Source organism: Nonomuraea sp. NPDC001684 (assembly GCF_053596515.1).
In genome coordinates, this window is sequence record NZ_JBSFGJ010000017.1 from 1 (window position 1) to 54,525 (window position 54,525).

Here is a 54,525-nt window from a genome sequence, read left to right on the forward strand (position 1 = left end):
TCGTGGGGTCGTCGGGGCAGGTCGCCACGAAGGCCAGCTCGCCCGGCTGGCGCCGCAGCACGTGCCGCCAGAGCGAGCCGGGGTCGCCGTGGAAGGTGTCGCCGTCCTCGGAGTCGACGACGTACCAGGCGCCTTCGGCGATCTCGCTCTCCAGCTGGCCGGAGGTCCAGCCGGCGTACCCGGCGAAGATCCGCATCTGCGCGATCTCGCCCTGGAGGATCTCGGGGGGCGCGTCGAGGTCGACCGTGCCCAGGCGGGAGACGGCCGGGGTGCCGGCGTGGAGCCTGCGCCAGCCGAGCGGCTCCTCCCCGCTCGGGACCGCCGCGAGGGCGAGGGCGCTGTCGGTCTGCACGGGACCGCCCTCGAACAGCACCGGCGGCCCGGTCACCAGCGGGTCCCAGACCGGCAGCACCTGCGTGACCGAGATGTCGCTGGGCCGGTTGAGCACCACGCCGAGCGTGCCGCCGTCGTGGTCGTGTTCCAGGATCAGCACGACGCTACGCCGGAAGTTGGGGTCGTCAAGAAGCGGCGTCGCCACCAACAAACCGCCGACGTAGATCGCTTCCGCCATACCTCCATCATGAGGGCTGTGACGGGCTTCCGCTCCCCCGGCTCGGTCATGTTACTTTCTGTGCGCTTATGGGCACGATCTGTGGCAAAGATCACGCTTGCGGGGCTCGGGAGGAGCACATGCGCATCGGTACACGCCTCGTCCTGGCCGCCCTTCCCGTGGGCGCGGCCGTGCTGCTCCCGTCGTCCGCGCAGGCGTGGCCGCTGCCCGACCGGGGTGATCCGTTCACGATGACGACCGACCGGATCGCGTGCGGCTCGGGGTCCGTACGGGTCACGCTGCGCAACCAGACCCCCCAGCTCGCCCGGTTCGACCTGCGGGTGGACGCGCGGAGCGTGGCGACCGGCTCGATCCCGGCCCGCAAGCAGGTGGTCAGGACGGTCCGGATCGACCGGGGCACCACCCGCGAGATCGAGGCGTTCTCGGTCACCGACACCCATCCCGACACGCTGCTCGACTCCACCCGGGTGCGCAACGACTGCGCCTGGGGGCGGGAGCGCAGGCACGGCCGCCTGCCGTACACCGGACCGCCGTCCGACCTGTGGGGCAAGCTGGCGACGGCGGCCGGGCTCGTGGTGATGGGCGGGATCATGTGGTGGTACGGCTCCGTCTGGCCCCGTTCGGTCCCCGACGGCCCCCTGCAACCCCGCCCGCGACCCCGCCCGTGACCCCGCCCGCGTGAGAGGCGCCGTCGTGCCGCGTCAGGCGTCCCGCGGGACGAACGCGCCCGCCCGCGCCGCGGCCAGCGTGCGCAGCGCCGCGTCCCGGGCGACCTCCAGGTCCACCGGCTCCTTGGTGACCAGCAGGCGGTAGTAGAGCGGCGCGGAGATCGCCCGGATCACCTCCATGCCGTCGGTGCCCTCGGGCAATTCACCCCGTTTCACCGCGAGGTCGACGACCTTCGCCCACTCCTCGATGCGCCGCAGATAGAACGCGCGCAACGCCTGGACGGCCTGCGCGTCGGAGGTGCCCGCCGCGATCACCGCCTGGAACGTGGCCCCGAGCCGGTGGTCGGTGACCGCGCCCACGACGGCCCCGGCGTTGGCCAGCAGGTCGCCCTCGATGGATCCCGTGTCGGCGTGCGGTGACGACTGCTCGGCCAGCTCGGTCATCAGGTCCGTCACCAGCCCGGCCCTGCTGCCCCAGCGCCGGTAGACCGTGGTCTTGCCCACGCCGGCCCTGGCCGCCACCTGGTCCATGGTCAGCCCATGGAAACCGTGCTCGACCAGCTCGTCCTGAGTGGCCTCCAGCACGGCCGCGCGCACGCGCGCGGTGCGGCCCCCTGGCCGCACAGTCCCCGCCAAACGGGACTCTTGTTCCATTAATGCCCCTTTCGTGCTATCGTCGTGCCGCATCTTAACGGAACTCGTTTCCCATTAGGGGGATGGCATGATCGTGCTCGCCGATCGGCCCCGATCCGATCGCATGACGTCCGCGCAGCGGCTGGTTCTGGTGCTCCTGCTGGGGTCCCAGTTCATGCTCGCCGTGGACTTCTCCATTCTGAACGTGGCGCTGCCGGTGATCGGTTCAGGTCTCGGCTTCGCGCTGTCCGACCTCCAGTGGGTGGCCACGGCGTTCGCGTTGGCCGCCGCCGGGTTCACGTTGCTCTTCGGCAGGATCGCCGACCTGTTCGGGCGGCGCCGGCTGTTCCTGGCGGGCATGGTGCTGCTGGGGGTCTCCTCGCTGGCCGGCGGCCTGGCCGTCTCACCCGGCATGCTGCTGGTCGCCCGGGTCGCCCAGGGCCTGGCCACGGCCGTCGTCACGCCCGCCGGGCTCGCGCTGCTGACCACGTCGTTCCCCGAGGGGCCGCTGCGGGCCAGGGCGCTCGGCCTGAACGGCGCGCTGATGTCGGCCGGGTTCACCTCGGGCGCGATCCTGGGCGGGCTGCTGACCGAGTTGCTGAGCTGGCGGTGGGCGTTCTTCGTCAACGTGCCCGTCGCGCTGGCCGTGGTCGTCGCCGCGCCCGTGGTGCTGAAGGAGAGCCGTCCCGCCGAGCGGCCCGGGATGGACCTGCCCGGCGCGGTGAGGGTGACCGCCGGCCTGCTCGCGCTGGTCTTCGGCCTGACCAGGGTCGGCGAGCACGGCTTCGCCGACCCCCTCGGCCTCGGCGCGCTCGCCGCCGGCGCCGCCCTGCTCGTCGCCTTCTGGTACGTCGAGCGCCGGGCCGCCGCACCCCTGGTGCCCGTCCCGATCCTGGCCCGGCCCAACGTCACCTGGGGCAACCTGGCCGGGCTGATCGCCTTCGCCACGGAGACGTCCCTCGTCTTCCTGATGACCCTCTACCTGCAGAAGGTGCTCGGCTACTCGGCACTGGCGACCGGGCTGGCGTTCGGGGTGCTGGGGCTCGGCACCGTGCTCGGCGGCGTGCTCGCGCCCCGGGTCCTCGGCCGGCTCGGCAGGGGCCGGGCGCTGGCGGCCGGGTTCGGGCTCCAGGCCGTCGCGACGGCGTCGCTGGCGCTGCTGGGCACCGGTCCCGGATGGATCTGGCTGCTGCTGGCGGCCACCTTCGCGGGCGGGATCGGGAACATGGTGGCGATCGTCGGGTTCATGGTGACGGCCACGTCCGGTCTGCCGGACTCCGAGCAGGGCCTGGCCACCGGCCTGGCGACGATGACGCAGCAGGTCGGCATCACCATGGGCATCCCGGTCATGAGCGCCGTGGCCACGGCCGCGATGGGTACCGTGCTCCAGGGGGTGATCGTGGCGGTGCTCGTCAACGCCGCCCTCACGGTCGGCGGAGCACTGATTTCCCGCAAGCGTTCGGCACTGTCGAACTGATCTGCGCTAGGGTGGCCGCCGTGGGAGAGACGATTCAATCGGTGGAACGGGCGGCCGCGATCCTGCGGCTGCTCGCATCCGGCCCCCGCCAGCTCGGCGTGGCGGAGCTGGCCAGGGCGCTGGGCCTGCCCAAGGGCACACTCCACGGCATCCTGCGCACGCTGGTCCGCGTCGGCTTCGTCGAGCAGGACGCCGCGACCGGCAAGTACCGGCTCGGGGCCACCCTGCTCCACCTGGGCAGCAGCTACCTCGACGTCAACGAGCTGCGCACCCGCTCGATCAACTGGGCCGACGCCCTGGCCGGGCGGAGCAGGGAGAGCGCCTGGATCGGCACCCTGCACGAGGGGCACGTGCTGGTGATCCACCACGTGTTCCGCCCGGACGACAGCATGCAGACCCTCCAGGTCGGCACCTACCTGCCGACGCACGCCAGCGCGCTCGGCAAGGTGCTGCTCGCCTACGACCCGTACGGGGAGTCGCTCGCGGCCCCGCCGCTGCCGGCGTACACCGACCGGACGCTGGTCGACGCCGCCAAGCTGGAGGAGGACCTGGAGCAGGTCCGGGCCAGGGGGTGGGCGGCCGAGATGGAGGAGCTCACCGAGGGCGAGGTCGCCATCGCCGCCCCGATCAAGGACCCGCGCGGCCTCGTGGTGGGCGCCATCGGCATCCGCGGCGCGGTCGAACGGCTGACCTCCGACGGCGCCCTGACCATGGAGTACGTCTCCTACGTCCGCGACGCCGCCCGCGCGATCACCCGCGATCTGGCCAGATGACCGGTTGAACAACACCGGGGCAAACACGTAACATCGCTCACATCGTTCGACAATGTCGAACCCCGACTCCCAAGCGAGGAACCTCGTGCCTCGACCGCACTACATCGCAGCCATCGACCAGGGCACCACGTCCAGCCGGTGCATCGTCTTCGACCAGGCCGGCAACATCGTCACCGTCGCCCAGCGCGAGCACCGCCAGATCTTCCCCAAGCCGGGCTGGGTCGAGCACGACGCCGAGGAGATCTGGCAGTCGGTCCAGAGCGTCATGGCCGAGGCCACCGAGGGGCTCGACATCGCCGCGCTGGGCATCACCAACCAGCGCGAGACCACCGTCCTGTGGGACCGGGAGACCGGGCGTCCCGTCTGCCCCGCGATCGTGTGGCAGGACACCAGGACCGACGCGCTCACCCGCGCGCTCGCCGAGCACGAGGGGCTGTTCAAGGAGAAGGCCGGCCTGCCGCTGACCACGTACTTCTCCGGGCCGAAGATCCGCTGGCTGCTCGACGCGTACGACCTGCGCGAGCGGGCCGAGCGCGGCGAGGTGCTGTTCGGCACGATGGACAGCTGGCTGCTGTGGAACCTGACCGGCCGCCACCTGACCGACGTGACCAACGCCAGCCGCACGATGCTGATGAACATCCACACGCTGAGCTGGGACGACGACCTGCTCGCCGCCCTCGGCGTGCCGCGCGCGATGCTGCCGGAGATCCGCCCGTCCGCCGAGGTCTACGGCCACACCGCGGCCGGCGTGCCGGTGGCCTCCGCGCTCGGCGACCAGCAGGCGGCGCTGTTCGGCCAGACCTGCTTCGAGCCCGGCGAGACCAAGAGCACCTACGGCTCGGGCAGTTTCCTGCTGATGAACACCGGCCAGGAGCCCGTCGTCTCCCGGCACGGCCTGCTGACCACCGTCGGCTACCAGATCGGCGACGGACCGGCCACGTACGCGCTGGAGGGCGCGATCGCCGTCACCGGCTCGCTCGTGCAGTGGCTGCGCGACAACCTGGGCCTGATCTCCAGCGCCGCCGAGATCGAGACGCTGGCCAAGACCGTCGACGACAACGGCGGCTGCTACTTCGTCCCGGCCTTCTCGGGGCTGTTCGCGCCCCACTGGCGCTCCGACGCGCGCGGCGTGATCGCCGGGCTGACCGGGTTCGTCACCAAGGGGCACATCGCGCGGGCCGTCCTGGAGGCCACCGCCTGGCAGACCCGCGAGGTCGTCGACGCGATGAACGCCGACTCCGGCCTCGACCTGACCACGCTGCGCGCCGACGGCGGCATGACGGCCGACAACCTGCTCATGCAGACGCTGGCCGACGTGCTGGCCGTCCCCGTGATCAGGCCGATGGTCGCCGAGACCACCGCGCTCGGCGCCGCGTACGCCGCCGGCCTGGCCACCGGCTACTGGCCCGACCTCGACAGCCTGCGCGCCAACTGGCACAAGGCGTCGGAGTGGCAGCCGGAGATCGACGAACAGGTCCGCGCGCGGGAGTACCGCAATTGGAAGAAGGCCGTGGCCCGCACCCTCGACTGGGTCGAACAGTAGGACTGGAGCACGTCATGAACATCGCCATCGGCGCCGACCGGGCCGAGATCCGGCACGAGCTCTCCCGCGCCACGTACGACCTGCTGGTGATCGGCGGCGGCATCCTCGGCACCTCCGTCACCTGGATGGCCGCGCAGGCCGGGCTGCGGGTGGCGATGGTCGAGGCGGGCGACTTCGCCGGGGCCACCTCCAGCGCGTCGTCCAAGCTGGTCCACGGCGGCCTGCGCTACCTGCAGACCGGCAACGTCAAGCTGGTCGCCGAGAACCACCGCGAACGCCGTGCCCTGGCCGCCGACATCGCGCCCCACCTGGTCAAACCGCTCAGCTTCCTGGTGCCGATCTACAAGGGCGGCCCGCACGGCGCGGCCAAGCTCGGCGCCGGCGTCTTCCTGTACTCCGCGCTGTCGGTGTTCGGCGACGGCATGGGCAAGGTCATCACGCCGCACCAGGCCATGACCCGCGTCCCCGCGCTGCGCAGCGAAGGTCTGCGCGCCGCCGCCGTCTACGGCGACCACCAGATGAACGACAGCCGCGTCGCCGTCATGACCGTGCGCGCGGCCGTCGACGCGGGGGCGGTCGTGCTCAACCACGCCGAGGTCGTCGGACTGCGCAAATCGGGCGCCAACGTGACCGGGGCCGAGCTGCGCGACCGTCTCGACGGCACCGAGTTCGGGGTGGACGCCCGGCTCGTCCTCAACGCCACCGGCCCGTGGGTGGACCACCTGCGCCGGATGGAGGACCCGCACGCAGCGCCGAGCATCAGGCTCTCCAAGGGCGCCCACCTGGTCATGCGCCGCCACGACCCGTGGAAGGCCGCGCTCACCACGCCGATCGACAAGTACCGGGTCTCCTTCGCCATCCCGTGGGAGGACCACCTGCTGCTCGGCACCACCGACGAGGCCTACGAGGGCGACCCTGCCGACGTGCGCGCCACCGACGCCGACATCGCCCAGATCCTCGACGAGGCCGGTCACGCCGTACGCGACTGCCAGCTCCGCCGTGAGGACATCACCTACGCCTTCGCCGGGCTGCGCGTGCTGCCCGGCGGCCCCGGGCAGGTGTCGGCCGCCAAGCGGGAGACCGTGGTGACCAGGGGCGCGGGCGGCATGTTGTCGGTCGCGGGCGGCAAGTGGACCACCTACCGGCACATCGGCAGGCACGTCCTGGAGACCCTCTCCCGTCTGCCGGGCCGGCCGCTCGGCGACGACCTGGCCGACATCCTGCCCGCCGTGCCGCTGCCGGGCCTGGCCAGCCCGGACGCCGTCGCCATGCGCCTGTGGACCGAACGCGAGCCGGGCGCCCGCATGGACCCGCTGGTCGCCCGCAACCTGGCCACCCACTACGGCACGATCGCCTTCGACGTGGCCCGGCTCATCCGCGACGACCCCTCGCTCGGCGAGCGCATCCACCCCGACGGGCCCGACATCTGGGCCCAGGCCGTCTACGCCCGCGACCACGAGTGGGCGGCCACCGTCGACGACGTCGTGCGCCGCCGTACCACGCTCACCGTGCGCGGCCTCGACACGCCCGACGTCCGCACCCGCATCGAGCAGCTCCTCGCCTGACCGTCACCCGGGCCGCGGCGGCGCCCCGCCGCCGCGGCTGCGACGAACGTCACCGCAGTTCACAGGTTCGAAGCGGCCCGTAGGGGGAATCCGAGATGGCGCATCCGCCGCCTCCCACCGAGGCGGCGGGCCGCCTACCGGCCGAACCCTCTTCTGCCGCCCCTACGGAGGTGACGTCATGTCCGCCAAGTCCCGGCTGCACATCGCGATGGTGGCTCCCCCGAGGTTCGAGAACCCGCCCCGCTCGTACGGCGGTGTCAAGGTCATGATGGACGACCTCGCGCGGTCCCTGCTCAGACTGGGCCACCAGGTCACCCTGATCGGCGCGGGCCGGTCGGGCACGTCCCCGCACGTCCTGGCCGCCTACACCGAGCCGCCTTCCCACCCGCTCGACGAACCCGCCCCTAGGGCGGCGGTCCCCGACGTCCGGCCGGAGGACCTGGACGTGGACGTCGTCCACGACCACTCCCCGGCCGGCTCGGTGACCGCCCTGAACCTCCGGATCCCGACGGTGACGACCGTGCACGGCCCGGCCTCGGGCGAGCAGGCCGAGCGCTACCGCCGGCTCGGCGACTCCGTCGGCCTGGTGTCCACCTCGACGTTCCAGCGCATGCAGGCCCCCGACCTCAACTGGCTGGGCACCGTGCACAACGGCGTGGACCTGAAGAGCTTCCCCTTCCGCGAGCGCAAGGAGGACTACGCGCTCTTCCTCGGCCGGTTCAGCCCCGGCAAGGGCGCCCACCTGGCCATCGACGCCGCCCGGCGGGCCGGCCGGCGCATCGTGCTCGCCGGCCGGTTGAACGAGCCGTCCGAGCACGAGTACTTCGACCGCCACATCCGCCCCCGGCTCGGCGACGACGCCGTCTACGTCGGCGAGGCCGACGGAGCGCGCAAGCGCGAGCTGCTGGCCGACGCCCACTGCCTGCTCTTCCCCAGCCGCCGGGAGGAGGCGTTCGGCATGGTCATGATCGAGGCCATGGCGAGCGGCACCCCGGTGGTCGCGCTGCGCGGCGGCGCCGTGGGCGAGGTCCTCGTCGACGGCATCACCGGCTACGTCTGCGACGACCCCGCCGACCTGGCCGAGGCGGTCGAGGCTGCGGGCGGCCTGAACCCGGCCGACTGCCGCATGCACGTCAAGCGCAACTTCGACGCGCTCGGCATGGCCATGGGCTACGAGAAGATCTACGAGCTGAGCATCCGCGACCGGCGTCCGGCGCCGTTCGCCGCCTGACCCGCGCGTCCCCGTGCGGCGGATCGCCGCCGCACGGGGTGTCGCGCCCGTCCCGGGGGAAGGGGGTAGGCATGCGCACTGCCATGAACGAGGCTCTGATCAGGCATTTCACCGACCTGCGCGACGGCGTCCACGGCGGCGTCACCGCGCGGGAGGACAAGGAACGCCTGTTCGCCACGGCGGTCGAGCTGCTCGACCCGGTGGCGCGGGCGACGCTGGACGAGTTCAACGCCGACCTGCTCCTCGGCACGGGGCAGGTGGTGGCCAGCGGGCTCACCAGGTCTCAGGAGGGCGGGCTCAACGCCATGTGGTCGCTCACGTGGCCGGAGCAGCGCGACAAGGACATCCTGCCGATCGCGATCGTGGCCCACTACGGCGCCGACTTCCACCACCCGCACCTGCGCGGCAACACGGTCGGCGACTGGCCGCTGAACGTCTTCGACCACTCGGACGCGGCGGGCCAGCTCACCACCCTGCGCGCCATCGCCGCCGCCGACGCCCACAACCTGGTCTTCCAGGAAAGCTACCGCCTCATCCCCGCCGTCACCCGGTAGGCGAGAGATTTCCCGTCTTCACGGCCCTTGCATGCTTCCGTCTTCACGGCCCTTGCGCGCTTTTCCGTCTTCACGGCCCTTGCGCGCTTTTCCGTCTTCACGGCCCTTGCACGCTTTTCCGTCTTCACGGCTTCGCGTGGTCGAGCCACCCGCCGTACTCCGGCTGGCGGCCCTCCATGTCACGCCCGCTGACCCTTCACCGGCGCGCCGCCGTGACGGTGCGCTCTGTGGGCCGCCTGGGTGCGGGGGCCGAGCCTGTCTGGACCGGCCCCCGTGGGATCACGCCTCGGTGAAGCCTCTTGCCCGGCCGCCGGCGCTCTCGCGGACCGCGGCGGCCACCGCCGTCGCCACGTCGGGGTGGAAGACGCTCGGCACGATGTAGTTGGGGCCCAGCTCCTCCGGGGTCACCACGGCCGCCAGCGCGCCCGCCGCGGCCAGCAGCATCTCCTGGGTCACCCCGCCGGCCTGCGCGTCGAGCAGGCCGCGGAACACGCCCGGGAAGGCCAGCACGTTGTTGATCTGGTTGGGGTAGTCGGAGCGGCCGGTCGCCACCACGGCGGCGTGCTCGCGCGCGTCGTCGGGCGAGACCTCGGGCTCGGGGTTGGCCAGCGCGAACACCACGGAGTCCTTGGCCATCGTCGCGATGTCGTCGCCGGTCAGGATGCCGGGCGCGGACACGCCCACGAACACGTCGGCGTCCTTGACCGCGCCGCGCAGGTCGCCCGCGTAGCCGTCGGCGTTGGTGTGCTCGGCGATCCAGCGCAGCGAGTCGTCGAGGTCGTCGCGGCCCTTGTGCACGGCGCCCAGGTAGTCGCAGACCACCACGTTGCGGGCGCCGGCGGCCAGCAGCAGCCGCAGCACCGCGTTCCCGGCCGCGCCGGCGCCGGCCATCGTGATCCTGACGTTCTCGATGGACTTGTTCACCACGCGCAGCGCGTTGGTCAGCGCCGCCAGCACGCAGATCGCCGTGCCGTGCTGGTCGTCGTGGAAGACCGGGATGTCCAGCAGCTCGCGCAGCCGGCGCTCGACCTCGAAGCAGCGCGGCGCGCCGATGTCCTCCAGGTTGATGCCGCCGAACCCGGGCGCGATCAGCTGCACCGTGCGGACGATCTCGTCGACGTCCTGGGTGTCGAGGCAGATCGGCCAGGCGTCGATGCCCGCGAACCGCTTGAACAGGGCCGCCTTGCCCTCCATGACCGGCAGCGCGGCCTCCGGCCCGATGTTGCCCAGGCCCAGCACCGCCGACCCGTCGGTGACCACGGCCACCGAGTTGCGCTTGATCGTCAGGCGCCGCGCGTCCTCCTTGTTCCTGGCGATGGCCATCGACACGCGCGCCACGCCCGGGGTGTAGGCCATGGACAGCTCGTCGCGGTTGCGCAGCGGCACCTTCGACTTCATCTCGATCTTGCCGCCGAGGTGCATGAGGAACGTGCGGTCGGAGACCTTGTGGATGACGACGCCCTCGACCGCCTCCAGCTGGTCGACGATGGCCTGCGCGTGGTCGGTGTCACGCGCGGCGCAGGTGACGTCGATGCGGAGCTTCTCGTGGCCCGCGTTGGTGACGTCGAGGGCGGTCACCACGCCTCCGGCCGACTCTACGGCGTGGGTGAGCTGGCTCACGGCCTTGCCGCCTGCGGGCACCTCGAGACGCACGGTTATGGAGTACGACACACTCGGGACGGTCGCCACGTCAATCGCTCCTTCGGGACTGACCAAGAAGTCATCCAAGGATAGGGGGCATCAGGTCAACCCAGTGCCGTCGCTGCGGTGACGATGAGATCGACACACGCGGGGACGGGAATCGTCGTGCTGTCGAGCACAAGGTGATAGTGGCACGGATCACCCGGATCCGCCCGGTAGAAGTGGCGTACGTAGGCCGTCCTGGCCCGGTCGTTGTCCTCGACGACGGCCCGCGCCTCCCGCTCGCTCGTGCCGCTCAGCGTGGCCGTCTGGCGGACCCGGCGCTTCAGCGGCGCGTCGAGCCTGACGTGGAGGGCGCCGGGATGGTCGGCCAGCACCAGGGCGCCGGCGCGGCCCAGGAAGACGCCTCCCTGGGCCAGGGCCATCTCCTTCATCATGCGCTCGGTGCGCCGGACGAACTCCTCGGGCGGCAGCGGCATCGCGCCGGGCACGTACATGTCCACGCCGCCGAAGGTGACCGTGGGCAGCCGGATGGCGCCCGACAGCAGCCTGCCCAGGCCGTGCTCGGCGCGGTCGTCGTGGGCCAGCGCCTCCTCCAGCGTGCAGCCGAGCTCCTTGGCCACGGCGCTGGGGATGGCACGGTCGACGAAGGGCACGCCGAGCCGTTCGGCGACGGCCGGGCCGATGTGGCTGCCGGCCGTGCCGTAGGCCGCGGAGATCGTGACGACCCGCATACCCCCAGGTTAGAACAGGGCGCTCGCCAATGCTCTACGCGCTTTCGCCAAAGATGGGTCGTCTGACGGCAACGCGTCGAAAAGTCCGAGCAAGTGCTTTCTGGCCCGGTCGCGGTCGTCGCCCGACGTGCGCTTGACCACGGCCACGACACGCTCGAACGCCTCGTCGACCGCGCCGGAGAGCATCTCCAGGTCGGCGGCCAGCAGCTGCGCGTCGATGTCGGACGGGTCCTGGAGTCGCCGCTGCACGTCGGCCGGGTCGGCCGCGGAGGTGCGCTTGATCAGGCCGACGCCCGCCAGGCCCATCTTGGCGTCCTCGTCACCGGGGACGCGGGCCAGCAGGCGCTGGTAGGCCGCCTCGGCCGCGTCGAGGTCGCCCGCGTCGATGGCCTGCTCGGCCGCCACCAGGTCGGGGTCGGCGGGCGGCCCGGCGGGCTCCTGCGGCCCCTCCTCGGCCGCCGGCGGCCGGGCGTCGGGGTTGGCCTGGTAGAACTGCTCGACCGCGCCCATCAGCTCGTCGAGCCAGCGGCGCACCTCCTGCTCGGGCAGCACCTGCTGGAAGCCGGTGACGGCCTGCCCCTGGAAGATGGCCAGCACGGTCGGCACGGCCTGCACCCGCAGCGCCTGCGCGATCTGGGGGCTGGCGTCGACGTTGACCTTGGCCAGCACGGCCCGGCCGCCCAGGTCGCCGATCACCTTCTCCAGCACCGGGCTGAGCTGGGCGCTGCCGGGCGCCCTCGGCGACCACAGGTCGAGCACCACCGGCACGGTCATCGACCGGTCGATGACGTCCGTGGTGAACGTCTCCTCGGTCACGTCGACGACCGAGGCCGAGGTGGCCCCCTGGGGACCGGCGGCCTCCCGCCGGGCCTGGGCCTCCAGTGCCTGTTTGCGCGCGCCCAGGTCCACAGCTCCGTAGAGCGACCCGGGCCTAGAGAAGTCCGCCATGCTCCTCATCTTGCCGCATGGACGGGCCCGCGAAGTCACCCGCCGCCACCCTCAGCGTGCGGAGCTGGTCGAAGATCTGGCGGAGTTCGTCCTCGGCGTACATCGTGAGGCCGAACTCGGCGGCCATCAGGTCGTCGGTGGCCCGGCGCACGACCTCCCTGCCCTTGCCGGTGATCTCGGCCAGCACGCCGCGGCCGTCGCGGGGGTTGGGCAGGCGGCAGACGAACCCGGACTTCTCCAGCCTGTCCACCGTGTTCGTGACGCTGGTGGGGTGGACCATGAGCCGTTCGCCGATCTTCCACAGCGGCAGCGAGCCGGTGTGGCTGAAGGTCAGCAGGACCAGGGCCTCGTAGCGGGCGAAGGTGAGGTCGTGGGGTTTCAGCAGCGAGTCGAGCTGTGACAGCAGGATCTGCTGCGCTCTCATGATCGAGGTGACCGCGGCCATCGCGGAGGAAGGCCCGAAGCGGGCACGCCAGCTCTCCGCGGCGCGGTCGATGGGATCGAACGGCAGATTGAGCGGCTTCGGCTGGGACACAGCGCTACGGTAGCGTGCCTCTCGTCCCGGTTTCGTCGGGCTACCTGGAGCGACAGGCTTCACCGCTTGACCAAGAATCCGACCGTCAATCATCACGCTCCGTTATGGTTCTCTCACGTAAGGTGACGCGGAAGCCAAGTCCATCTGCCGTGGGGACGGGTCTGGGCTGGCATTCTTCCGCTTTGCCGAGGGCACGGGGGGTGCTTGGTGAACATCAACGGGATACAGGGTGCGTGAGCACTCGGGCGTTACACGCGAGGAGCTGAAGCACAGCGCGGCCGTGACAGTGGCGGTGCTGCTCGCTCTCGGCCTGGTCGCGGCGTGGAACGTCCTGATACCCGGCGTCGACGCGTGGGAGAACATCCTGGCCGCGGTCATCGGCTCGCTGCGGATGACCGGGCCGGTGGCGGCCGCGTTCGCCGCGTGGGTGGCGTTGCGCAAGCGGCGCGCCCTGCGCGGGCGGTCGCTCACGACGTGGCGGGCGCTCAAGGCGCCGCTGGCGATCGTGGTGGTGGTGCTGGGCTCGTTCGGCGCGACGGTGCTGGTGCTGGCGGTCAAGACCGTGCTCACCGACCAGGCGGGGCGGCTCAGCCTGTCCGGCCTGGGCATGGGCATGGCGGGCCTGGCGCTCTACGCGGTGATCGGGTGGGTGGCCGGCTGGGTCGTGCCCAAGGCGCTCACGCCGCCGATCACGGGGCTGGCCTGCTACGTCGCCTTCTCCTGGCTGGCCGACGACCGGGGGCTGGCCGACCGGCTGGTGCCGGGCACGGGCGAGCCGTACGACCTGTTCCAGGGGCTGGGCGGGGCGCCGTTCTTCGACCAGACGATCTGGCTGCTCGGCATCACCTGCGCGCTGCTGCTCGGCTGGGCGGCGCTGGTGACCAGGCAGGCCCTGGTGCTGGCGTGCGCGCTGCTGGCCGTCCTGGCGGCGGGCATGGGCGTGTCGCGGATGCTGGCCCACCCCAAGCCGGCCGCGGCCGAGGACATCGCCTACGCCTGCCAGGAGTGGCCGATCACGGTCTGCCTGCACCCCGGGATGCGGGCCGGGCAGACCGAGCTGGGCGCGGTGTTCACGCAGATCGCCTCACGCCTGGCCGGCACGCCGGCCGCGTTCACGCGGGTGGAGCAGCGGCCGCTGGACGAGCCGCTGAAGCCCTCCAACGGCCTGGCGCCGATCCACGTGCCCGACCTGTCGGCGGGGTTCGCCGAGGAGGCGGCCTACGAGTACATCGACGCGCTGGCCGCCCGCTGCCCCGGCACGCCGGCCGACGGCTACCGGGAGATCGTGATGGCCTGGCTGCGCGGCGAGCCGCTGCCCGGCGGCCCGCTGCCCGAGCACCAGTACGCCGCGTCCTGGTTCTCCGGTCTCGACGAGCACCAGCGCAGGGAGTGGCTGCGCATGTTCTACAGCGACTTCCAGGCGTGCCGCCTGTCCAGCACGCACTTCGGCGGCGGTCCGGCCCCCACCGCCGTCATCACGCCCCCCACCGGCGCCACGCCCGAGAGCAGCCACGTCTACCCGGTCTATCCCGACCCCGGCACCCCGAGCACCTCCGGCTGAGGACGAAGATGTCACCCTGCGGGTGGCACTGATGATCGCCGAGCGGGTAGTCATGCCCCATGACGACTTCCCAGACGACGCCGCCGGACCTGGCTCCCCGGCGGCGGCGCAGGTGGCGATACGCGGCCGGGTTCCTCGTCCTGGCGGTCCTGCTCGTGGTGGGCGGCCGGCTGGCCTGGACCTGGCTCAACCCGTTCGGAGAGCAGACCGTCGACCGCAGCCAGCCGGTGCTGCTGCAGTCCATCAAGGACCTCAGCCGGTTCGAGGCGGCCACGGGCACCTTCCAGGTCGTCGTCGACCTGGAGAAGGACGCCAACTTCCTGCCCGACGCGGTCAAGGGCACCCGCACGCTGTTCGTGGGCGCGGGCGGCGTCGACGCCTACGTCGACTTCTCGGCCATGGGGGCGGGCGCGGTGACCGTGAACAAGGAGCGCACCGAGGCCACCGTCCGCCTCCCGCGCGCCCAGCTGGAGAAGCCCAACCTGGACAACAGCCGCTCGTACGTGTTCGCCCAGCAGCGCGGCCTGCTCGACCGCGTCCAGGACTTCCTGTCGGGCTCCCCGGGCGACCAGCGCGAGCTCTACCTGCTGGCGGAGAAGAAGATCACCGAGGCGGCCGTGGCCAGCGACCTGCGGGCGCGGGCCGACGCCAACACCAGATCGATGCTCACCGGCATGCTCAAGTCGCTCGGGTTCGCCAAGGTGACCGTGAAGTTCACCGACGAGCCCTGACGCGCCTCCTTACCCTGCCTGCGGGCCGCTCCACCTCGGGTGGGGCGGCCCGTCCGCGTTCCCGCCTAGGTATGCCGAGGCGTCCTTAGTCCATGGGCGTGTCTGCCTAAGTACCTCCCTACCTGCCCGAACCCCGGCAGATAGGACATCCGCCCGATGTGGCGGGAGGGGCCTTAGGAGGAGTCTTAAGAGTGCAGGGAACAAGGAAACACGAACAGCAGGAGCATCGGATGAACGCCGAACTCGAGTACTCCGTCATGCAGCACCACGCCGCCGAACTCCGTCGGGCCGCCGCCGAGCAGCGGCGCGTACGGGAAGCGCTGAAGGGACAGCGTTCCGAGCGTCGCCACCGCTCGGTCTTCGCCAAGTTCCTGGCTTCATGACCGTCCACAAGCAGCCCGGCCGCAACCTCCCTCGCGGCCGGGCTGAGATGCCCCCTTAGGGGGGCGCGTCCGGCGTCGGATTCCTGGCCGGCCCGAGCGCAGCGTCACCGACACCCCGGTCCCGTTCCTGGTCGGACCGGGGTTTCGCGCGTCCACGCCGTACGTCGCGGGGGCTCGTACGGCGTGGGCGGGACACTGACGGAAGATGTCAGGGATCGGCGCATACCGTCCGGGCATGGACAACAACTTCGACTTCTTCGTCGGCACCTGGACCTCACGGCAGCGACGGCTGCGCAAGGCGCTGGCCGGCAGCGACGAATGGTACGAGTTCACCGGGCGCACCAGGTGCTGGAGCGTCCTGGACGGCGCGGGCAACATCGACGAGGTCACCTTCCCCAGCGAGGGCTCGGCCGGGGTGACCCTGCGCCTGTACGACAAGGCGGCCGGCACCTGGTCGCTCTACTGGGCCGGCAGCGCCACCGGCATGTCCCTGCCGCCCGTCGTGGGCCGCTTCGACGACACCGGAGTCGGCCTGTTCACCTGCGACGACGTGTACGACGGCAGGCCGATCAAGGTCGCCTACGTCTGGTCGGACATCACCGCCGAATCGTGCCGATGGGAGCAGCGCTTCTCCCCCGACGGCGGGACGACCTGGGAGACCAACTGGATAGCCGACTTCACCCGCGCCTCCTGAATCCTTTTCGGGGGTCGGCGCCTCTCATGTCCGTACAACGGAACGAGACAATGGGAGACCATCATGGTGATCGCCATCGCGGCCGGCGCTGCGGCCGTACTGATCTGCACGTGCGTCGTCGTACTGCGGCGAAGGAGCAAGGAACGTGGCTGACCCGCAGCGCCTCGGCACGGCCGCCGCGCCCGGCGCCCCGGCGCCGGCCGGCGGCGGGCGCGCCTGGTCGGACGAGCAGCTGATCAACGCGGCCCGGGCCGGCGACGCCGACTCGATCGCCGCGCTGGTGTCGGGCGCCCACCCGCACGTGCGGCGCTTCGCCCACACGCTGTGCGCCACGCCGGAGGACGCCGAGGACGCCGCCCAGGAGGCGCTGATCGTCCTGTACCGCAAGATCGGCACCCTGCGCGCGTCCGGAGCGCTGGCCTCGTGGATGTTCCGGATCATCCGCAACGAGTGCATCAGGCGGGCCCGCCTGATGCTGCGTCCTGAACCGCCCGCGCCCTCCTCGGCCGCCGCGCAGTCGGCCGAGGAGGAGATGTTCGAACGGCTGGAGGCCGCGCGGGTGGCCGAGGCCATCGCGGCACTCCCCGCCGACCAGCGGCGGGTGCTCATCATGCGGGACGTCCAGGGGCTCAGCGGCCGCATGGTCGCCGACGCCCTCGGGCTGAGCGTCCCGGCGATGAAGTCCCGCCTGCACCGCGCCCGTGCGACCGTGCACGGCCTGCTGTCCCAAGGAGCCCTCCATGACTGAGCCCACCGCGGGGACGTCACTGCCCCGTCACCTGGCCCGCGGCGCGCTGGGCTTCGGCGCGTTGATCGCCGCGATCGCGCTGATCCCGTGGACCGGGCCGGTCAGCCTGGTGCTCGCCGTCCCCGGCGCGATCGCCCTGCGCGGGTGCCCGGCGTGCTGGGTGATGGCGCTGGTGCAGCTCGTCTCGATGGGACGCATGCAGCGCCAGTGCACCGACGGCGTGTGCGAGCTGGTCCCGGCGGGCGGGCGGCACGCGGGCAAGGGCGCGGCTCATTGACCGCGCCCTGACCGGCGACCGCGCACAGGGGGCAGGAGACAGGCCCACCCGACGACAGCGACCGGGTGGGCCTGGACGGGTCAGGGCACGCGGATGATCAGCGCGTCGCCCTGCCCGCCGCCGCCGCACAGGCCGGCCGCCCCGAGGCCGCCGCCTCGCCGCTTCAGCTCGTACGCCAGCGTCAGCACGATCCGCGCCCCCGAGGCCCCGATCGGGTGCCCGAGCGCGATGCCGCCGCCGTTGACGTTCACCTTGTCCAGCGGCACGCCGAGCTCCTTGGCCGACTGCAGGACCACGCTGGCGAACGCCTCGTTGATCTCGATCAGGTCGAGGTCGTCGGCGGTCAGCCCCTGCTTGGACAGCGCGTGCTTGATGGCGTTGGCCGGCTGCGACTGCAGGGACGCGTCGGGCCCGGCCACGTTGCCGTGCCGGCCGATCTCCGCCAGCCACGGCAGCCCGAGCTCCTCGGCCTTGGCCTTCGACATGACCACCACGGCGCACGCGCCGTCGGAGATCTGCGAGGCCGACCCGGCGGTGATGGTGCCGTCGGCGGCGAAGGCCGGGCGCAGCTTGGCCAGCGTCTCGGCGGTGGTGTCGCCGCGGATGCCCTCGTCCTCGCGGACGATCACCGGCTCGCCGCGGCGCTGCGGGATCTCGACCGGGACGATCTCCTCCTCGAAGACGCCGTTCTTGGTGGCGGCGGCGGCGAGCTGGTGGGAGCGGGCCGACAGGGCGTCCTGCTCGTCGCGGGCGATGCCGAGCCGGGCGTTGTGCCGCTCGGTCGACTCGCCCATCGCGCACTGGTCGAAGGCGCAGAACAGGCCGTCGTGGGCCATGGAGTCGACCACCTCGGAGCCGCCGTACTTGACGCCCTTGCGCAGCCCCGGCAGCAGGTGGGGGGCGTTGGTCATGGACTCCATGCCGCCCGCGACCACGATGTCGAACTCGCCGGCGCGGATGAGCTGGTCGGCCAGGGCGATGGCGTCGAGGCCCGACAGGCAGACCTTGTTGACGGTCAGCGACGGCACGGTCATCGGGATGCCGGCCTTGACGGCGGCCTGGCGGGAGGGGATCTGGCCCGCGCCCGCCTGGAGCACCTGGCCCATGATCACGTACTCGACGGCCTCCGGGGCCACTCCGGCACGTTCCAGGGCGGCCTTGATGGCGATGCCACCCAGCTCCACGCCGGACAGCCCGGACAGGGCGCCGAGCAACTTGCCGATGGGGGTACGAGCTCCGGCGACGATGACGGAACTGGACATTGGCGGCGGCCTCCTGTGCTCACGAGGGGTTCTTTGACACCATACCCACGAGTAGGAGCTCGCCCGCTATGGAGGTAGGCCACACAATGTTCATGCGCATCGACCACATCGGGATCGCCTGCCACGACCTGGAGGAGAAGATCGCGTTCTTCTCGGAGACGTTCGAGCTGACCGTCGTGGCCCGCGAGGTCAACGAGGCGCAGGGCGTCAAGGAGGCGATGCTGCACATCGCCGACGGCGAGGGCGGGGGCTCCTACATCCAGCTGCTGGAACCGCTTTCCGACGACTCGCCGGTGGGGAAATTCCTCGCCAAACGGGGCGAAGGTGTCCACCATGTGGCATTTGGGGTTTCCGACGTCGCCGAGGCCATGACTAAGATCAACGAGAAGGGCGTGAGGGTGCTGGACGAACGTCCGCGGCACGGTTCGATGGGGTCGCAGATCGCGTTCCTGCACCCCAAAGATGTGGGAGGAATGCTCACCGAGTTGGTCCAAGCGGCCTCGCGCTAGCAAACGGAAATTTCGTACATAAGTAACTAGTCACGCAGAAAGCTGGACGGGGCCCGAAGGTGGCACCAGCGGAGTACGCTGGCTTCCCACCGGACAGGGAGCCTGCCGCGAGGCACAGGCTCCTGGCTCGGCTGCCCCGAACCCCCCGTCCGGCCCGTGTAGCCGTCTCGACAACCCAGGATCGAGCCTCCATGCAGTCCGACATCGACGCCCAGCTCAACAACTTCTTCGAGGACGCCCCGGCACGCGAGTTCGACGTCGTGCTCAGGGGCTACGACCGGCACCAGGTGCACGACCACCTCAAGCAGCTCGACCTGGAGCTACGCCAGTCCAGGGAGCAGGTCACCAACCTGCAGCGCGATCTGTCCGACTCCCAGCGCCAGCTGCAGGAGCAGGAGCGTCCGACGTACTCCGGTCTCGGCGCCCGCATCGAGCAGTTGCTGCGCCTGGCCGAGGAGCAGGCCACCGAGCTCGTGCAGGCCGCCCGGACCGAGGCCAACGAGATCAAGGCCGCCGCCAAGGTCGAGGCCGCCGACCTGCGGGCCGCCGCCGAGGCCGAGGCCGCCGAGAAGCGGGCCCAGGCCACGCGGGAGAGCGACGACATGCGCTCCACCGCCGAGCGGGACGCCGAGGAGATCCGCTCCACCGCCCGCCGCGAGGCCGACGAGCTGACCAACACCACCGAGCGCGAGGCCGCCAAGCTGCGGGCCACCGCCGACCACGAGGTGGCCGAGAAGCGGGCCGACGCCGAGCGCGAGATCGCCAAGCTGCGCACCACCACCGAGCGCGAGGTGGCGCAGCTGCGCGCCTCGACCAAGCGCGAGCGCGACGAGGTGCTGACCACCGCCAAGCGGCAGGCCGACGAGATGCGCGCGCAGGCTCAGCGGGTGCTGGAGGAGTCGGAGGCCAAGCGGGCCCAGGACGAGGCGGAGTTCGAGATCCAGCTCGCCTCCCGCCGGGAGGAGGCCGAGCGCCAGGAGGCCGAGCGCCACGCCACCGCCCAGGCCAACACGCAGAAGATGGTCGCCGAGGCCGAGCAGCGGGCCGCCACGGCCGAGTCGCGCGCCACGAAGGCCACCCAGCAGGCCGAGCAGACGCGCCGCGAGGCCGACCTGCACGCCAAGCAGCTCGTCGCCAACGCCCGCAAGAGCGCCGAGACGATCATGTCGGAGGCCAAGACCAGCGCCGAGACGATCGTCACCGAGGCGAAGAACGACGCCGAGCGCACCCGCACCACGATGCAGCGCCAGGTCGACGAGCTGACCAGGCAGCGCGACAGCATCACCAGCCACCTGGCCCAGCTGCGCCAGCTGCTCGGCGGCGCCGCCCTGCCGGGCCTGGAGCCGGAGCCCGCGGTCGCCGCGGCCCCGGCCAAGCCGGCCATCGCCGCGCCGGCCGCCGAGCCGGTCGCGCCGCCCACGACGCCCGCTCCCAAGGTCGAGGCCAAGAGCGAGGACGACGCGGAGTGGTGGCAGGAGTGACGGCGGGCTAGGCGGGAGACCGCACACGGGGGCAGCGAACGGTTGGAAAGAGAGCCTGGTGACCTTGGGTCGCTAGGCTCTCTTTCTGTTTCCCCGACACCTCCCGTCCCCCTAGGAGCCCCCCGTGTCCGCAGAAACCGAGCCCAGGACCGCCGAGGAGGCCGAGGCGCCCCAGGAGCCCGGTCCCGCCGAGGAGCAGGGGCCCGCCGAGGAGCCGGCGCCGTACGGGCTGCCGGGCAAGCCGTTCGCCCGCGGCCCGTTCCTGTTCGGGCTGGTGGGCGGGCTGGGCGTGCTGACGGCCATCGCGCTCGCGCAGATGATCGAGAAGTCGCTCAGCACGATCATCCTCATCGTCGTGGCGATGTTCCTGGCCGTGGGCCTCAACCCGGCGGTCGAGGCGTTGCAGCGGCGCGGCCTGGGCAGGCGGCCGGCGATCTCGATCGTGTTCACCGGGGTGGTCGTGGCGTTCGCGCTGTTCGGCCTGGCCGTGGTGCCGCCGGTCAGCCAGCAGTTGTCGGAGTTCATCGCGGCCGTGCCCGGCTACATCACCGACCTGAGCAACCATCCGACGGTCCGCCAGATCGAGGCCGAGTACCACGTGCTGGCGCAGGTGCGCCAGTTCGTGACCAGCACGCTCGGGCCCGCGCTGGCCAGCGGCATCATGGGCGCGGGTCTGGTGGTGCTCAACGGCGTGTTCACCACCGTGACGCTGCTGGTGCTCATGCTGTACTTCCTCGGCTCGCTGCACACGATCAAGGAGTACCTGCTCAAGCTCGTCCCGGCCTCGCGCCGGCCGCGCACGACGGCCATCACCGAGCAGATCCTCACCGGCATCGGCGGCTACGTCGCGGGCAACGTGCTCATCTCGGTCATCGCGGGCGTGCTGACCTGGATCTTCCTGTCGATCGCCGGGGTGCAGTACGCGCTCGCGCTCGCCCTCGTCGTGGCCCTGACCGACCTGATCCCGCTGGTGGGCGCCACGATCGGCGCGGTGCTGGTCACCGGGGTCGCGCTGCTGCAGTCGCTGCCCGCCGGCATCGCCTGCGCCATCTTCTTCGTGGTCTACCAGCAGATCGAGAACTACTTCATCTACCCCAGGGTGATGAAGCGCTCGGTGGACGTGACGCCCGCCGTGACGGTGATCGCCGCGCTGTTCGGCGGCGCTCTGCTCGGCATCGTCGGAGCGTTGCTGGCGATCCCGGTGGCCGCCGCCATCGCGCTGATCATCCGGGAGATCGTGCTGCCCCGCCAAGCTCGGTCCTGAGGAACTCGGCCACCGTCGCGTTGAACGCCTCCGGCTGCTCGACCGCGCTCAGGTGACCGGCCTTGGGGATGACCTCCAGCCTGCCCTCGGGCGCGGCCCGCGCCATGGCCTCGGCGTCGGCGGGCGGTGACAGCTCGTCCTCCTCCCCCACGACGATCAGCAGGGGCACCTTCAGCTCGCCCAGCGTGCCGAAGGAGTCGGGACGCGCGGCCATGGCCCGTTGCGCCCAGGCCACGGCCCCCGGCGGGGCCGACTGCACCAGACCCTTGACCCGGCCGAACACCATGGCCCTGCGTTCCTTGGTCGTGGGCCCGATGAGCGCCGGCAGCACCTCGCTGACCAGCACCTCGCTCCCCTCGTCCAGCACGGCGCGGGCGATGCGTTCCCGGTTGTCCCTGGCGGCGGGCGGATCGGTGCCGGCCTTGGTGTCGGCCAGGACCACGCCCAGCACCCGGTCGGGATGCCGGCGGCAGAACGCCATGGTCACGTAGCCGCCCATCGACAACCCGCCGACCACCGCCCGGTCGATGCCCTCGTCGTCGAGCAGCCGGGCGACGTCGTCGGCCATCAGATCGAGGGAGGGCTCGTCGTCGCCCAGCCGGGAGCCGCCGAACCCGCGCAGGTCGGGGGTGATGACCCGGCAGACCGTCGACAGCCCTTCGCGCTGGGCCAGCCACATCGCCGACGACAGCGGGAACGCGTGAAGCAGCACAACCGGGAGTCCGCTCCCGGCCGATCTCGTGTAGAGCTGCACGGACCACACGGTAGCCGGGTTCACGGAGACATTCACTTATTGACCTATGCCGGTATACCGGGATAAGCCCGACCACTTCCGGACGTTGCCCTGTGGCGGTCCCAGCACGCACAATCCAGGCGAGGTGATAGCGATGGCCGGAATTCGTCCCGCCCTCCCCGACGCCACCAACAACGCCTTCCTGCAGGAGGCGCTGAACGAGGTCAACGCCCACCGGGCCAAGCACCACGCGCCCCCGCTCACGATGGACCCGCTGCTGGTCGGGTACGCCAGGTCCAGGGCCGCCTCGCGCTCCGAGCACGAGGGCCTGAGCGCCGGGCACGACGGGCTGCGCGCGGGCACCGGCGAGAGCCTCTTCTGGCACCCCGGGGACGCCACCGCCGGGGACGCGGTCGCCGCCTGGCACGACCGGGCGGCCGGTGACGGCCGGGCGGAGGCCGCCGGCGACTTCGGCCGGCTCGTCCGGGCGGGCACCACCAGGATGGGCGCCGGGCGCGTGGCGGGCAACGGCGGCCGGTCGTTCGAGACGTACGTCGTCTTCGTGTTCGAGCCGCCGGGCGAGCCCGGGGCCGTCTGAGGCCCCGGCGCACGAGGGGTCAGCCGATCGCGGTGGCCCCGCCGTCGACGAACAGCACCTGCCCGGTCATGTACGCCGACGCCTCCCCGGCCAGGAACACGGCCGGCTGGGCCATCTCCTCCGGCGTGCCCCAGCGCCGCATGGGCACGCCCGCGACCGTGGCCGCGGCGGCGGCCTCGTCCTGCCACAGGTTGCGGTTGAGGTCGGTGGCCGTCCAGCCGGGGCACAGGGCGTTGACCCGGACGCCCGCCGGCGCCCACTCGGCCGCGAGCGTCTTGGTCAGGGCCACCAGCCCGGCCTTGGCGGCGGCGTACGGGGCGAGCAGCGGAGCGCCGCGCGCCGCCACCGAGGCCACGTTGATCACCGAGCCGGAGCCGCGGCCCAGCAGGTGGGGCGCGACGGCGTGGCAGACGGCCATGGCGGAGTCGAGGTTGAGCCGCATCAGCTTGTCCCAGCCGGACAGGCGCAGGTCCTTGAACTCGACCAGGAAGTTCGAGCCGCCGGCGTTGTTGACGACGACGTCGAGGTGCCCGAGCCCGTCGATCGAGGCGGCGACGGCCGCGGCGGCCGCCTCGCGGTCGGTGAGGTCGGCCGGGATCACGACGGCCCGCCTGCCGAGCGCCTGGACCTCCTTGGCCACCTCGGCGAGGGGCTCGGCCGACCTGCTGACCAGGGCGACGTCGGCGCCCGCCGCGGCGTAGGCGAGCGCGATGGCCCGCCCGATGCCCTTCGACGCCCCGGTGACCAGAGCCGTCCTGCCGGACAGGTCGAACGCGCCCACACTACCTCCTCGCTCGGAACCGAACAAGATTCTACAAATCTTGCCCGGCCCGCGCTATGCCCGTACCGCCCCAAATCACGACAGGACGGGCGCCGCTGGCGCGGCCGGAGCCTGCGGCGCGGCCGGCAGCCTCGCCCCGCGCGGCAGCAGCGACTCGCACGCCCTGACCGCCGCCCCGTACGTCGCCGACAGCGCGTCCACCCGCTCGCCGTCGATGCTGAGGTTGATCAGCCCGTCCTCGGAGACGGTGACCCCGGGAAAGTCCGGCAGCCCGTGCGCGCGCACGCAGGCGGTGAACGCCTTCCCGCCGTCGCCCGGCCCGCTCTCCCCGTACGACGCCGCCGCCCCGCCCGTCACGGCGGCGAAGACCAGGGCGGCCAGGGCCACCCGCCTGATGGTCGAACCCTTCATGGTGACTCCTCCGTTTCGTCCGACGCTCCCAGCGAACCCCGCCCCCGGTTACCGCCCGGGAACGACGGCGGTTACCCCGCTGTAACCCCGCTCTGGGCATGCTGGGCGGACCATGAGGGTGCTGATCGTCGAAGACCACGAGGAGCTCGCCCACACCGTGGCCGCCGGCCTGCGCCGCGAGGGCATGGCCGTCGACGTGGCGCTGGACGGGCCCGCCGGGCTGGAACGCACGTCCGTCAACGACTACGACGTGGTCGTGCTCGACCGCGACCTGCCCGGCCTGCACGGCGACGACGTGTGCCGCAGCCTGGCCGCCGGCGGCCATCCGGCGCGCGTGCTGATGCTCACCGCCGCCGGGACCATCGACGACCGGGTGAGCGGGCTGGGCATCGGGGCCGACGACTACCTGCCCAAGCCGTTCGCGTTCGCCGAGCTGGTGGCCAGGATCCGGGCGCTGGCCAGGCGGGCGCGTCCGGCGCTGCCCGCGGTGCTGGTCCACGGCGGGTTGCGGCTCGACCCGGCCACGCGGGTGGCCACCCGCGACGGGCGCCGGCTGCCGCTCAGCCCGAAGGAGTTCGCGGTGCTGGAGCTGCTGCTGTCGGCGGGCGGCGCGGTCGTCTCGGCCGAGCAGCTGCTCGAACGCGGCTGGGACGAGTTCGCCGACCCGTTCACCCAGACGGTGAAGGTAACGGTCAGCCGGTTGCGCCGCAAGCTCGGCGAGCCGCCGCTGATCGAGACCGTGCCGCAGGCCGGGTACCGGATGGCCGGCCCCGCGCGGGCACCGGACCCGGACGGAGGTGTCCCGGCGTGCGGCGGACCGTACGGCTGCGGCTGACGCTGCTCTACAGCGGCCTGTTCCTGGCCGCCGGGCTGCTGCTGGTCGCCCTGATCTACCTGCTGGTCGCGCACTCGCCGTTCCCGGCCGCGCCGGTCGCGCCCGTCCTGCCCGGCGGGCCCGGCCAGGTGGTGCCGCAGCCGCGGGTGGACGTGGCGTACCTGGCCGAGCAGCAGGCGGCCGGGCTGCGCAGGCTGCTGGTCAACTCGGTGATCGCCCTGGTGGTCATGGCGTTCGCGTCGGCGCTGCTGGGCCGGTTGACGGCCGGGCGGGTGCTGCGCCCGTTGCGGGACATGACGGCGACCGTCCGGCGCATCACGGCCGACCGGCTCGACCGGCGGCTGGCCGCCTCCGGCCCGGACGACGAGCTGAAGGAGCTGGCCGACACCTTCGACGACCTGCTCGACCGGCTGGAGGCCGCCTTCACCGCGCAACGCCGGTTCGTGGCCAACGCCTCCCACGAGCTGCGCACCCCGCTGACCCTGCAACGCGCCATGGCCGAGGTCGCGCTGGCCGATCCGGACGCCGGCGCCGCCGAGCTGCGCCACGTCCTCGACCGCCTGCTGGCGGCCGGCCGGCACCAGGAACGGCTCATCGAGGCGCTGCTCGTCCTGGCCAGGAGCCAGCAGGGGCTGGACCACCGGGAGCCGCTGGACCTCGCCGCCGTCGCCGGGCAGGCGCTCGACCGGCGGCCGGACTCAGCGCTGCGCGTCGAGGCGGCGCTGCGGCCCGCGCCCGCCTCCGGTGACCGCGCCCTGCTCGAACGCCTGGTCGTGAACCTGCTGGACAACGCGACACAGCACAACGTGCCGGACGGCTGGATCACGGTGGCCACCGGCGTGCGGGCGGGCCTGGCCACGCTCAGCGTCGCCAACAGCGGCCCGGTGATCCCGCCCGACCGGGTCGCGACGCTGCTCCAGCCGTTCCAGCGGCTGGCGGGCGGCCGCCGGGCGGTCGGCGACGGGCTGGGGCTCGGCCTGTCGATCGCCGCCGCCGTCGTCCAGGCCCATCACGGCACGCTGGAGGTGGCCGCGCGGCCGCAGGGCGGGCTGGAGGTGACCGTCAGATGTCCGTCGGCAGCGGATACGCCTCCGGATTGACCCGCCGGACGATCTCGTTCAGCACGATCCGGACATAGGGCTCGCCCACCCACAGGTGCTTGGCGCCGTCGACCCCGATGACCTCGGCCTGCGGCACCCTGGCGAAACGCCGCCGGGCCTCCTCCGGACGCAGGTAGTCGTCGAACTCGGGCACCATCGCCACCAGCGGCCGGCCGAACCGGGCCCAGGCGTCGAGGTCGTCGTCGGTGGCCCTGTGGAGCGGCGGCGAGAGCAGGATCGCCCCCTCGACCAGGGGGTCGTGGGCCCACTTCAGGGTCAGCTCGGTGCCGAAGGACCAGCCCACCACCCACACCCGCGGCAGGTCGTTGAACTCGGCGTACTCCAGCGCCGCCGCCACGTCGAACCGCTCGCCCTCGCCGCCGTCGAACGCGCCTCCGGAGGTGCCGCGCTCGGAGCTGGTGCCGCGCGTGTTGAAGCGCAGCACGGCGAGGTCGGCGAGCGCGGGCAGCCGGTTGGCGGCCTTCTTGTAGACGTGGCTGTCCATGAACCCGCCGTGGGTGGGCAGCGGGTGCAGGGTCACCAGGGTCGCCACGGGCGGCCGGTCGAGGGGCTGGGCCAGCTCGCCGACCAGGGTCAGGCCGTCGGCCGTCTGCAGCTCGATCGGTTCACGCCTGGCGGGCAGCACGGTGGCCGCGCGAATCTCCACGGGGGTCCTCCTAGTAGCGGCTGCGGCCGGGGCCGCGGTCGAGTCTCTTGCGCCAGCAGGCCGGATGCCAGTGGCGGCGCTCCTCGTCGCCGCCCGGCCAGTCGGGCCAGGCGACCAGGTGCGGCCTGCCGCCCAGGATCTCCTGGTCGCAGCCGGGGCAGCGGTAGGTCTTGGTCGAGGACGCGCCCGTGAGCATGCGCACCTTCCAGTCGCCGTCCGGCCATTGCTCCACCTTGTCGTTGCCGGTGGGAAGGCCGAGAGGGCGGGAGTCGTCCCTCCGGCGGGCGCGGCGGGGGCTCATGAGCGGGGGAACTCGCTGACACCGGCCGTGACGAGCTGGTCGAGCAGGGGGGCGGGGGCGAAGGCGGACTCGCGGTACTCGGCGTACAGGGCCCTGAGGCCGTCGCGGACCCTGGCCAGGCCGAGGTAGCCCAGCATCTCGAACGGGCCGGCCGGGTAGCCGCAGCCCAGCCGCATGGCGGCGTCGATGTCGGCGATGGAGGCGTAGCCGGCGTCGTACATGCGGACGGCGTCGTTGAGGTAGGGGAACAGCAGGGCGTCGGCCACGAACCCGGCCCGGTCCTTGCACGAGACGGGCACCAGACCGGCGACCCGCATCAGGTCGCGCGCCGCCTTGGCGGCCCCGGGCGAGGTGAGCGCGGTGCCGGCCAGCTCGGCCACCTTGTCGCCGACGACGTGCACGCCGACCATCCTGGTGGGGTCGGACAGGCGCACGGCGTGCTCGATCACCGGACGGTCGGTGCAGCGCAGCACGGTGTCGGGCGCGTCGGACGGCCCGAACCCGGAGGCCCGCAACCGCTCGCCGAGCCCGTGGACGTCGGGCCCGTCGATGCCGAACGTGATGACCGTGGACTTCTCCGGCTCCTTGGGCGGCTCCTGCGGCCCGTAGAAGCCGTGGCCGCTCTTGCGGCCGAGCCGCCCGGCGGTGACCAGCTCGCGCAGCAGCGGCGAGGGCGCGTGCCGGCGGTCGCGCGTCTCGTCGAACAGCACCTCCATCACCTCGTACGCGGTGTCGAGCCCGATCAGGTCGAGCAGCGCGAACGGCCCCATCGGCAGCCCCACGCCCAGCCGCATCGCGTCGTCGATGCCGTCGCGCGTGGCGATGCCCAGCTCCAGCAGGACGGCGGCGTGGTTCAGATAGGGCAGCAGCAGCCGGTTGACCACGAACCCGGCCCGGTCGCCCGCAGGTACGGCGGTCTTGCCCAGCCGCCCGGCCAGCTCGCAGATCTCGGAGACCACTCCGGGCGCGGTCACCACCGTGCCCACCACCTCGACCAGCCGCATCACCGGCGCCGGGTTGAAGAAGTGCATGCCGACCACGCGCCCGGGCCGGCCCGTGGCGGCGGCGACGGCGGTGACCGGCAGCGAGGAGGTGTTGGTGGCCAGCACCGTCTCGGGCTTGCAGATCCGGTCGAGGTCCTGGAACAGCGAGATCTTCAGGTCGAGCACCTCGGGGATCGCCTCGATCACGAGGTCGGCCTCGCGCAGGTCCTCGCGCGAGGTGGTCAGCGTGATGCGCCCCAGGATCTCGGCCCGCTGCCCGTCGGTCAGCTTGCCCCGGTCGGCCGCCCTGGCCGTGGAGCGCTCGACGTGCCCGCGCCCTCTGGCCAGCGCCTCGACGTCGGCCTCGACGCCGATCACCCGGAGCCCGGCACGCGCGAAGACTTCGGCGATCCCGGCGCCCATCGTGCCGAGCCCGACAACTCCCACCGTTTCAAACGCCATGCGACCAGTTTTCCAGAGCCGCTAAGGTGGACCGTCATGCGGCTGGTCATCGCGCGGTGCAGCGTGGATTACATCGGACGGCTCACGGCGCATCTGCCGATGGCGCCGAGGCTCGTCCTCATCAAGGCGGACGGGAGCGTCAGCATCCACGCCGACGACCGCGCCTTCAAACCGCTCAACTGGATGAACCCTCCGTGCAAGCTCAAGGAGGACGGCGAGACCTGGACGGTCACCCACGGCAAGACCGGCGAGAAGCTGGTCCTGACCATGGCGGAGATCATCCACGACTCCAGCCACGAGCTGGGCGTCGACCCCGGCCTGATCAAGGACGGCGTGGAGGCCCACCTCCAGGAGCTGCTGGCCGAGCACATCACGACCCTGGGCGAGGGCTACTCGCTGATCCGCCGCGAGTACATGACGGCCATCGGGCCGGTCGACATCCTGTGCCGCGACGCGCTGGGCGCGACGGTGGCCATCGAGATCAAGCGGCGCGGCGAGATCGACGGCGTCGAGCAGCTCACCCGCTACCTGGAGCTGCTCAACCGCGATCCGCTGCTCGCGCCGGTGCGCGGGGTGTTCGCCGCGCAGGAGATCAAGCCGCAGGCGCGCGTGCTGGCCGCCGACCGGGGCATCGACTGCGTCACCCTCGACTACGCCGCCCTGCGCGGCATCGAGCCGGAGAACCCGACCCTCTTCTAGCTCCTCCCGGCCTCGTAGCGGGCCGGGATCTTCCATGGCCTGACATTCCTGTGTTGACACGTCTCTTCTGGACGTTCTAGTTTCGACCTATCGAGATTGGAGTGTTCATGGACGTTCCCGCGTATCTCAGCGGCGACCTGGCGCCCGTCCCCGACGAGATCGAGGCGCACGACCTGGAGGTCACGGGCGCGCTGCCCGCCGAGCTGACCGGGCGTTACTTCCGCAACGGGCCCAACCCGCGGCCGGGCGAGGATCCCGGCCACTGGTTCGCCGGGCACGGCATGCTGCACGGCGTCCGGCTGCGGGACGGGCGGGCCGAGTGGTACCGCAACCGGTGGGTGCGGACCAGCAAGTTCACCGACGACGCGCCGTTCGTCTCCGACACCGGCGTCGATCTCGCCGCGGTGACCGCCAACACGCACGTCGTCCGGCACGCCGGGCGCATCCTGGCGCTCGTGGAGAACGGCCTGCCGCACGAGGTGACGCCCGAGCTGGCCACCGTGGGCCCGTGCGACTTCGGCGGACGGCTGACCACCGCGATGACCGCCCACCCCAAGCACGACCCGCTCACCGGCGAGCTGCACTTCTTCGGCTACGGGTACTTCCCGCCGTTCCTCACCTACCACCGGCTCTCGGCCGCCGGCGAGCTGGTGGAGAGCAGGGAGATCGAGGTGCCGGGGCCGACGATGATGCACGACTTCGCCGTCACCGAGCACCACCTGCTCTGGCTGGACCTGCCGGTGGTGTTCGACCTGAACCGCCGCGGCATGCCGTACGCGTGGGAGGACGACTACGGCGCCAGGATCGGCGTCACCCCCCGGACGGGCGGCCCGACCCGCTGGTTCGACGTCGACCCCTGCTACGTCTTCCACGTCGGCAACGCCTGGGAGGACGAGCGGGGGCGCGTCGTCCTGAACGCCGCCCGCTACTCCCCCGGCGCGTGGTCGGCCGTCTGGAAGAGGATCGGCGGCGCCGCCGACCCGGCCCGGCACGCGGGCGCCGCCGGCGCGGCCGCCCTGCACCGCTGGACCCTCGACCCGGCCACCGGCACGGCCACGGAGGAGGCGCTGGACGACCGCGGCGTGGAGTTCCCCACGTTCAACGAGGACCTGCTCGGCCGGCCCAGCCGCCACCTGTACACGGTGGGCGCCGACGCCGTCGTCAAGTACGACCTGCGCGACGGCTCCGCCCAGGTCAGGAAGACCGGCGGGGCCACCGGCGAGGCCGTGTTCGTGCCGGCCGAGGGTGCCGCGGGCGAGGACGAGGGGTGGCTGCTGTCGATCGTCACCTCCGGGGGATCGTCCGAGCTGCTGGTGCTGGACGCGAGCGACCTGTCCGGCGTCGCGTCGGTGCGGCTGCCCAGGCGGGTGCCGGCGGGCTTCCACGGCTCGTGGTTCGCGGAGGGCTGACCGGTGGAGATCAGGCAGTCCGACGACTTCGACGCCGCCGGCGACGCGCTGGCCAGGGCCTTCCACGACGATCCGGTGGTCGGCTGGCTGCTGCCCGGCGGCCGCGGCGCGGCGGGGATGTTCACCACGATCGCCCGTCACCTGCACGCGTTCACCGATACGGCGCTCAGCGGGGGCGGCGCCGTGGCGGGGGCCGCGCTGTGGGACCCGCCGGGCCACCGGCCCGACGCGGAGGCGGGCGTGCCCGGCCTGGTGGCGGCCATGGGCGACCGGGTGCGCCAGGGCCTGCTGCTGGAGGAGGAGTTCGCCCGGCACAAGCCGGAAGGCCCCTACTGGTATCTGGCCCAGCTCGGCACCGTGCCCGAGCTCCAGGGCACCGGCGTGGGCGGCGCGCTGCTGCGCGCGGGCCTGGCCAGGTGCGGCGGCCTGCCCGTCTACCTGGAGAGCAGCAAGGAGTCGAACGTGCCCTTCTACGAGCGGTTCGGGTTCGCGGTCACCGAGCGGTTCACGCTGCCGGACGGGCCGCCGGTGTGGGGGATGCTGCGCCCACCCCGGAGCTAGTAAGCGACGGCTTACCGGTTTATCGTGACGCCATGACCACGCTGACGTTCGACTCACTGAACCCGGCTACCGGCGAGGTCGTCGGCAGTCACCCCAAGAACGACGCCCAGGCCGTGCGCGAGGCCGTGACCAGGGCCGAGACGGCCGCGGAGTGGTGGGGTGCCCTGCCCGCGGGCGAGCGCAGGCGCCGCCTGCTCGACTACAAGGCGGTCCTCACGCGGCGCCTGCGGGAGCTGGCCGCGCTGGTGCACGAGGAGACCGGCAAGCCGGTGGGCGACGCCACGCTGGAGATCGTGCTGGCCGTCACGCACCTCGACTGGGCGGCCCGCAACGCCGCCAAGGTGCTGGGCCGCCGCCGCGTGGCGACCGGCATGTTGGGGCTCAACCTGGCCGCCACCCTGGAATACCTGCCGCTCGGCGTGGTCGGCGTGATCGGCCCGTGGAACTACCCGGTGTTCACCCCCATGGGGTCCATCGCGTACGCGCTGGCCGCCGGCAACGCGGTCGTGTTCAAGCCCAGCGAGCTCACCCCGGGCGTGGGCGTGCGGCTGGCGGAGCTGTTCGCCGAGTCGGTGCCCGAGCAGCCGGTGTTGCAGACGGTGACCGGGCTCGGCGAGACCGGCGCGGCGCTGGCCGCCGACCCCCGGGTGCGGAAGGTGGCCTTCACCGGCTCGACCGCCACCGCCAAGCGGGTCATGGCGGCATGCGCGGAGAACCTCACGCCCCTCGTGGCCGAGTGCGGCGGCAAGGACGCCTTCATCGTGGACGCCGACGCCGACCTGCCCGCCGCGGCCGACGCCTGCCTGTGGGGCGCGATGTCGAACGCGGGCCAGACCTGCGCGGGCGTCGAGCGGGTCTACGTGGTGGACGCGGTGTACGAGCCGTTCATGCGGGAGCTGTCGGAGCGGGCCGCCGAGGTCAAGGCCGGCCAGGACTACGGCCCGATCACCATGCCCGCCCAGATCGACATCATCCGGCGGCACATCGACGACGCCACCAAGTCCGGAAAAGTGGTGACCGGCGGCCCAGGCTCGGTCCGGGCCCCGTTCGTCGACCCGGTCATCGTGGCGGACGTGCCCGAGGACTCCCCGGCCGTGCGCGAGGAGACGTTCGGGCCGACGATCACCGTCCGGCGCACCCGCGACGCACAGGAGGCGCTGGAGCTGGCCAACGCCTCGGCGTACGGGCTGGCGGGCACGATCTTCTCGCGGGACGCCCGCCGGGCGACGCGGCTCGCGCGGGCGATGCGTACCGGGATGACCGCCGTCAACTCGGTCATCTCCTTCGCCGGGGTGCCCGCGCTGCCGTTCGGCGGGGTCGGCGACTCGGGGTTCGGCCGCATCCACGGAGCCGACGGCCTACGCGAGTTCACCAGGCCGAAGGCGGTCTCCCGCCAGCGCTTCGCCCTGCCCGGCATGAACCTGACCTCCTTCAGGAGGGGGCCCGACGAGCTTGAGCGACTGATCAGGCTTGTCACGTTCTTGCACGGCCGACGTAAAAGATAATCATCGCACTCTTTCCCAAATCCGATCATCCGTCCATAATTGTGTGCTCTGGGGGCCACGATCATGTTGGACGGGTGGAATGTGAACCGGTCTTACCGGGGAATGTCGGCTGAGCAAAGGCTGGCGGACAGACGCGAGCGGCTGATGACGGCCGCCTACACGCTATACGCGAAACCAGGTTTCGCGGCGACGACCATCGAAAGATTGTGCTCGGAGGCGCGGATCTCCAACCGCGCCTTCTACGAATGTTTCGGCGGCCGCGAGGAGTTGCTCCAGGCGCTGCACGAGCGGTGCGTGGAGGAAAGCCTCGCGGTTGTGGCCAAAGCGTTACAGGAGGCGCCGGGCACGCTTGACGGAAGAGTCAAGGCGGGGATTCGCGCCTATATCGAGTTCGCCGCCGCCGACTGGCGGCGGGCCCGCATCATGCACCTGGAGGTGCGCAGGTCGGGTGACGTCCTGACAGCCTCGCGTCAGCGGGCGGTGGACTCCTTCGCCCGGCTCGTGGAGGAGGCGTCGGCGGATTTCCCGCAGGCCCGCTCGCTGAAACGGCGCCTGGTGGCACTTGGCGTAATTGGCGCGCTGCAAGAGCTGCTGATCGAATGGATACTGGCCGACCAGCAGCCCGCCATCGACGATCTGGTCGAGGTGGCGGTGCACATCTTCATCCGCAGCCTCAGTCCGTCGTGACCCGCCGATTACCCGCAGTGATGGGGTCACAGAATAATCACTTTCACAGTTCTTTCCGAGTGCCCACGCCCGTGATAGCGGGCCGGCCGAAATCTACATTCCTTCTATATTCGGCTCGTGAAAGGGCACGGGCGACGGCTGATCGGCGCCCGGCCCCGATATGTGACCTCAGGCCACCGCGGCCGCGGGAACCTCGACGAGCAGGACCCGATTCAGCCGGGTCACCGCCAGGATCCGCATGATCCGCGGGGGCACCCCCCGAAGAACGAGGCGGCGTTGCACGCTGATCGCGCGCCGATGCGCTCCGACCAGCACCCCGAGCCCGGTGGCGTCGATCATCTCCAGCTTGGAGAGGTCGAGGATGAGGTCGCCCTCGCCGGCGTCGAGCGCGGCGTGCAGCCGCTCACGCACGCCGGCCGACGTGCCGGCGTCGAGCCGGGCACCGATCCGCACCGTCTGGCCTCGTGGATTGCGCCGGACGCGCATGCCACCTCCTCAATCACGCACACGGCGTGTGGTCGCCGGGATCGAGACCCCCGCTCTCCTCCCCTACCCATCTATCGGGAGTGACACGACAGCCGTCAGCAGGAACTGTCCGTCGCCGGTGGGACGGGCCGTCATGCGCCCGCCCACGGCGGCCATCCGCTCGCCCATGCCGGTCAGCCCGCTGCCCAGGTCGTCGGCCTGCCTACGGGCCACGCCGTCGTTGCGCACCGCCAGTTCCGCCTCCTGGTCGGTGAAGCGCAGGGTGATGTCGCAGAAGGTCGCGGCGCTGTGCTTCAGCACGTTCGTGACCGCCTCACGCACCGCGTAGGCGAACACCGGCGCGACGCCGTGGGGCAGCTCGCGGTGCGGCAGGCGCACCTCGCAGCGGACGCCGGCCGCTTCGAGCACTCCCTTCACGCTATTCAGCTCAGCGGTCAAGTCAAGTTCGCGGTAGCCGCGCACGGCCTGGCGCAGCTCGCGCAGGGCCTTGCGGGTCAGCGTGTTCACCTCCGCCATCTCGTCCCTGGCGGCCTTGCCGTCGGCGTCGGCCAGGCGTACGGCCAGCTCGGTCTTGACGGCGATGGCGGACAGCTGGTGGCCGACGAGGTCGTGCAGGTCCCTGGCGAAGCGCAGCCGCTCCTCGGCCAGCGCCAGCCGGGTGTGCGCCTCGCGGCCGTCGTGGGCCTGCACGGCCAGCGACCAGATCCAGGCCCACATCCTGTTGGTGCAGGGCAATGCCGTGGCCCACACGACGTCGAGGGCGGTGATGACGAGCAGCGAGACGAGGAAGGAGTCACCGCTCAGCGCCAGCAGGCCCGTCCCGCCCAGCACGGACAGTGCGCCGAGCCCGACGCAGGCCGCGCACGTCGCCGCGCCCAGCGCCAGCGCCCGGCGCGCGGGCAGCCCGATCACCACCACGGACAGCCAGACCATGGGCACGAACCCCCAGCCCATCGGGTCGGCCCCGCCGAGCACCGCCGCCAGGAACGCCAGAGCGCCGGTCCACACGACCTCCCTCGTGGGATACCGGCGCTCCATGACCGCGGCGACGACGCGTACGTAGAGCCAGCTGAAGGCGAGCGCCGCGATCGTCGCGAGCAGCAGGCGCGGCCAGCCGGCCGCGCCCGAGCCGAGGCTGAACACGGTCGACGCGATCAGGAAGATCCACATGATCACGAGCGTCGAGTTCAGCATCCGGCGGGCCAGCCGCCGCGCCCGCGTGATCGCGTCCATCTAGCCCGCGCGCAGCACGTCGCCGAGCTTCAGCCGGGCGCCCGTGCGCAGCACCGCCCGCTCGTAGACCTTGGCGCCGAACGACAACACCGCCAGCACGGCCACGGCCATCGCCGCCATGGACGCCGCCACCTGCCACATCGGCACGTCGGCCGCCGCCATCCGGACCGGCATGATCATCGAGGAGAACGGCGGGATGTAGGACATCACCGTGGCCAGCGTGCCCGTGGGATCGTTGGTGGCGTAGAAGGCCACGAAGTAGGTGACCATGATGAGCATGGTCAGCGGCGACATCACGCTGCTCACCTCCTCCTGGCGGGAGACCAGCGAGGCGAACGCGGCCGCGAGCGTGGCGAAGAAGGCGTACCCGAGCACGAACCAGACCAGGACGGCGACCACCAGCCCCGGCACGCCCGGCGGGAAGTCCGCGGCGAACCCCGACACCGACGTGGCGACCAGGCCGACGGCGAGGATGGTGAGCAGGTTGATCAGCCCGAGCACGCCCAGCCCGACGATCTTGCCGCCGAGCAGCTGCCACGGGCGCACCGCCGCGAGCAGGATCTCCACGATCCTGCTGCCCTTCTCCTCCACCACGCCCATCGCCACCATCATGACCTGGCCCATGAGCAACATGAACAGGACGAGCACCAGCACCACGGCGATGCCGGTCTTGGCCGCCTGGTAGCGGGTGTCCACGCCCACGGAGACCATCTGCAGCGGCGGGATCGTCACCCCGGCTGCGCCGAGCCGCATCTCCCGGTTGGTGCTCTGCATGAGCACGCCGAGCTTGCTGTCGATCTCGCCGTCGGTGAGCACCTTGTCGCCGTTGACCAGCACCGCGTCCACGTCACCGGCCAGCACGGCCTTCTTGGCCGCGGCCTCGTCGGGGTAGGAGCGCCACTCGAACTCGGCGTCCGGCGCGGCGGCCTTCAGCGGGAGCTGCTGGGAGTTGACCGTGCCCAGCGTGTACGAGTCGTTCCCGCCCATGATCTTCGGCGCGAAGGAGACGGCCGCCACCAGCAGCGCGGTCACCAGCAGGCCGACCAGGAACGTCTTCGTGCGCACCTGCGTGACGATCTCGCGGCGGGCGACCAGCATCAGTCCGTTCACGCCACGGCCTCCTTGAAGATCTCGGTGAGGGTCGGCTGCTCGACCCCGAAATGCTCGACGCGGCCCGCCTTCATGGCGCGGCGCAGGATCTCCTGGTCGTCGCCCTCGGTCGTCCGCAGGGTGTGCAGGTCGCCGTGGACGGTCACCGTGCCCGGCAGGCCGTCGGCCCAGCCCGGGGCCGGGTTGCGGACCTCCACGCGCAACGTGTCGCCCTCGGCGGCGCGCAGTTCGGCCACCGTGCCCGTCGCGACCATCCGGCCGCCGGAGACGATGCCCACCGAGTCGCACAGCCGCTCCACCAGGTCGAGCTGGTGGCTGGAGAAGATCACCGGCACGCCGCTCCTGCAGCGTTCCTGGAGCGCCCCGGCCAGGGCGTCCACGGCGAGAGGGTCGAGCCCCGAGAACGGCTCGTCCAGGACCAGCGCCTCCGGGTCGTGCACCAGCGCCACCGCGAGCTGCACGCGCTGCTGGTTGCCCAGCGACAGCGTCTGCACCGCGTCGCCCCTGCGCTCGGTCAGCCCCAGCCGCTCGATGAGCTCGTCGGCGGCCTTCTTCGCCGCCGCTGGAGTGAGCCCGTGCAGCCGGCCGAAGTACTCGATCTGCTCGCTGACCCGCATCTTCTGGTACAGCCCGCGCTCCTCGGGCATGTAACCGAACCGCGTGCGGTCGTCGTAGCCCAGCGCGCGGTCCCGCCAGCGCACCGAACCGGAGTCGGCCTGGAGCACGCCCATGACGATACGCATCGTCGTCGTCTTGCCCGCACCGTTCGCGCCCACGAAGCCGTACATCTCGCCCGGACGTACCGTGAAGCTGATCCCGTCCAGGGCGATCTTGCCGCCGGGGTTGTCGGGACCGCCCGCGAAGCGCTTGCGCAGCTCGCTGATCTCGAGCATCAGGTCCTCTCTCTCGTCATGAGTAGATTGTGGCTTTGGCGGCGTTCGCCCTGGTAGTCGTGGAAATCATGGACGCGACATGGAAAGCGCGTCCCGTTCGGATGACATTTGTCATTACGCTGGGCTCATGACGCGTGCCGACAAGGACAAGCCCGTCGTCCTCTCCCGCATCTACACCCGTACGGGCGACGACGGCACCACGAACCTGAGCGACATGAGCCGCGCGGCCAAGACCGACACCCGGCTGGCCGCCTACGCCGACGTCGAGGAGGCCAACGCCTGCCTGGGCCTGGCCCTGTCCCACGGCACCCTGTCCGCCGACCTCGTGGCGCTCCTCGTGCGCATCCAGAACGAGCTGTTCGACGTGGGGGCCGACCTCGCCACACCGGTGGTGGACGAGCCGGAGTTCCCGCCGCTGCGGGTGGAGCAGTCCTACATCGACCGGCTGGAGGAGCAGTGCGACCGGCTCAACGCCGAGCTCCAGCCGCTGCGCAGCTTCATCCTGCCCGGCGGCGACCCGGCCACGGCCGCGCTGCACCTGGCCCGGGTGACCGTACGCCGGGCCGAGCGCACCACGTGGGCGGCGCTAGAGGCCCACGACGACGTCAACCCGTTGACCGCCAAATACCTCAACAGGCTCTCCGACCTGCTCTTCATCGCCTGCCGGATCGCCCACGGCGGCAACGAGATCCTCTGGAAGCCCGGCGGCACCCGCTAGGCGACGTCGAGGTACGCGCTGGGCGGCGCCGACTCCAGCCAGGCGAGGAAGCCGGTGAGGGCGTCGGCGCTCATCGCCAGCGACAACCCGCGCGTCGTGCCGCCGCAGTCGACGGCGTAGAGGCCGCCGTCGATCTCACGACGGGCGGAAACGACGAGGCCGCGCCTCGCGATCGCGTGGCGCGGCCTCAGTCGGACGCCCATGAGCGGAATCCAGTGGAGCTCACCGTCGGCGTAGCGGGCCACCCCGCTCTGCCACCCTCGGCTGCCCACTTTCAGCCGGCAGGGTACGCTGCCGCGCGAACGGGCGAGCGTCACCCCTCGAAGGACCACGAGGGCGACCAGCAGCAACAACAAAACCGAAACCGTCGCCACCATGGCCGCCCCCCTGAATCCCGTTGTATGTATTAAACCTCTTCGCCCGCCGCGCGCAGCCGGGCCCTGGCCCGCTTCGCCTCGATCGCCGCGTCGGCGTCCTCCTGGTTGGCCTCGATCGAGGCCTGAGCCCGGTCGAGAGCGTCTCGGGCGGCCGCGACGTCGACCTCGGAACCGAGCTCGGCGACCTCGGCGAGCACCGACACCTCATCATCGGCCACGGAGATGAACCCCCCGTGAACGGCCGCGACGAGCTCGGGCTCACCTTCCCGCTTGACGCGCAGCACGCCGCCCTCGACGAGGACGCCGAGCACGGGTGCGTGTTGCGGCATAATACCGATCTCGCCGTCAACGGTCTTGGCAATCACCATGTCGGCCTCGCCCGACCAGATCTCACGCTCGGGTGAGACAACCCCTACGCGTAGCTTCGCCACTTCGTCAGGTTCCTTTCCGATCAGGTAGCGGCACGGGTTCTCCCACCCGTGCCGCTACCGTAGGGCGATCAGCGACGCTCGAGTTCCTTGGCCTTGGCCACGGCCTGGTCGATGCCGCCGACCATGAAGAACGCCTGCTCGGGCAGGTGGTCGTACTCGCCGGCGCACAGGCCCTTGAAGGAGGCGATCGTCTCGTCCAGCGGGACGTTCTCGCCCGGCTGGCCGGTGAACGCCTCGGCGGCGTACATCGGGTGCGACAGGAACCGCTCGATGCGACGGGCCCGCTGCACGGTGACCTTGTCCTCTTCGGACAGCTCGTCGATACCGAGGATCGCGATGATGTCCTGGAGCTCGCGGTACTTCTGCAGGATCCGCTTGGTCTCCTGGGCCACCCGGTAGTGCTCCTCGCCCACGACCTGCGGGTCGAGGATCCGGGAGGTGGAGTCGAGCGGGTCCACCGCGGGGTAGATGCCCTTCTCCGAGATCGGCCGGGACAGAACGGTCTGCGCGTCGAGGTGCGCGAACGCGTTGTGCGGGGCCGGGTCGGTGATGTCGTCGGCGGGCACGTAGATCGCCTGCATGGAGGTGATCGAGTGACCGCGCGTCGAGGTGATGCGCTCCTGGAGCACACCCATCTCGTCGGCCAGCGTCGGCTGGTAACCCACCGCGGACGGCATGCGGCCGAGGAGGGTGGAGACCTCCGAGCCCGCCTGCGTGAAGCGGAAGATGTTGTCGATGAACAGCAGCACGTCCTGCTTCTGCACGTCGCGGAAGTACTCCGCCATCGTCAGCGCGGACAGGGCCACCCGCAGACGGGTGCCCGGCGGCTCGTCCATCTGGCCGAAGACGAGGGCGGTGTCCTTGAGGACGTCCGCCTCCTCCATCTCCAGCCAGAGGTCGTTGCCCTCACGGGTGCGCTCGCCGACGCCGGCGAACACCGAGGTGCCACCGAAGTTGCGGGCGACACGGCGGATCATCTCCTGGATGAGAACCGTCTTGCCCACACCGGCGCCACCGAACAGGCCGATCTTGCCACCCTGCACGTACGGGGTGAGCAGGTCGATGACCTTGATACCCGTGACCAGCATCTCGGTACGGGACTCGAGCTGGTCGAAGGGCGGGGACGGCCGGTGGATGCCCCACTTCTCGGTGACCTGGAGCGACGCGGTCGGCACGTCGAGCGCCTCGCCGAGCGCGTTCCACACGTGACCCTTGACGACGTCGCCGACGGGCACCGAGATCGGGTGGCCGGAGTCGGTGACGGCCGTGCCGCGGACCAGGCCGTCGGTGGGCTGCATGGAGATGGCGCGGACCAGGTTGTCACCCAGGTGCTGGGCGACCTCCATGGTCAGGGTCTTGGTCTCGCCGCCGAGGGTCACCTCGACGTTGAGCGCGTTGTAGATGTCGGGCATCGCCTCGACGGGGAACTCCACGTCGACGACGGGCCCCTTGACGCTGGCCACACGACCGGCACCGGCCGACGTGGGCTCAACAGTCTCAACAGCCTCTGCAGTCATTTCACTCTTTCCCCGCTGCGGCGTCAGCCAGCGCGTTGGCGCCACCGACGATCTCGCTGATTTCCTGGGTGATCTCGGCCTGGCGAGCCTGGTTCATCTGCATGGTGAACACGCGGATCAGCTCGTTGGCGTTGTCCGTGGCGGACTTCATGGCGCGGCGGCGCGCGGCCTCCTCCGAAGCAGCCGACTGCAGCAGCGCCGTGAAGATGCGGGACTCCACATAGCGCGGCAGCAGCGATTCGAGCACGTCGCCCGCGGTGGGCTCGAACTCGAAGTACGGCGGGATCGTCTCGCTGGCCGTCGCCTCGGTCTCCTCGACCTCCAGCGGCAGCACGCGCTTGACCACGACGTTCTGGGTCAGCATCGAGACGAACTCGGTCGAGACGATGTGGATCTCGTCGATCCCCGCCTCTTCCTTGAAGGAGTCGATCAGCGTCTGCGCGATCTCCTTGGCGTCGGCGTAGGCCGGCTTCCTGGAGAAGCCGACCCACTGGCCGCCCATCGTACGGTTGCGGAAGGTGTGCCAGGTGACACCCTTCCGGCCGGTGACGAACGGCACCACCGTCAGGCCACGGCTCTCCAGCAGCCCGCGCAGGGCCTCGGCCTCGCGCAGGACGTTGGCGTTGAAGCCGCCACAGAACCCGCTGTCGCTGGTGACGATGAGGACGCCCGCCTTGGCGGGGTTCTCCTTCGCCACGGTCAGCGGATGGTCGACGCTGGCCGCGTTGCTGACGACGCCGGTGACGGCGCGAGTGATCTCACGCTCGTACGGCAGCGCCGCCTGCATCCGCATCTGCGCCTTCACGATCCGCGAGGAGGCGATGAGCTCCTGGGCACGCGTGATCTTGGCGGTCGACTTGACCGACTTGATCCGCCGCCGCAGCAGCCTTAGCTGGGCACCCATGAGCTACTTCTCCGTCGCCGGACGGACGACCTTCTTGATCTTCTCCTGGCCGACCTCGCCGGCTTCGAGCGGCGCCACCGGCTCGTCCTTGACCAGGAGCTCGCCCGAGGAGGTGGTGAAGCCCTTCTTGAACTCCGTGACGGCGTCCTTGAGGCTGGTCACCGCATCGTCGGACAGCTCGTTGGTCTCGCGGATGCTGTCGAAGATGCCCTTGTGGCTGCTCTGCAGGTAGTCGAGGAACTCCTGCTCGAAGCGGCGGATGTCCTCGACCGGAACCTCGTCGAGCTCACCCGTCGTGCCCGCCCACACCGACACGACCTGACGCTCCACGGGGAACGGCGAGTACTGCGGCTGGATGAGCAGCTCGGTCAGGCGCTGACCGCGCTCCAGCTGGGCGCGGGAGGCCGCGTCCAGGTCGGAGGCGAAGGCCGCGAAGGCCTCCAGGTCGCGGTACTGCGACAGCGACAGACGCAGCGTGCCGGCCACCTTGCGCATCGCCTTGATCTGCGCCGAGCCACCGACTCGGGAGACCGAGATACCGACGTTGATGGCGGGACGGATACCGGCGTTGAAGTAGTCGGTCTCCAGGAAGCACTGGCCGTCGGTGATGGAGATGACGTTGGTCGGGATGAACGCCGACACGTCGTTGCCCTTCGTCTCGATGATCGGAAGACCGGTCATCGAGCCGCCGCCCATGTCACTGGAGAGCTTGGCGCAGCGCTCCAGCAGGCGGGAGTGGAGGTAGAAGACGTCACCGGGGAACGCCTCGCGGCCCGGCGGGCGGCGAAGCAGCAGCGAGACGGCGCGGTAGGCGTCGGCCTGCTTGGTGAGGTCGTCGAAGATGATGAGGACGTGCTTGCCCTGGTACATCCAGTGCTGGCCGATGGCCGAACCGGTGTACGGGGAGATGTACTTGTAACCAGCCGGGTCGGAGGCCGGGGCGGCGACGATCGTGGTGTACTCCAGGGCGCCGGCCTCTTCGAGACGGGAACGCACCTGGGCGATCGTCGAGCCCTTCTGGCCGACCGCGACGTAGACGCAGCGCACCTGCTTCTCGGGGTCGCCCGAGAGCCAGTTGTCGCGCTGGTTGATGATCGTGTCCACGGCGACGGCCGTCTTGCCCGTGCCACGGTCACCGATGATCAGCTGGCGCTGGCCGCGGCCGATCGGCGTCATGGCGTCGATCGCCTTGATGCCGGTCTGCAGCGGCTGCTTCACCGGCTGCCGCTGGACGACCGAGGGGGCCTGCAGTTCGAGGGCGCGCAGGCCCTCGGCCTCGATCGCGCCCTTGCCGTCGAGGGGGTTGCCGAGCGGGTCGACCACACGGCCGAGGAAGTTGTCGCCGACCGGCACGGACAGGACCTCGCCCGTCCGGCGGACCGTCTGGCCCTCCTCGATCTTGCTGAAGTCGCCCAGGACCACGACGCCGATCTCTCGGGGGTCGAGGTTCAGGGCCAGGCCGCGCGTGCCGTCCTCGAACTCGAGCAGCTCGTTCGCCATCGCCGAGGGAAGGCCGGAGACATGGGCAATGCCGTCGCCGGCGTCGACGACGGTCCCGATCTCCTCGCGCGCGGCGCCTTCCGGTTCGTACGCCTGGACGAAGCGCTCAAGCGCGTCCCGGATCTCGTCCGGCCGGATCGTAAGCTCCGCCATCTCTACTCTGTCTCCCTATTCATTCGGCGCTCACTGCGCCTCAGCCGGCCAACCGGCGGCGGACTTCTTCAATTCGTCCCACGATCGTGGTGTCGATCATCTCGTCGCCGATGCGGACCGAGAACCCACCGAGCACTCGCTTGTCCACCTCGACGTTCAGGTGCACGTCACGACCGTAGGAGGTGCGCAGCCAGTCGGCCAGTCGCTGCTTCTGCGCGTCGGACAGCTCGACCGCGCTGCGCACGACCGCCACCAGGCGCTGGCGCTGCTGGGCCACGAGCTGGCCGAACTCCTCCAAGCCCGCTTCCAGGCTACGCCCTCGCGGGTGCACCGCCAGCTGCGTGATCAGGCGCTGGCTGGTGGGGGCCACCTTGCCGCCGAGCAGGTCACTCAGCAGCTGCCGCTTGCCCTCCGCGGGCGCGGCCGCGTCGGCGAGCGCGCGTCGGAGGTCGGGGTTGGCGGCGACGATACGGCCGAAGCGGAAGAGCTCGTCCTCGACGTCGTCGAGCCTGGACTGGCCCTCCGCCTCGGCGGCGGCGGCGACGACGCCGAGCCGTTCGAGCGAGTCGGCCAGGTCACCCGCGCGCGACCACCGGACCGAGACCGCGGCCTCGGTCGTGGCGAGGGCCGCCTCGGAGACCTTGCCGCCGAGCAGGGCGCGAACGGTGCCCGCCTTCTGCTCGGCGGCCCTGGCCGGGTCGGACAGCGCGCGGCGCAGGCCGTGCTCGCGGTCGAGCAGATCCGCGACGGCGAACAACTCGTCGGAGAGCGCGCCGAGGTCGGCGCTGCCCGCGACCGCGTTGAAGCGCTCCTCGACCTCTGCCAACGAGGTCCTGCTCAGACCTCGCATTAGCGCACCGCCTGCGCGTTGCTGCTCTCAAGCTCGTCGAGGAACCTGTCCACGATCCGGCTCTGGCGGACCTCGTCCTCCAGGGACTCGCCGACGATGCGGCCGGCCAGCTCGGTGGACAGACGGCCGATCTCCGTGCGGAGCTGCGCGAACGCGGCGGCGCGGTCGGCCTCGATCTGGGCGTGCGCGGCCTCGACGAGACGACGGGCCTCGGCCTGCGCCTCCTCGCGGAGCTCCGCCTTGATCTGCGCGGCCTGCTCGCGAGCCTCTTCACGGAGCCGGCCGGCCTCGCGGCGGGCCTCCTCAAGCTGCTGCGCGTACTGCCGCTGGAGGTTCTGCGCCTCGGCCTGGGCCTCCTCAGCCCTCTTGATGCCACCCTCGATCGCGTCGGTCCGCTCGGCCAGAGTCTTCTGGATGCGCGGAACGAGAATCTTGCCGACGACGAGGAGGACGACGAGGAACGAGAAGATACCGACGACGAGCTCGAACGTGTGCGGAAGGAGCGGGTTCGCCCCTTCTTCCTGCGCGAGGAGCGTAGCTGCCTTAATCATGGGTGCAGCCTTTCGTCAGAATTCTTCTGGTCCTAGATGCCCGCGAAGATGAACGGCGCGACCAGACCGATCAGGGCGAGGGCCTCGGTGAGGACGAAGCCGAGGAGCATGTTCTGGCGGATCAGGCCGTAAGCCTCGGGCTGACGCGCGATGGCCTGCACGCCCTGACCGAAGATGATGCCGACGCCGATGCCGGGGCCGATGGCGGCGAGACCGTAACCGATGGCGGTGACGTTGCCGGAGACCTCAGCGAGAACGCTCATTGCTATTTCCTTTACTGGACGGCCGGTGAAGGGAGTCCCACCGGTCATGGATATTCCGGTATGTGGTTCTCAGTGATCCGGGTGCAGCGCGCCGCCGATGTACATCGACGCCAGCATTGCGAACAGGAAGGCCTGCAGGAACTGGATGAACATCTCGAACCCGGTCAGGATGATCGTCATGATCACGCCCACCACGCCGACGGGTGCGCCCAGGGGCGTCAGCTTCTCGAACAGGAACCAGAAGCCGACCATGCTGAAGAACGCGAGCAGCATGTGACCGGCGAACATGTTCGCGAACAGTCGGACAGCGTGCGTGAACGGCGCGATGATCATGTTCGACAGGAACTCGATCGGCGCCAGAAGGAAGTAGATCGGCTTGGGCAGGCCGGGCGGGAACATCATGTTCTTGAAGTAACCGATGCCGCCCTGGTGCTTGACGCCCAGGTAGACCTTGATCGCGTAGATCGAGAGCGCGAGCACGGCCGGGAACGCGATGTGCGAGGCGACCGGGAACTGCGCGAGCGGGATCACGCCGAGGATGTTCCAGAACAGGACCAGGAAGAAGAGCGTGACCAGCAGGCCCATCCACCGATCGGCGTCCTTGCCGAGGAACGGCCGGGCGATCTGGTCACGGACGAACATGTAGCCGTACTCGACGACGTTCTGGGTGCCCCTCGGCACGAGCTTCGGCTTGGCGAAGGCCACCCAGCACACGGCGATCACCACGAGCGCGCTGAGCATCGCCAGCAGCACCGGCTTGGTGAACCAGGTCACCCCGGGGATGATCGGCGTGAACGAATTGAACAGCTCATCGGGCGATGGCGCCCGGAAGTTGTCTTCGGGGGCGAGGACCGTCAGCGCAATCACGCGGCGTTCCCTTCAACGTCGTAGTGGATCACAAGGGTTTCCTCAGCGAGGCGATCGCTGCGTCGGGTTAGCGACCGAACTTCCGGTAGACCGCGTAGCCGCCGAGCACGACCCCAAGGACCACGCCTATGGGGAAGAACGCGGACATGTCGAGCCACCGGTCCAGCAACCACCCGAGACCGCCATAGACCGCCATCCCGGCGAGCAGATAGCTGGGGACTGACCACATGGCATCGGAGAAGTCGCGACCGTCGTGTTCCGGCCGGCGTTCCTGTGCGCTCATCGCGGCCCCGACGATAGCAGGCGAGTGGAGGACTAGTCATATCGGACCCCATCCCTTTACCTGCCTCATGAGTCGCCCTTTCCGGGGACCGAGGCTTCGGGGTCGACGTAGAGCATCTTGGTCTTCATGAACGCGCGGACCTCGAATCCGGTCCAGACGAGCGTGCATCCGACCACGGACCACGCGAAGGCCTGGGTGTTCCAGGCGGTGGTCTCACGGAAGGCGGACAGCACCACCATGATGGCGACGACTTTGACGAGGTAGCTGACCATCGCCGCGATCGCCATCATCTGCGGGGAGACGCGTGCGGCATAGGAGACCGCTACCACGCTGATGCTGAAGAAAACCCCGACGAGCAAGGTGCCGAGGGCCGCGCCGAGCGCTCCCTTGCCGCCCGCCAGGAGGAACGCCACGATGACCGCGACCACCCCGACCGCGAAGGTCGGAACAGCGGCGCTCTTGAGTACGCGCACGTCGTTGGCCTGCATCGGTGCTCCATCAGCATGTTGTCAAGCGAGCGTTTGCTACCTCCAGAACATGTGCGTCTGGAGGTCCCTGCTCGTGAAAGATATCACAAGCTCACGGAAGACCGCTTTTACCTGCCGTTTCTAGTTCCCGATCACGGACGGCTCGGAAATGCAGGAATGACCGGTTTGCCCTCGGCGCTCGCGCGTTCCTGCGCCGAAGGGCCGCCCTGCGGCGGCATCTGCCGCCTGACCTGGGTGTCCGGGCCGATCGGCGGCATCGGGCCGGTGGGCGGGCCGTCGTCGTCGGGCTGCTTGTCGCGCGTGGCGGCGTGCGCGCCGCCCCTCCCCCGCCACCGCGGCGCGGCCATCAGGACGAGCACCGCCAGCGCCAGCACGATGACCACCACGAACAGCAGCACCGGCACGCCCTCGCGGGACATCGCCACCAGGCCGAAGGCGAACAGGAACGCCCACGCGTACATGATCAGCACCGAGCGGCGGTGCGAGTGGCCGATGTCCAGCAGCCGGTGGTGCAGGTGCCCCCGGTCGGGCGCGAACGGCGACATGCCGTGGGACGTGCGCCGCACCACGGCGGTGATCAGGTCGATCAGCGGCAGGACCAGCACCGCCGCCGGCAGCATCAGCGGCAGCAGCACCGGGACCTTGTTCATGTCCTCGATGGCGGCCGGGTCGAGCGGCGTCACCGTGACGATCGAGGAGGCGAGCACCAGCCCGATCAGCATCGCCCCGGTGTCGCCCATGAAGATCTTGGCCGGATGGAAGTTGTGCGGCAGGAAGCCCAGGCACGTGCCGATGAGGACGGCCGCGATGGCCGCCGTCGTGGTGATGTTCCCCACGCTCATGCTCTGGGCCAGCAGGATCGAGTACGCCCACGTGGCCATGGCGGCGATGCACACGATGCCGGCCGCGAGCCCGTCGAGGCCGTCGACGAAGTTCACGGCGTTGATGGTGACCACCACGATCATGATGGTGATGATCGTGCTCAGCGTGTAGTCGAGGCTGGTGGAGCCGCCCCAGTCCTTCGGCAGCGGGATGTAGAGCAGCCGCAGGTCGAAGTAGACCAGCACGCCCGCCGCCGCGATCTGCCCGCCGAGCTTGATGAAGGCGTCCATGCCCCACCAGTCGTCGAGGAAGCCGGTGAGCGTGATCAGGCCGCCGGCGACGATCAACGCGGTGACGGCCTTGCCGTCGTACTCAGACAGCGCCGCGCCCGTGTGTTTCAGCTGGCTGGCGACCAGCAGGCCGACCACGAGGCCGCCGTACATGGCCAGGCCGCCGAGCCTCGGCGTCGGCGTGGTGTGCACGTCGCGCTCGCGAACCTCGGGCATGGCGCCGATGCGGATGGCGAAGCGGCGCACCAGCGGGACCAGCAGATACGTCACCGCTGCCGAGATGAGCGCCATGAACAGGTATTCGCGCACGGACCTAGTTTCCCGGATGCTCCGGCCAGCTGTGACCGGAAACCGACACAGACCAGCTTAATATTCGCTGAGATATGGCTGATGGATGGCGAGAAGCGCCGCCACTCTTTCCCTGACCTCGGGCGCTACGGCCGGGTCGCGCACGGACATCGACAGCAGACTTCCCACCTCTTCCATCTCCCGCGGGCCCATGCCCTGCGTGGTCACGCACGCCGTGCCCACCCGGATCCCGGAGGTGACGGCCGCCGGCTCCGGATCGTAGGGGATGACGTTGCGGTTGAGCGTGATGCCGGCGGCCGCGCAGCGCCGTTCGGCCTCGGCGCCCGACACGCCCAGCTCACGCAGGTCGATCAGGGCCAGGTGGGTGTCGGTGCCGCCGGTGACCGGACGCATGCCCGCCCCGTCCAGCGCGCCGGCGAGCGTGCGGGCGTTGGCGAGGACGCGGCCCGCGTACTCGGCGAACTCCGGCCGCAGCGCCTCCCCGAACGCCACCGCCTTGGCCGCCACCGCGTGCATCAGCGGCCCGCCCTGCACGAACGGGAACACCGCCCGGTCGATCTTGCCAGCCAGCTCCTCCGTGCACAGGATCGCGCCGCCGCGCGGCCCGCGCAGCACCTTGTGCGTGGTCAGCGTCACGACGTCCGCGTACGGCACCGCCGACGGGATCACCCCGCCCGCCATCAGCCCGATCGGGTGCGCCACGTCGGCCAGCAACCACGCGCCCACCTCGTCGGCGATGCCGCGGAAGACCGAGAAGTCGATCAGCCTCGGGTACGCCGTCGCGCCGCACACGATCACCTTGGGCCGGCGTCGCAGCGCCAGGTCGCGCACCTCGTCGTAGTCGATGAGCTCGGTGTCGCGCCGCACGCCGTAGGAGGCGACGTCGAACCATCGTCCCGAGAAGTTCGCCTTCGAGCCGTGCGTGAGGTGGCCGCCGTGCGGGAGCGCCATGGCGAGCATGGTGTCGCCGGGCTGGAGCAGGGCGGCGTAGGCGGCCAGGTTGGCGCTCGCGCCGGAATGCGGCTGGACGTTGGCGTGCTCGGCCCCGAACAGCCTGCGCGCCCGCTCCACCGCCAGCCGTTCGGCCCGGTCGACGACCTCGCAGCCGCCGTAGTAGCGCCTGCCGGGGTAGCCCTCGGCGTACTTGTTGGTGAGGGTGGAGCCCAGGGCGGCCATGACCGCGGGGGAGGTGAAGTTCTCGCCGGCGATCAGCTGGATGCCGGCGCGTTCGCGTTCGAGCTCGTCGAGCAGCACCTGCGCCAGCTCCGGATCCTGCCGCCGCAACCGCCCGAAGTCGGGCCCGTAGTACGGCTCCCCACCCATTTCTCCACTGTACGACCGCATGTCCGTTTTGCCCAGATAGCCGCGCTGCGAGGGCGGTCGCTTGCGAGGGCACGGAGTCCGTGCCGGTCAGGAGCCATGAGGGCGTTCACCTGCGAAGGCCAGAGGGCGGCGACCGCGAAGCTCCGAGAGCGCGAAGCGCACGGACCGCGAAGCTCAAGGAACGCGCAGTACCGGAACCGCGAAGCGCCGGGGAGGTCGGAGGTCAGGGGAAGGCGTGTGGTGCGCCGGTCTGGCTGGGGATCCACCTCGGGGTGTCGTCGGCCTGATCGCTGATCGCGGTGAGCACGGCGTGACGGTAGAGAGCCAGCTTCGACCGCCATTCCCGGATGTCCTGCACATATCGATCGCCGACCGGCGCGTCCCACGTCTGCGGGCTCTTGGCCAGCGCGTACGCCTTGTCGAGGGCCGTGCTGAGCTTCTCCAGCATGGGCATGACGGTGTTCCAGGCGGTGACGAGACGTTCGTAGTCGGGGTTGAACTCGTAGGCCAGCGGCTGGTTGTCCAGCGGGCCCGCGGCGGTGACGGGCGGCATCTCGTCCCTGCTCCTGGGCCTGGGCGCGGGCGGGTCGACGTACATCACACGCTCCTTCCCGACGTCCCGGGATCGACCTCACCCGATGGACCGTCCGGCCTGATGTCCCTGGGCGCCCAGTCACCCTCGCCGTACTCACCGGGCGGAGCCTCCACGGACGGCATGTCGAGCGGCTGAATGTCGCGGACGTCGTCGATCAAAGTCCTGATCGCCTCCGGCCCGGCCGCGGACACATCCACAGCCACCACCCCGTCCCCTTCACTCACCCACTTCCCACCGGCCCGCCCGCCGTCCAAGCCCTGCGCCCCACCATCGCCATGCCCCTCGACACCATGCCCCCCGCCGCCGTAAACAGCCGCGCCATGACGCCCTGTATCACCACCAGCCGATACGTCCCCTCCAGCAGAGACGTCCCCTCCAGCCGAGACGGCCGCCCCTCCCCCAGGCGCCGTAGGCGGAATCCGCACCCCAGCAGACCCATCACCCCGCCCCGCCGCTCCACCGTCCGCACCGGCGCGACCAGCGTCCGCCACGCCACCATCAGCACGCCCGGCATCAGCGGCGCCGCCACCGGTGCCCACATCGGCACGCCCGTTACCCGCGCCCCCATCGGCACGTCCGTTCCCCGCGCCGCCATCAGCACGCCCACCATCGCCGTACCCACCATCGCCGTACCCACCATCGCCGTACCCACCATCGCCGTACCCACCATCGCCGTACCCACCATCGCCGTACCCGCCACCGACGTCACGACCACCGTTCACGGCACCGCCATCAGCCCGACCAGCATCAACCGCACCACCACCGGTCCCCACGCCGCCACGCCCGCCGTCCGCGCGCCCACCGTCGGTGTTGCCGCCGGTGCCGCTGCCGGCGTCGCGGCTGCCGTTGGCGGTGTCCGCGTCGGTGCGGGTGCCGTTCGTGGCCTTGTCGTCGGCGCAGGCGGTGCCGTCAGTGCGGCCGGTGTCCGTGGTGCCGCCGTCGGAGCGGCCGGTGTCGCTGTTCGCGCCGCCGCTGGGGCCGTCGGCCCGGCCTGTGCCGGTGTCCGTGTGGCCATGTGCGCCGTCGGCCCGGCCGGTGTCGCCGATGGGCTGGGTGCCGGTGCCTGTGGTGGCGTCGGGGCGGGTCGGGGTGGAGGAGGCGCCGTCGGCGTGGGTGCCGTGGGTGTTGCCCGCCTCCCTTGGGGTGCCCTGGTGGGCGCCTGTGTCCCCGGTGGGGCCGCCGTAGGTGTCTCCGGTGGTGCCGGAGTGGGTGGCGGCATCGCCTTGGGTGCCGTTGTGGGAGGTCGTGTCGCCTGCGGTGCCGAAGTGGGCGCCCGTGCCTTCTGACGTGCCATAGGGGTGACCGGCGGCCGTTGCAGCGCCGTAGGGGTGGCCGGTCGCGGTTGCGGTGCCGTACGGGTGACCGGTGGCGGTTGCGGTGCCGGGGTGGTGGCCGGGGGTGTTGCCTGCGGTGGTCGTCGAGGGGTCGGTGCCGCCCTCTCCTGTCGGCACCGACAGCCCTTCGCCTCCGCCCGCCGTCGCCGCACCGCCGTCGGCGTGCACGGTCGGCATGTCGGCGGGCTGCACGTTGTCGACGTTCTTGAGCAGGGACTCCAGTTGTTCGGCCGTGGGCGGGTCGATGGGGACCTGGAGCACCTTCACGCCGTCGACCACCACGACCTGGGGCTTGTGCGGGTCGTCCGGCTGATCCTTCGCGGGGACATTGGTCGTGCCGGTGTCGGCCTCCGCTCCCCGGTCGCGTCTGCTGTCCTGGTCGGGGGCCTTGGGGTCGTCGGCGGCCGGGGTGTCGCCGGTGCTGCCGTCGCTGCGGCCGTCTGTGCGGTCACCGGTCCGGTCGTCGGTCCTGGTGTCGTTTCCGCTGGTCCCGGTGTCCTTGTCGGCGCCGTCGCACGCCTTCCCGTCGCCGTCGGCCTTGGCACCGTCGTCACCGGTCTTACCGTCGTCACCGGTCTTGCTGTCGGGGTCCTTAGGCGTCGGCGGGTCCGTCGGCTTGGGGTCGTGGTCTTTCGACGCAGGCGGGTCCGTGGGCTTGGTATCGGGGGTTTTCGGGGGTGGGTCGGTGGGTTTCGGGTCGTGGTCCTTCGGGGTGGAGGGGTGGGTGGGCTTCGGGTCGGCGGGGTGGGCGGGGTCGGTGTGCTTGGGCGGGGTGTCGGCGCGGGGGTTGCCGTACTTGTCGTCGCGGCTGCCCGGCGACTCCTTGGGCTCGTCGGCCGTGCCGCCGCCGCCCGTCTTCGACGTGTCGCCCAGCTTCCCGTCGGCGCGCTTCTCCAGGACGGCCAGCCGCGCGTTGACGTCCTTGACCATGTGATCGGCGGAGTCGGCCACCTGGACCGGACGGTGGGTGCTCCGCGCGGACAGCCCGGCACGGCTCAGCACCGCCCTGACCTGGTCCTCGGCCGTGCGCAGCGCCGAGGACGCGTGCTTGACCTCGGTCAGCAGGTCACGGACCAGCTGCGGATCCATGCCGTCGAACTTGCCCATGGGCCACTCCCGGACGTGTCGCCGTTCCGGGACTCACGGTAATCGCGGCCGTGGCGTCGCCGCAGCCGGGATGCAAAGACGGTATACGTCAGTCGTCGGTGGCGACGTAGCCGATGATGCCGCGCAGCTTCTCGACGGGGATCGCGCCGCGGCGCAACATCCGGGGCACCGCCGTGGTGAGGTCGAGGATGGTCGAGGGCGTGTTGTCGGTGGTCTTGCCGCCGTCGAGGTAGACCGCGACCGAGTCGCCGAGCTGCTCCTCGGCCTCCTCCGCCGTCGTCGCCGCGGGGGCGCCGGAGCGGTTGGCGCTGGAGACGGCCATCGGGCCGGTCTCCTTGAGCAGGTCGAGGGCGACCGGGTGGAGCGGCATGCGGACGGCGACCGTGCCCTTGGTGTCGCCCAGGTCCCAGGAAAGGGCCCTGTTGGCCCTGCAGACCAGCGTGAGCGGCCCGGGCCAGAAGGCGTCGATGAGATCCTGCCCGTAGGGCCCGAGGTCGTCCACGAGCGCTGTGGCGGCTCTGACGGTGCCCACGAGCACGGGCGGCGGCATGTCGCGGCCGCGCCCCTTGGCGTCGAGCAGCGCGGTGACGGCCGGCGGCATGAACGCGTCGGCGCCGATGCCGTAGACGGTGTCGGTCGGCAGCACGACCAGCTCGCCGCGGCGCACGGCGGTGGCGGCCTCGATCAGGCCCTCGGCGCGCTGGTCGAGGTCGGAGCAGTCAAAGCGTCTTCCCACGGCGTGCATCCTAGTCCTGGCCGAGTCTGGCCGTGACGAAGCGGTCCCTTCGGGTGAGGTCCTGGCGCAGGCGGACGTCGCGCCAGCCGTTGTCCTCCGGGAAGGTCAGATAGACGGCCCTGCCCTGCTCGTCGGCGTGTTCGACGGCCACCCAGCCGCCGGGACGCAGCAGGCGGCGGGCGGTGCGTTCGACCGCGCGCACCTCGCCGAGGCCGTCGTCGCCGGAGCCGTAGAGGGCCCGGGAGGGGTCGTAGTCGCGGACCTCGGGGTCGCGCGGGATGGCGCCGGGCGGGATGTACGGCGGGTTGGAGATCACCAGGTCGACCTTGCCGTTGAGCTCGGGAAGGGCTTCGGCGAGGTCTTCCGGGTGCAGGTGCGTACGCCCCTGGCCCAGCTCGGAGATGTTGCGCTTGGCCCAGGTGTAGGCCGCGGGGTCGACCTCGACGGCGTGCACCTCGGCGAGCGCGACCTCCTGGGCGATCGACAGCGCGATGGCCCCCGAGCCGGTGCCGAGGTCGACGACGAGGGGCGCCGTCACGTCCATGGCGCGCAGGGTCTCGATCGCCCACCCGGCCATGACCTCGGTCTCCGGCCGCGGCACGAACACGCCGGGGCCGACCGCGAGCTCCAGGTAGCGGAAGTAGGCGTGGCCGGTGATGTGCTGCAGCGGCTCACGCGCCTCGCGCCGGGCGATGCCCTCCCAGAACAGCGCGTCGAAGTCGGAGTCCTTGACCGTGTGGAGCTCGCTCCTGCGCACGCCGTGGACGAACGCCGCGATCTCCTCCGCGTCGGTGCGCGGCGAAGGCACACCTGCCTCGGCGAGCCGAGCGGTGGCCAGAGCGATCTCGTCCAGCAGAAATGTCATGAGTGTTGTGCGAGCTTCTCCGCCATCTCGGCGTCGATGAGTGCCTGGGTGACGGCGTTGAGCTCGCCGTCGAGAACCTGGTCGAGGTTATACGCCTTGAAGCCTACGCGGTGGTCGGAAATCCGGTTCTCGGGAAAGTTGTACGTGCGGATGCGCTCGGAACGGTCGACCGTGCGGACCTGCGACTTGCGCTCGGCCTGCGCCGCGGCGTCGGCCTGCTCCTGTGCCACGGCCAGCAGGCGGGCACGCAGGATGCGCATCGCCGACTCCTTGTTCTGGAGCTGGCTCTTCTCGTTCTGGCAGGAGACGACCACGCCCGTGGGCAGGTGGGTGATGCGCACGGCCGAGTCGGTCGTGTTGACGCTCTGGCCACCGGGACCGCTGGAGCGGTAGACGTCGATACGCAGGTCGTTGGGGTCGATCTGGACGTCGACCTCCTCCGCCTCCGGGTAGACCAGCACGCCCGCGGCGCTGGTGTGGATGCGGCCCTGGGACTCGGTGACGGGCACCCGCTGCACGCGGTGGACGCCGCCCTCGAACTTGAGCCTGGACCACACGCCCTCGTCGCCCTTGGCCTTGATGCCGACCGTGACGTCTTTGTAGCCGCCGAGGTCGGAGGGCTGGGTGTCGATGATCTCGGTCTTCCAGCCGAGGCGCTCGGCGTAGCGCAGGTACATCCGCAGCAGGTCGCCGGCGAACAGCGCGGACTCCTCGCCGCCCTCGCCCGCCTTGATCTCCATGATGATGTCTTTGTCATCGTTGGGGTCGCGCGGGATGAGCAGGTGCTTGAGCTTCTCCTCAAGCTGCGGGATGCGCTCCTCGATCTCGGCCGCCTCGGCCGCGAACCCCTCGTCCTCGCCGGCCAGTTCCTTGGCCGCCGTCAGGTCCTCGCGGGCCGTGTCGAGCTCCCGGTAGGTGCTGACGATCGGGGTGAGCTGGCTGTAGCGCCGGCCGAGTGTGCGGGCCTTGTTCTGGTCGGCGTGCACGGCGGGGTCGGCAAGCTGC

59 protein-coding genes and 1 pseudogene (1 of these 60 only partly in view) are annotated in these 54,525 nt (G+C 71.1%); 25 read left to right on the forward strand and 35 right to left on the reverse strand.

Features of this window, described 5'->3' with window-relative positions; genetic code table 11:
- A partial coding sequence (locus ACWCSD_RS05850; protein WP_449913308.1) for a YqgE/AlgH family protein occupies nt 1-571 on the reverse strand: 571 nt, incomplete at its 3' end.
- 119 nt (nt 572-690) lie between these two features.
- Here ACWCSD_RS05850 and ACWCSD_RS05855 point away from each other — a divergent pair.
- Complete coding sequence (locus tag ACWCSD_RS05855) at nt 691-1,239, forward strand: hypothetical protein (protein ID WP_449913310.1); 549 nt, start codon at nt 691-693, stop codon at nt 1,237-1,239.
- Between the two features lie 33 nt (nt 1,240-1,272).
- Here the strand turns inward: ACWCSD_RS05855 and ACWCSD_RS05860 are convergent, their stop codons facing one another.
- Nucleotides 1,273-1,893 carry a TetR/AcrR family transcriptional regulator gene (locus tag ACWCSD_RS05860; RefSeq protein WP_358283510.1) on the reverse strand — a complete coding sequence of 207 codons (621 nt, stop codon included), beginning with the start codon at nt 1,891-1,893 and terminating at the stop codon, nt 1,273-1,275.
- 103 nt (nt 1,894-1,996) lie between these two features.
- Here ACWCSD_RS05860 and ACWCSD_RS05865 point away from each other — a divergent pair, with 103 nt between their 5' ends.
- The 6 genes from ACWCSD_RS05865 (at nt 1,997) to ACWCSD_RS05890 (ending at nt 9,015) form a co-directional block, all read left to right on the forward strand.
- Nucleotides 1,997-3,349: an MFS transporter gene (locus ACWCSD_RS05865; RefSeq protein ID WP_449913311.1), complete on the forward strand. Its 1,353-nt coding sequence runs from the start codon at nt 1,997-1,999 to the stop codon at nt 3,347-3,349.
- A gap of 20 nt (nt 3,350-3,369) precedes the next feature.
- A complete protein-coding gene (locus tag ACWCSD_RS05870) occupies nt 3,370-4,122 on the forward strand; it encodes an IclR family transcriptional regulator (protein WP_352350074.1) in 753 nt (250 codons plus the stop codon).
- A gap of 85 nt (nt 4,123-4,207) precedes the next feature.
- The gene (glpK, locus tag ACWCSD_RS05875; protein ID WP_449913313.1) at nt 4,208-5,665 is read left to right on the forward strand and encodes a glycerol kinase GlpK; all 1,458 of its coding nucleotides are present in this window, start codon (nt 4,208-4,210) and stop codon (nt 5,663-5,665) included.
- 14 nt (nt 5,666-5,679) lie between these two features.
- Nucleotides 5,680-7,230 carry a glycerol-3-phosphate dehydrogenase/oxidase gene (locus ACWCSD_RS05880; protein WP_397162478.1) on the forward strand — a complete coding sequence of 517 codons (1,551 nt, stop codon included), beginning with the start codon at nt 5,680-5,682 and terminating at the stop codon, nt 7,228-7,230.
- 178 nt (nt 7,231-7,408) lie between these two features.
- Nucleotides 7,409-8,461, forward strand: coding sequence for a glycosyltransferase family 4 protein (locus ACWCSD_RS05885; RefSeq protein ID WP_449913315.1), 1,053 nt, complete (start codon nt 7,409-7,411; stop codon nt 8,459-8,461).
- Nucleotides 8,462-8,532: 71 nt separating this feature from the next.
- Entirely contained in the window at nt 8,533-9,015 is a 483-nt protein-coding gene (locus ACWCSD_RS05890; RefSeq protein WP_352326153.1) for a hypothetical protein, read from the forward strand.
- Nucleotides 9,016-9,294: 279 nt separating this feature from the next.
- Here ACWCSD_RS05890 and ACWCSD_RS05895 read toward each other — a convergent pair whose 3' ends face one another.
- The 4 genes from ACWCSD_RS05895 to ACWCSD_RS05910 are packed head-to-tail and all read right to left on the reverse strand — an operon-like array spanning nt 9,295 to nt 12,873.
- Nucleotides 9,295-10,704, reverse strand: a complete 1,410-nt coding sequence (locus ACWCSD_RS05895; protein WP_352326154.1) for an NAD-dependent malic enzyme — start codon at nt 10,702-10,704, stop codon at nt 9,295-9,297.
- 56 nt (nt 10,705-10,760) lie between these two features.
- The gene (locus ACWCSD_RS05900) at nt 10,761-11,390 is read right to left on the reverse strand and encodes an AAA family ATPase (protein WP_397162476.1); all 630 of its coding nucleotides are present in this window, start codon (nt 11,388-11,390) and stop codon (nt 10,761-10,763) included.
- A 9-nt stretch (nt 11,391-11,399) separates the two neighbouring features.
- Complete coding sequence (locus ACWCSD_RS05905; protein ID WP_358283494.1) at nt 11,400-12,338, reverse strand: tetratricopeptide repeat protein; 939 nt, start codon at nt 12,336-12,338, stop codon at nt 11,400-11,402.
- Nucleotides 12,322-12,873, reverse strand: coding sequence for a MarR family winged helix-turn-helix transcriptional regulator (locus tag ACWCSD_RS05910; RefSeq protein ID WP_358283492.1), 552 nt, complete (start codon nt 12,871-12,873; stop codon nt 12,322-12,324). The genes ACWCSD_RS05905 and ACWCSD_RS05910 overlap by 17 nt, the downstream gene beginning before the upstream one ends.
- A gap of 229 nt (nt 12,874-13,102) precedes the next feature.
- Here ACWCSD_RS05910 and ACWCSD_RS05915 point away from each other — a divergent pair, with 229 nt between their 5' ends.
- The 6 genes from ACWCSD_RS05915 to ACWCSD_RS05940 all read left to right on the forward strand — a co-directional run bounded on the left by ACWCSD_RS05915 (nt 13,103) and on the right by ACWCSD_RS05940 (nt 17,267).
- A complete protein-coding gene (locus ACWCSD_RS05915) occupies nt 13,103-14,434 on the forward strand; it encodes a hypothetical protein (RefSeq protein WP_397162475.1) in 1,332 nt (443 codons plus the stop codon).
- Between the two features lie 59 nt (nt 14,435-14,493).
- Nucleotides 14,494-15,165: a DUF4230 domain-containing protein gene (locus ACWCSD_RS05920; protein WP_364324747.1), complete on the forward strand. Its 672-nt coding sequence runs from the start codon at nt 14,494-14,496 to the stop codon at nt 15,163-15,165.
- Nucleotides 15,166-15,395: 230 nt separating this feature from the next.
- Nucleotides 15,396-15,548: a hypothetical protein gene (locus ACWCSD_RS05925; protein ID WP_352324303.1), complete on the forward strand. Its 153-nt coding sequence runs from the start codon at nt 15,396-15,398 to the stop codon at nt 15,546-15,548.
- A 235-nt stretch (nt 15,549-15,783) separates the two neighbouring features.
- Complete coding sequence (locus ACWCSD_RS05930) at nt 15,784-16,242, forward strand: hypothetical protein (RefSeq protein ID WP_449913317.1); 459 nt, start codon at nt 15,784-15,786, stop codon at nt 16,240-16,242.
- Between the two features lie 145 nt (nt 16,243-16,387).
- Entirely contained in the window at nt 16,388-16,990 is a 603-nt protein-coding gene (locus ACWCSD_RS05935; protein ID WP_358283487.1) for an RNA polymerase sigma factor, read from the forward strand.
- Complete coding sequence (locus tag ACWCSD_RS05940) at nt 16,983-17,267, forward strand: hypothetical protein (protein WP_397162473.1); 285 nt, start codon at nt 16,983-16,985, stop codon at nt 17,265-17,267. Before ACWCSD_RS05935 ends, ACWCSD_RS05940 begins: the two co-directional genes overlap by 8 nt.
- 80 nt (nt 17,268-17,347) lie before the next feature.
- Here ACWCSD_RS05940 and ACWCSD_RS05945 read toward each other — a convergent pair whose 3' ends face one another.
- A complete protein-coding gene (locus tag ACWCSD_RS05945; RefSeq protein WP_358283483.1) occupies nt 17,348-18,529 on the reverse strand; it encodes an acetyl-CoA C-acetyltransferase in 1,182 nt (393 codons plus the stop codon).
- Nucleotides 18,530-18,615: 86 nt separating this feature from the next.
- Between ACWCSD_RS05945 and mce the strand changes: the two genes are divergently transcribed.
- The 3 genes from mce (at nt 18,616) to ACWCSD_RS05960 (ending at nt 21,783) form a co-directional block, all read left to right on the forward strand.
- Nucleotides 18,616-19,038: a methylmalonyl-CoA epimerase gene (gene mce, locus ACWCSD_RS05950; RefSeq protein WP_352350044.1), complete on the forward strand. Its 423-nt coding sequence runs from the start codon at nt 18,616-18,618 to the stop codon at nt 19,036-19,038.
- Between the two features lie 191 nt (nt 19,039-19,229).
- Entirely contained in the window at nt 19,230-20,519 is a 1,290-nt protein-coding gene (locus tag ACWCSD_RS05955; RefSeq protein ID WP_352350042.1) for a DivIVA domain-containing protein, read from the forward strand.
- 124 nt (nt 20,520-20,643) lie between these two features.
- Nucleotides 20,644-21,783: an AI-2E family transporter gene (locus tag ACWCSD_RS05960; protein ID WP_397162472.1), complete on the forward strand. Its 1,140-nt coding sequence runs from the start codon at nt 20,644-20,646 to the stop codon at nt 21,781-21,783.
- On the opposite strand, the gene ACWCSD_RS05965 is transcribed toward ACWCSD_RS05960, so the two are convergent.
- Complete coding sequence (locus tag ACWCSD_RS05965) at nt 21,743-22,495, reverse strand: alpha/beta fold hydrolase (RefSeq protein ID WP_358283479.1); 753 nt, start codon at nt 22,493-22,495, stop codon at nt 21,743-21,745. The genes ACWCSD_RS05960 and ACWCSD_RS05965 overlap by 41 nt on opposite strands.
- A gap of 175 nt (nt 22,496-22,670) precedes the next feature.
- Between ACWCSD_RS05965 and ACWCSD_RS05970 the strand changes: the two genes are divergently transcribed.
- Nucleotides 22,671-23,114 carry a CAP domain-containing protein gene (locus tag ACWCSD_RS05970; protein ID WP_397218620.1) on the forward strand — a complete coding sequence of 148 codons (444 nt, stop codon included), beginning with the start codon at nt 22,671-22,673 and terminating at the stop codon, nt 23,112-23,114.
- A 19-nt stretch (nt 23,115-23,133) separates the two neighbouring features.
- On the opposite strand, the gene ACWCSD_RS05975 is transcribed toward ACWCSD_RS05970, so the two are convergent.
- The gene (locus ACWCSD_RS05975; protein ID WP_358283475.1) at nt 23,134-23,895 is read right to left on the reverse strand and encodes an SDR family NAD(P)-dependent oxidoreductase; all 762 of its coding nucleotides are present in this window, start codon (nt 23,893-23,895) and stop codon (nt 23,134-23,136) included.
- Nucleotides 23,896-23,970: 75 nt separating this feature from the next.
- Nucleotides 23,971-24,306, reverse strand: coding sequence for a hypothetical protein (locus ACWCSD_RS05980; RefSeq protein ID WP_449913319.1), 336 nt, complete (start codon nt 24,304-24,306; stop codon nt 23,971-23,973).
- A gap of 112 nt (nt 24,307-24,418) precedes the next feature.
- Between ACWCSD_RS05980 and ACWCSD_RS05985 the strand changes: the two are divergent.
- Nucleotides 24,419-25,069 (forward strand): annotated as a pseudogene (locus ACWCSD_RS05985) (response regulator transcription factor); the annotation flags it as partial.
- A 44-nt stretch (nt 25,070-25,113) separates the two neighbouring features.
- Nucleotides 25,114-26,241, forward strand: a complete 1,128-nt coding sequence (locus tag ACWCSD_RS05990; protein ID WP_449913321.1) for a sensor histidine kinase — start codon at nt 25,114-25,116, stop codon at nt 26,239-26,241.
- Here the strand turns inward: ACWCSD_RS05990 and ACWCSD_RS05995 are convergent.
- From ACWCSD_RS05995 to ACWCSD_RS06005, 3 genes are read right to left on the reverse strand one after another with little or no spacing between them, the layout of a single operon-like run.
- Complete coding sequence (locus tag ACWCSD_RS05995; protein WP_352350030.1) at nt 26,204-26,908, reverse strand: alpha/beta hydrolase; 705 nt, start codon at nt 26,906-26,908, stop codon at nt 26,204-26,206. The two genes, ACWCSD_RS05990 and ACWCSD_RS05995, sit on opposite strands and share 38 nt — an antisense overlap.
- A 10-nt stretch (nt 26,909-26,918) precedes the next feature.
- A complete protein-coding gene (locus ACWCSD_RS06000; RefSeq protein ID WP_387667978.1) occupies nt 26,919-27,209 on the reverse strand; it encodes an ATP/GTP-binding protein in 291 nt (96 codons plus the stop codon).
- Complete coding sequence (locus ACWCSD_RS06005; protein WP_397162467.1) at nt 27,206-28,654, reverse strand: 3-hydroxyacyl-CoA dehydrogenase family protein; 1,449 nt, start codon at nt 28,652-28,654, stop codon at nt 27,206-27,208. The genes ACWCSD_RS06000 and ACWCSD_RS06005 overlap by 4 nt, the downstream gene beginning before the upstream one ends.
- 36 nt (nt 28,655-28,690) lie before the next feature.
- On the opposite strand from ACWCSD_RS06005, the gene nucS reads away from it, so the two are divergent.
- The 5 genes from nucS to ACWCSD_RS06030 all read left to right on the forward strand — a co-directional run bounded on the left by nucS (nt 28,691) and on the right by ACWCSD_RS06030 (nt 33,515).
- Complete coding sequence (gene nucS, locus ACWCSD_RS06010; protein ID WP_358283463.1) at nt 28,691-29,353, forward strand: endonuclease NucS; 663 nt, start codon at nt 28,691-28,693, stop codon at nt 29,351-29,353.
- 107 nt (nt 29,354-29,460) lie between these two features.
- Entirely contained in the window at nt 29,461-30,762 is a 1,302-nt protein-coding gene (locus ACWCSD_RS06015; RefSeq protein WP_397162466.1) for a carotenoid oxygenase family protein, read from the forward strand.
- 3 nt (nt 30,763-30,765) lie between these two features.
- On the forward strand, nt 30,766-31,323 hold the full coding sequence (locus ACWCSD_RS06020) for a GNAT family N-acetyltransferase (protein WP_397162465.1): 558 nt from the start codon (nt 30,766-30,768) through the stop codon (nt 31,321-31,323).
- Between the two features lie 32 nt (nt 31,324-31,355).
- Complete coding sequence (locus ACWCSD_RS06025; RefSeq protein WP_449913323.1) at nt 31,356-32,828, forward strand: aldehyde dehydrogenase family protein; 1,473 nt, start codon at nt 31,356-31,358, stop codon at nt 32,826-32,828.
- A 144-nt stretch (nt 32,829-32,972) separates the two neighbouring features.
- Nucleotides 32,973-33,515, forward strand: a complete 543-nt coding sequence (locus ACWCSD_RS06030) for a TetR/AcrR family transcriptional regulator (protein WP_358283455.1) — start codon at nt 32,973-32,975, stop codon at nt 33,513-33,515.
- Between the two features lie 168 nt (nt 33,516-33,683).
- Here the strand turns inward: ACWCSD_RS06030 and ACWCSD_RS06035 are convergent, their stop codons facing one another.
- From ACWCSD_RS06035 to ACWCSD_RS06050, 4 genes are all read right to left on the reverse strand, one after another.
- A complete protein-coding gene (locus ACWCSD_RS06035; protein ID WP_352350014.1) occupies nt 33,684-34,001 on the reverse strand; it encodes an STAS domain-containing protein in 318 nt (105 codons plus the stop codon).
- 63 nt (nt 34,002-34,064) lie between these two features.
- Nucleotides 34,065-35,234: a sensor histidine kinase gene (locus tag ACWCSD_RS06040; protein ID WP_397162464.1), complete on the reverse strand. Its 1,170-nt coding sequence runs from the start codon at nt 35,232-35,234 to the stop codon at nt 34,065-34,067.
- The gene (locus ACWCSD_RS06045) at nt 35,235-36,344 is read right to left on the reverse strand and encodes an ABC transporter permease (RefSeq protein WP_397162463.1); all 1,110 of its coding nucleotides are present in this window, start codon (nt 36,342-36,344) and stop codon (nt 35,235-35,237) included. It abuts the gene before it with no gap.
- Nucleotides 36,341-37,237, reverse strand: a complete 897-nt coding sequence (locus ACWCSD_RS06050; RefSeq protein ID WP_449913325.1) for an ABC transporter ATP-binding protein — start codon at nt 37,235-37,237, stop codon at nt 36,341-36,343. The genes ACWCSD_RS06045 and ACWCSD_RS06050 overlap by 4 nt, the downstream gene beginning before the upstream one ends.
- A 127-nt stretch (nt 37,238-37,364) precedes the next feature.
- On the opposite strand from ACWCSD_RS06050, the gene ACWCSD_RS06055 reads away from it, so the two are divergent.
- Nucleotides 37,365-37,955, forward strand: a complete 591-nt coding sequence (locus ACWCSD_RS06055) for a cob(I)yrinic acid a,c-diamide adenosyltransferase (RefSeq protein ID WP_358283447.1) — start codon at nt 37,365-37,367, stop codon at nt 37,953-37,955.
- Here ACWCSD_RS06055 and ACWCSD_RS06060 read toward each other — a convergent pair.
- From ACWCSD_RS06060 to prfA, 18 genes are all read right to left on the reverse strand, one after another.
- On the reverse strand, nt 37,952-38,332 hold the full coding sequence (locus tag ACWCSD_RS06060; protein WP_358283445.1) for a DUF2550 domain-containing protein: 381 nt from the start codon (nt 38,330-38,332) through the stop codon (nt 37,952-37,954). The two genes, ACWCSD_RS06055 and ACWCSD_RS06060, sit on opposite strands and share 4 nt — an antisense overlap.
- A 29-nt stretch (nt 38,333-38,361) precedes the next feature.
- Entirely contained in the window at nt 38,362-38,763 is a 402-nt protein-coding gene (locus ACWCSD_RS06065; RefSeq protein ID WP_080042501.1) for a F0F1 ATP synthase subunit epsilon, read from the reverse strand.
- Nucleotides 38,764-38,831: 68 nt separating this feature from the next.
- Entirely contained in the window at nt 38,832-40,280 is a 1,449-nt protein-coding gene (gene atpD, locus ACWCSD_RS06070) for a F0F1 ATP synthase subunit beta (RefSeq protein ID WP_358283443.1), read from the reverse strand.
- A gap of 1 nt (nt 40,281) precedes the next feature.
- On the reverse strand, nt 40,282-41,184 hold the full coding sequence (locus ACWCSD_RS06075) for a F0F1 ATP synthase subunit gamma (protein ID WP_358283441.1): 903 nt from the start codon (nt 41,182-41,184) through the stop codon (nt 40,282-40,284).
- A gap of 3 nt (nt 41,185-41,187) precedes the next feature.
- Complete coding sequence (atpA, locus tag ACWCSD_RS06080) at nt 41,188-42,837, reverse strand: F0F1 ATP synthase subunit alpha (RefSeq protein ID WP_397162461.1); 1,650 nt, start codon at nt 42,835-42,837, stop codon at nt 41,188-41,190.
- 40 nt (nt 42,838-42,877) lie between these two features.
- Nucleotides 42,878-43,687, reverse strand: coding sequence for a F0F1 ATP synthase subunit delta (locus ACWCSD_RS06085; protein ID WP_397162460.1), 810 nt, complete (start codon nt 43,685-43,687; stop codon nt 42,878-42,880).
- Nucleotides 43,687-44,238: a F0F1 ATP synthase subunit B gene (locus ACWCSD_RS06090; RefSeq protein WP_352320415.1), complete on the reverse strand. Its 552-nt coding sequence runs from the start codon at nt 44,236-44,238 to the stop codon at nt 43,687-43,689. The genes ACWCSD_RS06085 and ACWCSD_RS06090 overlap by 1 nt, the downstream gene beginning before the upstream one ends.
- Before the next feature lie 32 nt (nt 44,239-44,270).
- Nucleotides 44,271-44,501, reverse strand: coding sequence for an ATP synthase F0 subunit C (gene atpE, locus ACWCSD_RS06095; RefSeq protein ID WP_188190622.1), 231 nt, complete (start codon nt 44,499-44,501; stop codon nt 44,271-44,273).
- 69 nt (nt 44,502-44,570) lie between these two features.
- Nucleotides 44,571-45,368: a F0F1 ATP synthase subunit A gene (gene atpB, locus ACWCSD_RS06100; RefSeq protein ID WP_352350001.1), complete on the reverse strand. Its 798-nt coding sequence runs from the start codon at nt 45,366-45,368 to the stop codon at nt 44,571-44,573.
- A 67-nt stretch (nt 45,369-45,435) separates the two neighbouring features.
- Nucleotides 45,436-45,651, reverse strand: coding sequence for an AtpZ/AtpI family protein (locus tag ACWCSD_RS06105; protein WP_229824207.1), 216 nt, complete (start codon nt 45,649-45,651; stop codon nt 45,436-45,438).
- A 65-nt stretch (nt 45,652-45,716) separates the two neighbouring features.
- Nucleotides 45,717-46,139 carry a hypothetical protein gene (locus ACWCSD_RS06110; protein WP_352349999.1) on the reverse strand — a complete coding sequence of 141 codons (423 nt, stop codon included), beginning with the start codon at nt 46,137-46,139 and terminating at the stop codon, nt 45,717-45,719.
- 131 nt (nt 46,140-46,270) lie between these two features.
- Complete coding sequence (locus ACWCSD_RS06115) at nt 46,271-47,560, reverse strand: glycosyltransferase family 4 protein (RefSeq protein ID WP_358283433.1); 1,290 nt, start codon at nt 47,558-47,560, stop codon at nt 46,271-46,273.
- 57 nt (nt 47,561-47,617) lie between these two features.
- On the reverse strand, nt 47,618-48,883 hold the full coding sequence (locus ACWCSD_RS06120) for a serine hydroxymethyltransferase (RefSeq protein ID WP_449913329.1): 1,266 nt from the start codon (nt 48,881-48,883) through the stop codon (nt 47,618-47,620).
- 223 nt (nt 48,884-49,106) lie between these two features.
- Nucleotides 49,107-49,481 carry a hypothetical protein gene (locus tag ACWCSD_RS06125; protein ID WP_352349993.1) on the reverse strand — a complete coding sequence of 125 codons (375 nt, stop codon included), beginning with the start codon at nt 49,479-49,481 and terminating at the stop codon, nt 49,107-49,109.
- Nucleotides 49,481-51,919 carry a hypothetical protein gene (locus tag ACWCSD_RS06130; RefSeq protein WP_449913330.1) on the reverse strand — a complete coding sequence of 813 codons (2,439 nt, stop codon included), beginning with the start codon at nt 51,917-51,919 and terminating at the stop codon, nt 49,481-49,483. Before ACWCSD_RS06130 ends, ACWCSD_RS06125 begins: the two co-directional genes overlap by 1 nt.
- Nucleotides 51,920-52,007: 88 nt before the next feature.
- Nucleotides 52,008-52,655 carry an L-threonylcarbamoyladenylate synthase gene (locus tag ACWCSD_RS06135; RefSeq protein ID WP_364324825.1) on the reverse strand — a complete coding sequence of 216 codons (648 nt, stop codon included), beginning with the start codon at nt 52,653-52,655 and terminating at the stop codon, nt 52,008-52,010.
- Between the two features lie 10 nt (nt 52,656-52,665).
- Nucleotides 52,666-53,520 (reverse strand): peptide chain release factor N(5)-glutamine methyltransferase, encoded by an 855-nt coding sequence (gene prmC, locus ACWCSD_RS06140; RefSeq protein ID WP_352320399.1) that lies wholly within the window; start codon nt 53,518-53,520, stop codon nt 52,666-52,668.
- A protein-coding gene (gene prfA, locus ACWCSD_RS06145) for a peptide chain release factor 1 (protein WP_358283426.1) crosses the window boundary here: on the reverse strand, nt 53,517-54,525 show its 3' portion. Its footprint extends 44 nt past the window's final position; 1,009 of the gene's 1,053 nt are visible here — the last part of the coding sequence; the start codon falls outside the window, past its right edge; the stop codon is at nt 53,517-53,519. The genes prmC and prfA overlap by 4 nt, the downstream gene beginning before the upstream one ends.

What these genes read in the sequence shown, in the direction of transcription:
- ACWCSD_RS05940 (WP_397162473.1), top strand. Translation starts at nt 16,983, where the DNA reads ATGACTGAGCCCACCGCGGGGACGTCACTGCCCCGTCACCTGGCCCGC.
- ACWCSD_RS06060 (WP_358283445.1), bottom strand. Translation starts at nt 38,332, where the DNA reads ATGGTGGCGACGGTTTCGGTTTTGTTGTTGCTGCTGGTCGCCCTCGTG.
- ACWCSD_RS06050 (WP_449913325.1), bottom strand. Translation starts at nt 37,237, where the DNA reads ATGCTCGAGATCAGCGAGCTGCGCAAGCGCTTCGCGGGCGGTCCCGAC.
- ACWCSD_RS06075 (WP_358283441.1), bottom strand. Translation starts at nt 41,184, where the DNA reads ATGGGTGCCCAGCTAAGGCTGCTGCGGCGGCGGATCAAGTCGGTCAAG.
- ACWCSD_RS06110 (WP_352349999.1), bottom strand. Translation starts at nt 46,139, where the DNA reads ATGCAGGCCAACGACGTGCGCGTACTCAAGAGCGCCGCTGTTCCGACC.
- ACWCSD_RS05885 (WP_449913315.1), top strand. Translation starts at nt 7,409, where the DNA reads ATGTCCGCCAAGTCCCGGCTGCACATCGCGATGGTGGCTCCCCCGAGG.
- ACWCSD_RS06090 (WP_352320415.1), bottom strand. Translation starts at nt 44,238, where the DNA reads ATGATTAAGGCAGCTACGCTCCTCGCGCAGGAAGAAGGGGCGAACCCG.
- ACWCSD_RS05930 (WP_449913317.1), top strand. Translation starts at nt 15,784, where the DNA reads ATGGACAACAACTTCGACTTCTTCGTCGGCACCTGGACCTCACGGCAG.
- ACWCSD_RS05905 (WP_358283494.1), bottom strand. Translation starts at nt 12,338, where the DNA reads ATGGCGGACTTCTCTAGGCCCGGGTCGCTCTACGGAGCTGTGGACCTG.
- ACWCSD_RS06005 (WP_397162467.1), bottom strand. Translation starts at nt 28,654, where the DNA reads ATGGCGTTTGAAACGGTGGGAGTTGTCGGGCTCGGCACGATGGGCGCC.
- ACWCSD_RS05925 (WP_352324303.1), top strand. Translation starts at nt 15,396, where the DNA reads ATGAACGCCGAACTCGAGTACTCCGTCATGCAGCACCACGCCGCCGAA.
- ACWCSD_RS05945 (WP_358283483.1), bottom strand. Translation starts at nt 18,529, where the DNA reads ATGTCCAGTTCCGTCATCGTCGCCGGAGCTCGTACCCCCATCGGCAAG.
- ACWCSD_RS05855 (WP_449913310.1), top strand. Translation starts at nt 691, where the DNA reads ATGCGCATCGGTACACGCCTCGTCCTGGCCGCCCTTCCCGTGGGCGCG.
- ACWCSD_RS06035 (WP_352350014.1), bottom strand. Translation starts at nt 34,001, where the DNA reads ATGCGCGTCCGGCGCAATCCACGAGGCCAGACGGTGCGGATCGGTGCC.
- ACWCSD_RS05920 (WP_364324747.1), top strand. Translation starts at nt 14,494, where the DNA reads ATGACGACTTCCCAGACGACGCCGCCGGACCTGGCTCCCCGGCGGCGG.
- ACWCSD_RS05970 (WP_397218620.1), top strand. Translation starts at nt 22,671, where the DNA reads ATGGCCGGAATTCGTCCCGCCCTCCCCGACGCCACCAACAACGCCTTC.
- ACWCSD_RS06085 (WP_397162460.1), bottom strand. Translation starts at nt 43,687, where the DNA reads ATGCGAGGTCTGAGCAGGACCTCGTTGGCAGAGGTCGAGGAGCGCTTC.
- ACWCSD_RS06105 (WP_229824207.1), bottom strand. Translation starts at nt 45,651, where the DNA reads ATGAGCGCACAGGAACGCCGGCCGGAACACGACGGTCGCGACTTCTCC.
- ACWCSD_RS05890 (WP_352326153.1), top strand. Translation starts at nt 8,533, where the DNA reads ATGCGCACTGCCATGAACGAGGCTCTGATCAGGCATTTCACCGACCTG.
- ACWCSD_RS06000 (WP_387667978.1), bottom strand. Translation starts at nt 27,209, where the DNA reads ATGAGCCCCCGCCGCGCCCGCCGGAGGGACGACTCCCGCCCTCTCGGC.
- ACWCSD_RS05980 (WP_449913319.1), bottom strand. Translation starts at nt 24,306, where the DNA reads ATGAAGGGTTCGACCATCAGGCGGGTGGCCCTGGCCGCCCTGGTCTTC.
- ACWCSD_RS06055 (WP_358283447.1), top strand. Translation starts at nt 37,365, where the DNA reads ATGACGCGTGCCGACAAGGACAAGCCCGTCGTCCTCTCCCGCATCTAC.
- atpE (WP_188190622.1), bottom strand. Translation starts at nt 44,501, where the DNA reads ATGAGCGTTCTCGCTGAGGTCTCCGGCAACGTCACCGCCATCGGTTAC.
- ACWCSD_RS06025 (WP_449913323.1), top strand. Translation starts at nt 31,356, where the DNA reads ATGACCACGCTGACGTTCGACTCACTGAACCCGGCTACCGGCGAGGTC.
- atpD (WP_358283443.1), bottom strand. Translation starts at nt 40,280, where the DNA reads ATGACTGCAGAGGCTGTTGAGACTGTTGAGCCCACGTCGGCCGGTGCC.
- ACWCSD_RS05860 (WP_358283510.1), bottom strand. Translation starts at nt 1,893, where the DNA reads ATGGAACAAGAGTCCCGTTTGGCGGGGACTGTGCGGCCAGGGGGCCGC.
- ACWCSD_RS05865 (WP_449913311.1), top strand. Translation starts at nt 1,997, where the DNA reads ATGACGTCCGCGCAGCGGCTGGTTCTGGTGCTCCTGCTGGGGTCCCAG.
- atpA (WP_397162461.1), bottom strand. Translation starts at nt 42,837, where the DNA reads ATGGCGGAGCTTACGATCCGGCCGGACGAGATCCGGGACGCGCTTGAG.
- ACWCSD_RS06130 (WP_449913330.1), bottom strand. Translation starts at nt 51,919, where the DNA reads ATGGGCAAGTTCGACGGCATGGATCCGCAGCTGGTCCGTGACCTGCTG.
- ACWCSD_RS06040 (WP_397162464.1), bottom strand. Translation starts at nt 35,234, where the DNA reads ATGGACGCGATCACGCGGGCGCGGCGGCTGGCCCGCCGGATGCTGAAC.
- mce (WP_352350044.1), top strand. Translation starts at nt 18,616, where the DNA reads ATGTTCATGCGCATCGACCACATCGGGATCGCCTGCCACGACCTGGAG.
- ACWCSD_RS05880 (WP_397162478.1), top strand. Translation starts at nt 5,680, where the DNA reads ATGAACATCGCCATCGGCGCCGACCGGGCCGAGATCCGGCACGAGCTC.
- ACWCSD_RS06120 (WP_449913329.1), bottom strand. Translation starts at nt 48,883, where the DNA reads ATGGGTGGGGAGCCGTACTACGGGCCCGACTTCGGGCGGTTGCGGCGG.
- prmC (WP_352320399.1), bottom strand. Translation starts at nt 53,520, where the DNA reads ATGACATTTCTGCTGGACGAGATCGCTCTGGCCACCGCTCGGCTCGCC.
- ACWCSD_RS05955 (WP_352350042.1), top strand. Translation starts at nt 19,230, where the DNA reads ATGCAGTCCGACATCGACGCCCAGCTCAACAACTTCTTCGAGGACGCC.
- nucS (WP_358283463.1), top strand. Translation starts at nt 28,691, where the DNA reads ATGCGGCTGGTCATCGCGCGGTGCAGCGTGGATTACATCGGACGGCTC.
- ACWCSD_RS06125 (WP_352349993.1), bottom strand. Translation starts at nt 49,481, where the DNA reads ATGTACGTCGACCCGCCCGCGCCCAGGCCCAGGAGCAGGGACGAGATG.
- ACWCSD_RS05900 (WP_397162476.1), bottom strand. Translation starts at nt 11,390, where the DNA reads ATGCGGGTCGTCACGATCTCCGCGGCCTACGGCACGGCCGGCAGCCAC.
- ACWCSD_RS06015 (WP_397162466.1), top strand. Translation starts at nt 29,461, where the DNA reads ATGGACGTTCCCGCGTATCTCAGCGGCGACCTGGCGCCCGTCCCCGAC.
- ACWCSD_RS06030 (WP_358283455.1), top strand. Translation starts at nt 32,973, where the DNA reads ATGACGGCCGCCTACACGCTATACGCGAAACCAGGTTTCGCGGCGACG.